Origin of the sequence: Collinsella sp. AF20-14LB, assembly GCF_003459505.1 — a bacterium.
Classification (GTDB): domain Bacteria; phylum Actinomycetota; class Coriobacteriia; order Coriobacteriales; family Coriobacteriaceae; genus Collinsella.
In genome coordinates, this window is record NZ_QRWD01000004.1 from 1 (window position 1) to 57,671 (window position 57,671).

Annotated in this window: 50 protein-coding genes and 1 tRNA gene (1 of these 51 running past the window's edge); 38 read left to right on the forward strand and 13 right to left on the reverse strand. The window is 60.2% G+C overall.

Translation table 11 applies throughout. From position 1 onward, the window contains the following. The first annotated feature begins 178 nt into the window (after nt 1–178). The 11 genes from DWX63_RS02750 to DWX63_RS02800 all read left to right on the forward strand — a co-directional run bounded on the left by DWX63_RS02750 (nt 179) and on the right by DWX63_RS02800 (nt 12,434). Complete coding sequence (locus DWX63_RS02750) at nt 179–1,261, forward strand: DMT family transporter (protein WP_158559597.1); 1,083 nt, start codon at nt 179–181, stop codon at nt 1,259–1,261. Between the two features lie 183 nt (nt 1,262–1,444). Then, complete coding sequence (locus tag DWX63_RS02755) at nt 1,445–2,368, forward strand: PTS mannose/fructose/sorbose transporter subunit IIAB (RefSeq protein WP_117842750.1); 924 nt, start codon at nt 1,445–1,447, stop codon at nt 2,366–2,368. A gap of 36 nt (nt 2,369–2,404) precedes the next feature. Then, nucleotides 2,405–3,199 (forward strand): PTS sugar transporter subunit IIC, encoded by a 795-nt coding sequence (locus DWX63_RS02760; RefSeq protein ID WP_117842751.1) that lies wholly within the window; start codon nt 2,405–2,407, stop codon nt 3,197–3,199. 13 nt (nt 3,200–3,212) lie between these two features. Next, nucleotides 3,213–4,046, forward strand: coding sequence for a PTS system mannose/fructose/sorbose family transporter subunit IID (locus tag DWX63_RS02765; RefSeq protein WP_117842752.1), 834 nt, complete (start codon nt 3,213–3,215; stop codon nt 4,044–4,046). Nucleotides 4,047–4,244: 198 nt separating this feature from the next. Beyond that, nucleotides 4,245–5,228, forward strand: a complete 984-nt coding sequence (locus tag DWX63_RS02770) for an SIS domain-containing protein (RefSeq protein WP_233503150.1) — start codon at nt 4,245–4,247, stop codon at nt 5,226–5,228. A 160-nt stretch (nt 5,229–5,388) separates the two neighbouring features. Then, complete coding sequence (locus tag DWX63_RS02775; RefSeq protein WP_158559598.1) at nt 5,389–6,018, forward strand: HAD family phosphatase; 630 nt, start codon at nt 5,389–5,391, stop codon at nt 6,016–6,018. A 353-nt stretch (nt 6,019–6,371) separates the two neighbouring features. Further along, nucleotides 6,372–7,379: a YitT family protein gene (locus DWX63_RS02780; protein ID WP_117842754.1), complete on the forward strand. Its 1,008-nt coding sequence runs from the start codon at nt 6,372–6,374 to the stop codon at nt 7,377–7,379. A gap of 104 nt (nt 7,380–7,483) precedes the next feature. Beyond that, nucleotides 7,484–8,203: a GntR family transcriptional regulator gene (locus tag DWX63_RS02785; protein WP_117637428.1), complete on the forward strand. Its 720-nt coding sequence runs from the start codon at nt 7,484–7,486 to the stop codon at nt 8,201–8,203. A gap of 377 nt (nt 8,204–8,580) precedes the next feature. Then, entirely contained in the window at nt 8,581–10,563 is a 1,983-nt protein-coding gene (locus DWX63_RS02790; protein ID WP_117842755.1) for an ATP-dependent DNA helicase RecQ, read from the forward strand. A gap of 2 nt (nt 10,564–10,565) precedes the next feature. Then, nucleotides 10,566–11,321, forward strand: coding sequence for a GntR family transcriptional regulator (locus DWX63_RS02795; RefSeq protein WP_117842756.1), 756 nt, complete (start codon nt 10,566–10,568; stop codon nt 11,319–11,321). Between the two features lie 144 nt (nt 11,322–11,465). Further along, a complete protein-coding gene (locus DWX63_RS02800) occupies nt 11,466–12,434 on the forward strand; it encodes an SIS domain-containing protein (RefSeq protein ID WP_117842757.1) in 969 nt (322 codons plus the stop codon). Nucleotides 12,435–12,818: 384 nt separating this feature from the next. On the opposite strand, the gene DWX63_RS02805 is transcribed toward DWX63_RS02800, so the two are convergent. Then, nucleotides 12,819–13,796 carry an L-lactate dehydrogenase gene (locus DWX63_RS02805; protein ID WP_117842758.1) on the reverse strand — a complete coding sequence of 326 codons (978 nt, stop codon included), beginning with the start codon at nt 13,794–13,796 and terminating at the stop codon, nt 12,819–12,821. Between the two features lie 211 nt (nt 13,797–14,007). On the opposite strand from DWX63_RS02805, the gene metA reads away from it, so the two are divergent. Then, nucleotides 14,008–14,934, forward strand: a complete 927-nt coding sequence (gene metA, locus DWX63_RS02810) for a homoserine O-succinyltransferase (protein WP_117637424.1) — start codon at nt 14,008–14,010, stop codon at nt 14,932–14,934. A gap of 42 nt (nt 14,935–14,976) precedes the next feature. On the opposite strand, the gene DWX63_RS02815 is transcribed toward metA, so the two are convergent. The 4 genes from DWX63_RS02815 to DWX63_RS02830 form a co-directional block, all read right to left on the reverse strand. After that, entirely contained in the window at nt 14,977–15,573 is a 597-nt protein-coding gene (locus DWX63_RS02815) for a 5-formyltetrahydrofolate cyclo-ligase (protein WP_117637423.1), read from the reverse strand. Between the two features lie 134 nt (nt 15,574–15,707). Next, the gene (locus DWX63_RS02820; protein WP_117634371.1) at nt 15,708–16,037 is read right to left on the reverse strand and encodes a type II toxin-antitoxin system HicB family antitoxin; all 330 of its coding nucleotides are present in this window, start codon (nt 16,035–16,037) and stop codon (nt 15,708–15,710) included. Beyond that, entirely contained in the window at nt 16,030–16,293 is a 264-nt protein-coding gene (locus DWX63_RS11665) for a type II toxin-antitoxin system HicA family toxin (RefSeq protein WP_117842759.1), read from the reverse strand. The genes DWX63_RS02820 and DWX63_RS11665 overlap by 8 nt, the downstream gene beginning before the upstream one ends. A gap of 394 nt (nt 16,294–16,687) precedes the next feature. Continuing rightward, nucleotides 16,688–19,726, reverse strand: coding sequence for an insulinase family protein (locus DWX63_RS02830; RefSeq protein ID WP_117842760.1), 3,039 nt, complete (start codon nt 19,724–19,726; stop codon nt 16,688–16,690). A gap of 692 nt (nt 19,727–20,418) precedes the next feature. On the opposite strand from DWX63_RS02830, the gene DWX63_RS02835 reads away from it, so the two are divergent. Next, complete coding sequence (locus DWX63_RS02835; protein WP_158551649.1) at nt 20,419–21,084, forward strand: PilZ domain-containing protein; 666 nt, start codon at nt 20,419–20,421, stop codon at nt 21,082–21,084. Nucleotides 21,085–21,089: 5 nt separating this feature from the next. Continuing rightward, the gene (locus DWX63_RS02840; RefSeq protein ID WP_117842762.1) at nt 21,090–22,289 is read left to right on the forward strand and encodes a hypothetical protein; all 1,200 of its coding nucleotides are present in this window, start codon (nt 21,090–21,092) and stop codon (nt 22,287–22,289) included. Nucleotides 22,290–22,337: 48 nt separating this feature from the next. On the opposite strand, the gene DWX63_RS02845 is transcribed toward DWX63_RS02840, so the two are convergent. Beyond that, nucleotides 22,338–22,850 carry a hypothetical protein gene (locus DWX63_RS02845; RefSeq protein WP_117842763.1) on the reverse strand — a complete coding sequence of 171 codons (513 nt, stop codon included), beginning with the start codon at nt 22,848–22,850 and terminating at the stop codon, nt 22,338–22,340. Between the two features lie 399 nt (nt 22,851–23,249). Here DWX63_RS02845 and DWX63_RS02850 point away from each other — a divergent pair, with 399 nt between their 5' ends. Then, complete coding sequence (locus tag DWX63_RS02850) at nt 23,250–24,056, forward strand: hypothetical protein (RefSeq protein WP_117786942.1); 807 nt, start codon at nt 23,250–23,252, stop codon at nt 24,054–24,056. A 95-nt stretch (nt 24,057–24,151) separates the two neighbouring features. Further along, on the forward strand, nt 24,152–25,069 hold the full coding sequence (locus DWX63_RS02855) for a hypothetical protein (RefSeq protein ID WP_117842764.1): 918 nt from the start codon (nt 24,152–24,154) through the stop codon (nt 25,067–25,069). A gap of 91 nt (nt 25,070–25,160) precedes the next feature. On the opposite strand, the gene dcm is transcribed toward DWX63_RS02855, so the two are convergent. Beyond that, nucleotides 25,161–26,423 (reverse strand): DNA (cytosine-5-)-methyltransferase, encoded by a 1,263-nt coding sequence (gene dcm, locus DWX63_RS02860; RefSeq protein ID WP_117786940.1) that lies wholly within the window; start codon nt 26,421–26,423, stop codon nt 25,161–25,163. 165 nt (nt 26,424–26,588) lie between these two features. Here dcm and DWX63_RS02865 point away from each other — a divergent pair, with 165 nt between their 5' ends. After that, complete coding sequence (locus DWX63_RS02865) at nt 26,589–28,094, forward strand: Sau3AI family type II restriction endonuclease (protein WP_158559599.1); 1,506 nt, start codon at nt 26,589–26,591, stop codon at nt 28,092–28,094. Nucleotides 28,095–28,194: 100 nt separating this feature from the next. Here the strand turns inward: DWX63_RS02865 and DWX63_RS02870 are convergent, their stop codons facing one another. Next, on the reverse strand, nt 28,195–28,893 hold the full coding sequence (locus DWX63_RS02870; protein ID WP_117786938.1) for a DUF5710 domain-containing protein: 699 nt from the start codon (nt 28,891–28,893) through the stop codon (nt 28,195–28,197). Between the two features lie 402 nt (nt 28,894–29,295). Here DWX63_RS02870 and DWX63_RS02875 point away from each other — a divergent pair, with 402 nt between their 5' ends. The 3 genes from DWX63_RS02875 to DWX63_RS02885 all read left to right on the forward strand — a co-directional run bounded on the left by DWX63_RS02875 (nt 29,296) and on the right by DWX63_RS02885 (nt 31,233). Further along, nucleotides 29,296–29,460: a helix-turn-helix domain-containing protein gene (locus DWX63_RS02875; RefSeq protein WP_117765516.1), complete on the forward strand. Its 165-nt coding sequence runs from the start codon at nt 29,296–29,298 to the stop codon at nt 29,458–29,460. Nucleotides 29,461–29,622: 162 nt separating this feature from the next. After that, nucleotides 29,623–29,871 carry a PriCT-2 domain-containing protein gene (locus tag DWX63_RS02880; RefSeq protein WP_117765514.1) on the forward strand — a complete coding sequence of 83 codons (249 nt, stop codon included), beginning with the start codon at nt 29,623–29,625 and terminating at the stop codon, nt 29,869–29,871. A 285-nt stretch (nt 29,872–30,156) separates the two neighbouring features. Continuing rightward, entirely contained in the window at nt 30,157–31,233 is a 1,077-nt protein-coding gene (locus tag DWX63_RS02885; protein WP_117765512.1) for a DNA cytosine methyltransferase, read from the forward strand. On the opposite strand, the gene DWX63_RS02890 is transcribed toward DWX63_RS02885, so the two are convergent. Together DWX63_RS02890 and DWX63_RS02895 are read right to left on the reverse strand one after the other, a co-directional pair. Beyond that, nucleotides 31,230–32,036: an MAE_28990/MAE_18760 family HEPN-like nuclease gene (locus tag DWX63_RS02890; RefSeq protein ID WP_117842765.1), complete on the reverse strand. Its 807-nt coding sequence runs from the start codon at nt 32,034–32,036 to the stop codon at nt 31,230–31,232. The two genes, DWX63_RS02885 and DWX63_RS02890, sit on opposite strands and share 4 nt — an antisense overlap. Before the next feature lie 5 nt (nt 32,037–32,041). Next, the gene (locus tag DWX63_RS02895) at nt 32,042–33,100 is read right to left on the reverse strand and encodes a DUF262 domain-containing protein (RefSeq protein WP_117842766.1); all 1,059 of its coding nucleotides are present in this window, start codon (nt 33,098–33,100) and stop codon (nt 32,042–32,044) included. Nucleotides 33,101–33,324: 224 nt separating this feature from the next. On the opposite strand from DWX63_RS02895, the gene DWX63_RS11200 reads away from it, so the two are divergent. Continuing rightward, nucleotides 33,325–33,474, forward strand: coding sequence for a hypothetical protein (locus DWX63_RS11200; protein ID WP_158559600.1), 150 nt, complete (start codon nt 33,325–33,327; stop codon nt 33,472–33,474). 228 nt (nt 33,475–33,702) lie between these two features. Here DWX63_RS11200 and DWX63_RS02900 read toward each other — a convergent pair whose 3' ends face one another. Next, nucleotides 33,703–34,044: an ATP-binding protein gene (locus tag DWX63_RS02900; protein WP_117842767.1), complete on the reverse strand. Its 342-nt coding sequence runs from the start codon at nt 34,042–34,044 to the stop codon at nt 33,703–33,705. A gap of 60 nt (nt 34,045–34,104) precedes the next feature. Next, nucleotides 34,105–34,179 (reverse strand) — tRNA-Val (locus DWX63_RS02905). 230 nt (nt 34,180–34,409) lie between these two features. On the opposite strand from DWX63_RS02905, the gene DWX63_RS02910 reads away from it, so the two are divergent. From DWX63_RS02910 to glmM, 11 genes are all read left to right on the forward strand, one after another. Further along, nucleotides 34,410–35,294: a hypothetical protein gene (locus DWX63_RS02910; protein WP_117629013.1), complete on the forward strand. Its 885-nt coding sequence runs from the start codon at nt 34,410–34,412 to the stop codon at nt 35,292–35,294. Nucleotides 35,295–35,305: 11 nt separating this feature from the next. Further along, entirely contained in the window at nt 35,306–36,142 is an 837-nt protein-coding gene (locus DWX63_RS02915) for a hypothetical protein (protein WP_117842768.1), read from the forward strand. 14 nt (nt 36,143–36,156) lie between these two features. Next, complete coding sequence (locus tag DWX63_RS02920) at nt 36,157–37,143, forward strand: hypothetical protein (RefSeq protein ID WP_117842769.1); 987 nt, start codon at nt 36,157–36,159, stop codon at nt 37,141–37,143. 2 nt (nt 37,144–37,145) lie between these two features. Continuing rightward, complete coding sequence (locus DWX63_RS02925) at nt 37,146–37,952, forward strand: hypothetical protein (protein ID WP_117842770.1); 807 nt, start codon at nt 37,146–37,148, stop codon at nt 37,950–37,952. 60 nt (nt 37,953–38,012) lie between these two features. Beyond that, nucleotides 38,013–38,762, forward strand: a complete 750-nt coding sequence (locus DWX63_RS02930) for a signal peptidase I (protein ID WP_117765496.1) — start codon at nt 38,013–38,015, stop codon at nt 38,760–38,762. Continuing rightward, nucleotides 38,755–40,455 carry a hypothetical protein gene (locus DWX63_RS02935; RefSeq protein ID WP_117842771.1) on the forward strand — a complete coding sequence of 567 codons (1,701 nt, stop codon included), beginning with the start codon at nt 38,755–38,757 and terminating at the stop codon, nt 40,453–40,455. Before DWX63_RS02930 ends, DWX63_RS02935 begins: the two co-directional genes overlap by 8 nt. Before the next feature lie 69 nt (nt 40,456–40,524). Beyond that, the gene (locus tag DWX63_RS02940; protein ID WP_117842772.1) at nt 40,525–42,597 is read left to right on the forward strand and encodes a DUF2357 domain-containing protein; all 2,073 of its coding nucleotides are present in this window, start codon (nt 40,525–40,527) and stop codon (nt 42,595–42,597) included. Continuing rightward, complete coding sequence (locus DWX63_RS02945; RefSeq protein WP_117842773.1) at nt 42,597–43,301, forward strand: signal peptidase I; 705 nt, start codon at nt 42,597–42,599, stop codon at nt 43,299–43,301. The genes DWX63_RS02940 and DWX63_RS02945 overlap by 1 nt, the downstream gene beginning before the upstream one ends. A 124-nt stretch (nt 43,302–43,425) precedes the next feature. Next, entirely contained in the window at nt 43,426–44,448 is a 1,023-nt protein-coding gene (locus DWX63_RS02950; protein ID WP_199411075.1) for a DMT family transporter, read from the forward strand. Between the two features lie 149 nt (nt 44,449–44,597). Next, on the forward strand, nt 44,598–46,910 hold the full coding sequence (locus DWX63_RS02955; RefSeq protein ID WP_117842774.1) for a DUF4012 domain-containing protein: 2,313 nt from the start codon (nt 44,598–44,600) through the stop codon (nt 46,908–46,910). Between the two features lie 83 nt (nt 46,911–46,993). Next, nucleotides 46,994–48,325 (forward strand): phosphoglucosamine mutase, encoded by a 1,332-nt coding sequence (gene glmM / locus DWX63_RS02960; RefSeq protein ID WP_117842775.1) that lies wholly within the window; start codon nt 46,994–46,996, stop codon nt 48,323–48,325. Between the two features lie 97 nt (nt 48,326–48,422). Here the strand turns inward: glmM and DWX63_RS02965 are convergent, their stop codons facing one another. Next, the gene (locus DWX63_RS02965) at nt 48,423–50,006 is read right to left on the reverse strand and encodes a carboxypeptidase M32 (protein WP_117842776.1); all 1,584 of its coding nucleotides are present in this window, start codon (nt 50,004–50,006) and stop codon (nt 48,423–48,425) included. A 505-nt stretch (nt 50,007–50,511) separates the two neighbouring features. Between DWX63_RS02965 and pheS the strand changes: the two genes are divergently transcribed. The 6 genes from pheS to DWX63_RS02995 all read left to right on the forward strand — a co-directional run. Continuing rightward, the gene (gene pheS / locus DWX63_RS02970; RefSeq protein WP_117842777.1) at nt 50,512–51,588 is read left to right on the forward strand and encodes a phenylalanine--tRNA ligase subunit alpha; all 1,077 of its coding nucleotides are present in this window, start codon (nt 50,512–50,514) and stop codon (nt 51,586–51,588) included. 184 nt (nt 51,589–51,772) lie between these two features. Then, nucleotides 51,773–54,226, forward strand: a complete 2,454-nt coding sequence (pheT, locus tag DWX63_RS02975) for a phenylalanine--tRNA ligase subunit beta (RefSeq protein WP_117842778.1) — start codon at nt 51,773–51,775, stop codon at nt 54,224–54,226. A gap of 167 nt (nt 54,227–54,393) precedes the next feature. Continuing rightward, the gene (gene cbiM, locus DWX63_RS02980) at nt 54,394–55,476 is read left to right on the forward strand and encodes a cobalt transporter CbiM (protein WP_117842779.1); all 1,083 of its coding nucleotides are present in this window, start codon (nt 54,394–54,396) and stop codon (nt 55,474–55,476) included. Next, nucleotides 55,454–56,290 (forward strand): energy-coupling factor transporter transmembrane protein EcfT, encoded by an 837-nt coding sequence (locus DWX63_RS02985; protein WP_117803613.1) that lies wholly within the window; start codon nt 55,454–55,456, stop codon nt 56,288–56,290. The genes cbiM and DWX63_RS02985 overlap by 23 nt, the downstream gene beginning before the upstream one ends. A gap of 44 nt (nt 56,291–56,334) precedes the next feature. Then, nucleotides 56,335–57,105, forward strand: coding sequence for an energy-coupling factor ABC transporter ATP-binding protein (locus DWX63_RS02990; RefSeq protein WP_233514443.1), 771 nt, complete (start codon nt 56,335–56,337; stop codon nt 57,103–57,105). A gap of 79 nt (nt 57,106–57,184) precedes the next feature. Continuing rightward, a protein-coding gene (locus tag DWX63_RS02995) for a hypothetical protein (protein WP_117842781.1) crosses the window boundary here: on the forward strand, nt 57,185–57,671 show its 5' portion. It continues 362 nt past the right edge of the window; only the first 487 of its 849 coding nucleotides appear in the window; its start codon is at nt 57,185–57,187; its stop codon lies beyond the right edge, outside the window.

Sequence of the window (57,671 nt, forward strand, 5' to 3'; positions counted from 1 at the left end):
TCTTTCATGCAGCAGGGGCTCTCAATGTTTTATGTCCTGCTCATATCGTCTGTGCCGGCAGTTGGGGACACTCCTTGTGTCGAGAGATTTCCCGTTCGCCGATTTGTGCCTTGAAAAATGTATATAACGACTATAACGTAGCATGAAACATATTGGAAATAATACTGAGGAGGCTGCGTTGAAGAGGAGCAATCTGGGCTATGTGCTGGTGCTGATCGCCGCGCTTATGTGGGGCAGCATCGGAATCTTTGTAAACGGCATCTCGGCCATGGGCGTTTCGTCCCAGAGCATGGCTGCCTTTCGCTTGTTGGTCGGAGCGCTTATCTTGGCGCCGGTCCTGATGTTTATGGGCTGCCGTCCGGGTGAGGAGTCTACCGTGGTTCAGGGTCCGCTGACCCTGTTCAAGGCAAGCCCTAAAGAGCTTGTTTCCTGCGCGCTTGTCGGTATCGTCGGTTTGGCTGCCGCCAACACCTGCTATTACGAGTGCATGCGCGAGGTGGGCATGTCCACGGCATCGGTGCTGCTCTACACGTCGCCGGTGTTTGGCGTCGCGCTCGGCCGCGTACTTTATCGCGAGGACGTGACCCTCAACAAACTCATCGCCATTGTCTTTAACATCGTTGGCTGCGTGCTTGCGGTGACCAATGGCGACCTTTCCGGTTTTCATTTTTCGGTTTGGGGCGTCACGTCGGGCGTGATTGCAGGCCTTTGTGGTGCGTCGCTCGCGGTGTTTAGCCGGATAGCAACCAAGACGGTCCACCCGCTGGCTGTCACGTTTTGGGGCTTTGTTTTTGGCGGTGCGGTTATGGCAGCTATCGCGGCTCCGTGGCCGGATGTCGCCGCGGCAATGTCGCCACAGCTGCTGCTGTTGTTCCTTGGCTTTGGACTCATCCCCACAGCCGTGGCTTACATCTTATATATGCAGGGTCTGTCCATGGGGCTCGAGACGTCGAAAGTTCCCGTCGTAATGTCATTCGAGACAGTCGTCACCGTACTGCTGGGCATTGGTGTCTACGCCGAGCCCGCCGGCGCGATCAAAGTTCTGGGCATCGTTTTGGTGCTCGCGTCCATCGTGATTATGAACACCGACTTTTCCAAGCTGCGCAACAGTGTGTTTGTCGGCCATGTCGTTGAGAGCATGACCTTTAAGCCCAACGCGTGGTGGACGGAGAAATCGCAGGACATGGATCTCTTCCGCGAGCGCACGGGCATTGCGCTGGAGCCCACCGTGCAGGAAAGCCCCTGGTACTTCGTGCGATAGGGGGTTGCGCGCGGCGTCCGACCTGGGGTTATCCAGCCAGCGCCGACCTACCCAGCCCCAACGTTTCAAGTACGTTAAACCCGCCAACGGTCGTTTTTCACCCGCGAACGGTTTATATACTAATTATCAATATAAACAACGTATAAGACGTTATAATGACCATAACGAAAAGGAGGAGGCAAGATGAATCAGATCATTCTCGCATCTCATGGCGGCCTGGCCGCAGGCGCCAAAGACACGCTCGAGATGGTTCTCGGCGACGTGTCGAACGTCCACGTCGTGTCGCTTGCTCGTGACGACAAGGAGCCCATCACCAATAAGGTTGAGGCTATGATCGCCACGTTCAACGCGGACGACACCGTGTATGTGCTAACCGATATGCTCGGTAGCTCGGTCAACAACAACATGGTCGAGCTTTCCAAGAACGGCACGAAGTTCACGGTTGTCAGCGGTTTCAACATCCCGCTGGCGCTCACGCTTGCTATGAGCCCCGCCCCCGTCAAGGGCACCGAGCTCGCGGCCCTCATCAACGAGGCCCGCACCGGTCTGACCAACCCCAACGCACCGGTCGAGGTCGCCGCGGCTCCCGCTAAGAAGGCCAAGGCGTCCCGTCACAGCTCCGGTCCCGCCAAGATCGTCCTCGCACGTCTTGACTACCGTCTGCTGCACGGCCAGGTCGTCTTTACCTGGACCACCAAGGTTCAGGCCGAGCGCATCATCGTCGTCGACAACGCTGCCGCCAACGATGACATCAAGAAGGGCGCTCTTAAGCTGGCCAAGCCCCAGGGCGTGCGCCTGAACGTCTTCACCGTTGAGCGTGCCCTTGCCAAGATGGACAGGCTCAACACCCTCGGCGAGCGCGTCATGTTCGTCTTTGGCAACACTGCCGAGATGCTGCAGTTCTGCCAGGGCTACAAGCTCGACGCCATCAACCTGGGCGCCACCGCCAACCACGACGGTGCCGAGCAGGTCGGCGGCAAGGACAGCTCCGTCTTCTTCGACGCCGCCCAGAAGGCCGACGTCAACCAACTGCTCGACATGGGCATTAAGCTCTACGTCCAGCAGACCCCTACGTATCAGAGCGTCGACATCGACGCCAAGCTGTAATCAACCAGGCGTTTGCCTGACTGAAAGGAGAAGGGTATGAATACGTTCATCAGTGCGGTGCTCGTCGGCCTCGTCGGCGTGTTCTGCATGTGGGACTCCCGCCTGCTCGGTCGTCTTAACTTCGAGCAGCCCCTCGTTGGCGCTACGCTCGTCGGTCTGCTGCTGGGCGATGTGCCCACCGGCCTTGCCGTCGGTGCCGCCGTCGAGCTCGTGTCCATGGGCCTGGTGCAGGTCGGCGCCGCCGTTCCGCCCGATATGGTCCTGGGCGGCATCGTGGCCGCTGCCTTTGCGTGCCTGACCGATGCTTCCGCCGAGACCGCCATGACGATCGCCATCCCGGTCGCCGTCCTGGGTCAGCTCCTCGGCATCGTGTTCCGTTCCATCATCGCCGCCCTCACCCATGTGGCAGATAGCGCGATCGATAACGGAAAGTTCAAGACCGCTTACCGTATGCACATCTGCGCCGGCTCCGGTCTGTACGCCGTCATGTACTTCCTGCCGATCTTCCTGGCCGTCTTTGTCGGTACCGACCTGGTCCAAGCCATCGTCAACATGGTTCCCGAGTGGCTGTCCGTTGGTCTGAACGTCTCGACCAAGATCATGACCGCCTACGGTCTGGCCCTGCTGCTCACCATGATGATCAAGAAGGGTATGACCCCGTTCCTGTTCATCGGTTTCCTGCTCGCCGCCTACCTCAACCTGTCCGTCATCGCGGTCGCTCTGATCGGTGTGTGCCTGGCTATTGTCTTCATGGGCTTCAAGTTCAACGGTTCCCATGCAGCCGCCGGTGTCGATTCCGACTACGATCCGCTCGAAGACGACGAAGACTAAGGAGGAACACACTATGGCAACCGCAACCAAGGACGTGTCCCTGAACAAGAAGGTCAGCCAGTTCTTCTGGCGCTCCTGGGCCATCCAGGCCTCTTGGAACTACGAGCGTCAGATGAACATGGGCTTCCTCTACGGCATGGTCCCCACGCTCGATCGCCTCTATCCGGACGAGTCCGACCCCAAGCAGCTCGCTGCTAAGAAAGAGGCTTACCACCGTCACATGGCGTTCTACAACTGCACCCCGCAGACGAGCGCTTTTGTCCTAGGCCTCGCCGCCTCCATGGAGGAGGAGTACGCCAAGGATCCCGAGAACTTCGATCCCGATTCGATTAACGCGGTCAAGACCTCCCTCATGGGCCCGCTTTCCGGCATCGGTGACTCTTTCTTCCAGGGCACCATTCGCGTTATCGCCTTTGGCCTGGGCGTTCAGCTGGCTCAGCAGGGCTCCATCATGGGTCCGATCCTGGCCATGCTCATCTCCATTGTGCCCTCCGTGCTGATCACGTGGTTCGCTGCCAAGATCGGCTACCAGGGCGGCCACGAGTACCTGAGCAAGCTCCAGGGTGGCGACCTCATGGAGAAGCTCATGTATGTCTGCGGCATCGTGGGTCTTATGTCCGTGGGCGGCATGATCGCTACGCTGATCGGCGCCACCACCCCGCTGCAGTTCGCTGACGGCACCGTCGTGATCCAGGACATCCTGGACGGCATGATGCCCCAGATGATCTCCCTTGGCCTCACCGGCCTTATGTACTGGCTCATCAAGAAGAACGTCAACACCGGTTGGCTTCTCGTGATCGCCATCGTGGGCGGCATCGCCCTCTCCGCGGCCGGCATCCTGGCCTAGTCGCGACCAAGCGTCTAACCGCTTTCCCCCGGGGGCCTGCCTGGCATCCCATACCCCAGGCAGGCTTCCATCCCTAAATGTGTCAAAGGGACAGCTCCTTTGTCACATCCTCAACGGGCCGGCGACTCGGTCCAAATCACGGTAACCCTGCGTGCGTCCGGCAAAGTGGCGCCGCAATAATCGAAAGGAATGTGTCAGATGTACGAGATCGACCTTAACCTCCCTAAGCAGATCGTCGCTGACGTCCTGTCCAACCACGAGATCCACAGCGTCGCCTTCGTCGGCTGCGGTGCCTCCATGTCCGACCTTTACCCCGCCAAGTACTTCCTGGCCAACAACACGGACAAGCTGAACGTTCAGATCTTCACCGCTAACGAGTTCAACTACGACACGCCCTCCTGGGTCAACGAGCACACCTTCGTGATCACCTGCTCCCTCGGTGGCTCCACGCCCGAGACCGTCGAGGCCAACAAGACCGCCAAGAAGCACAACTGCCCGGTCGTCTCCCTCACCAACAAGGCTGGCTCCGCTCTGACCGTCGACGCCGACCACGTCATCGTTCACGGCTTCCACGCCAACTACGCTGCCAAGTGCGAGAAGCCCGGCTACGCCATTGCTCTTGCTCTCGAGATCCTTCAGCAGACCGAAGGCTATGACCACTACGAGGACATGATCACCGGCCTCACCAACGTCTTCGAGCTCTGCGAGAACGCCGCTCAGTCCGCCAAGGGCCTCGCCAAGCAGTTCGCCCAGGACTTCAAGGACGACAAGATGATCTACTTCATGGCCTCTGGTGCCTCCGAGAAGATGGCTTATTCTCACGCCGCCTTCCTGTTCACCGAGATGCAGTGGATCGACGCCGCCGCCTACAACACCGGCGAGTACTTCCACGGCCCGTTCGAGGTTTCCACCGAGGGTAAGCCCTACGTCTTCTTCATGTCCGATGGTGCCACCCGTCCGATGGACGCCCGCGCCCTCACCTTCCTTAAGCGCATGGGCGCCAAGGTCGCTCTGATCGACTCCAAGGACTACGGTCTAGCCGACGCCGTGCCGGCAAGCGTCGTCACCTACTTCAACCCGCTGCTGCACCTCGCCGTTATGCGCGAGTACGGCAACCAGATCGCCGAGGCCCGTCAGCACCCGCTGACCATGCGTCGCTACATGTGGAAGCTTTCCTACTAATCACAAGTAAGTAGACCTTGCGGGTTGATTGAGAGGGGATGGGGTTTTCGCCCCATCCCCTTTTTTGCTCTGGGGAGGACGTGTTTGTCGCTCCGCAAAACCCCAGGTAAAACCTACCAAAATAAACCTGTCCCTTTTTGGCAGGTGGGAGGAGATGCGTATGATCAAGGCAGTGCTGTTTGATATGGATGGCGTGCTGGTCGATACCGAGTGGTTCTACAACCGTCGTCGCGTGGCGTTTATGGAGGAGAAGGGGTTCCACTTTGACGAGATCCCCGATCTTTCGGGGTCTAACGAGCCCGCCATTTGGAAGGCGCTGGTGCCCGACGATGTTGAGCTGCGCGAGCGCTTGCGCGTTGAGTACAAGCAGGTCTACAGCCCGGTTCACCCTGTTCCGTATGCCGAGCTGCTCAACGAGCAGACGGAGCCGGTGATGCGCGAGCTGCACGAGCGCGGCGTCAAGTGTGCCATCGCGAGCTCGTCCTACCGCGAGCTCATCGACGAGCTAGTGGAGATTGCCGGTATCGCCGACGTGCTGGACTACACCATTAGCGGTCACGAGTGCAGTGCGTTTAAGCCCGATCCCGAGATCTACCTGCGCGCCATGGAGGCGCTGGGTGTGGAGCCTACCGAGTGCCTGGTTATCGAGGACTCGCCTTTGGGCATCGAGGCCGGCAAGCGCTCCGGCGCGCGCGTCCTGGCACTGCGTCCGCACGAGGGCGTTAACCTGGACCAAACGGGAGCCGACGCCGTCATCGACAACCTCGCCGACATTCTGACCGCTTTGTAGCGTCAATTCGCCGCAAGAAGTGCGGATTCACACGTCTCTTGCGGTGGATTGGCTCATTTTGGCTTCAATTTAGATCCGTTTGGCTTCGACTCGGACTAAGTGAGTAGACTCTTTGGCACATGCCGAGCACAAAGCGTATCTGCCTTAGTAAAACCGCAGGTCGGAGAGGTGGCTGTTTTGAGTGTGCTTGGTAGATCGCGAAAAGTCTACTCACTTAGAATTTGGCTCTTTGGTTGGGGAGCTGCTGGCTCGTTTTGGTTGTCGAGAGAGGGTGAATTGAAGCGCCCTCTCGCGCTCCATGCTACAATCGCCGACATGCCCCACAACTACATCTGCCTTCGAAGGGAGCCTACGTGGCGAACGCCATCGATCAGCTCACGGACCGCGTGCTCGTGCTCGGCCGCCTTACCATCGTCCGCCGCGCTATTACCGCTGTGGCGGTCACCATTTCTGCCGTTCTCCAGACATTTCTGATCCAGGCGTTCATTCAGCCCGCCGATCTGCTTCCGAGCGGTCTCACCGGCGTCGCGGTCCTGCTCGATCGCGTTACCTCGCTGGGTGGCGTTCATATCGACATCTCGCTCGGTATGCTCGCGCTCAACATTCCTGTGGCGCTCCTATGCTGGAGCGGCATTAGCAAGCGCTTCGTCATCTTCTCGATGATGCAAGTTGTGCTCTCGTCGCTGTTCCTCAACATCTTTCATTTCGCCCCGTTTTTGGGCGACAAGATCATGCTCATCATTTTTGGCGGCGTGGTCTCGGGTCTGGGCGCTGCCATCGCGCTTAAGTCCGGCGCATCTACCGGCGGCACCGACTTTATCGCGCTGTGGGTCTCCAACCACACGGGTAAGACCATCTGGGGTGTCATCTTTGGTTTCAACTGCTTTATCCTGGCGATCTTTGGCTTTATGTTTGGCTGGGATAACGCGGCGTACTCCATAGTGTTCCAGTTTATTTCGACCAAGACCATCGACAGCTTCTATCATCGCTACGACCGTGTGACGCTGCAGATCACAACGCGTAAGGCAGACGAGGTCATGACCGCCTATGTTGACCATTTTCAGCATGGTATTAGCTGCGCCGAGGTCATCGGCGGATACAGCCGTGAAAAGATGTACCTGCTGCACACCGTTGTCTCGACCTACGAGAGCCAGGACATTATCAAGCTAGTGTGCGACATTGATCCCGGTGCCGTGATCAACGTGTTCCACACGCTCAGCTTTGTGGGCGGCTGGTGGGGTGGTCATGTCGACGAGCCCATGCCCACGGCCGTTCCCGATCCCGACAAGCCCGCACGCATGGCCAGCAGGCAGGCGCGCCTCAGCGAGCAGGACAGTCTGCAACAGGACGACGGCAAGTAAGGTTTTGCTGTATGTGGTGTATCGTTTTATCCAACTGAGGTAACATATAAAAAGACGTTATATACGTATTAGTTATTTCGCTATTTTGATAAGAGTGATCAGATATGCCCGCACCCAAAAATGCACCGCTTTACCAGCAGATTTACGACGAAATCAAGGATGCGATCGAGAAAGGTGTTTATGCACCCAAGGAGCGTATTCCGTCCGAGCTCGAGCTAGCCGAGCAGTACGAGGTGAGCCGAATTACGGTGCGCCGCGCCGTCGAGGAGCTATGCTCCGATGGCTACCTGGTTAAGCAGCAGGGCCGCGGCACCTTTGTTTCCACGCCGCACATCAATCGCCAGTTTCACGCCTCGACGCTGCAGACGTTTACCGCGCTGTGTGCCGACAACGGCATGAAGGCGGGCGCACATGTGATCGATCGTCAGATCGTTCCGGCGCGCCAAAACGAGATGGAGTTCTTTGGCCTGCAGAAGGATGCGTTGCTGCTGCATATCAAGCGCGTGCGTACGGCCGACGGTGAGCCCATCTTTGAGGAGAACATCTTTGTGCCGTTTGACGCCTACCGTGAGCTGTTGACGGCCGATCTTGAGGACAAGTCGATTTTTGCCGAGGTCGAGCGTGTTGGCGGAACACCGATTGTCTCGGTTGGCTACCGTACGGTCGAGGCCGTTCGTGCCAACGCCGAGCAGGCCGCCGAGCTGGGCATTGCCCCGCACGATCCGCTGCTCAACCTGCGTGCCGGCTTTATCGGCCCCAATGGCGAGCCGGTCCTGATGGGTAAGCAGTACTACGTGGGATCGCGCTACGTTATGGTCATGTAAGTTACGCGGTTTTACCAAACCGCGTAACGGGCCGACGCTGCGCCCTTGGTTCCGCCGTTCTAACGAACGGCGGACCGGTCGACGCTGCAAACGCCCCTAAGCGGCAATCTGACGTTCAATCGTCGGTCGCGTACCGAAGTACGCTTCCCTCCTCTTTCACGTCACCTTGCTCGCTTGGGGGCGTTTTCGCTGACTTATGCTCAACTGGCGATGTTTCCGCGCTTATCAAGATAGTCATTGGGGACGTTCTTAAACGACTAGTCATTCAAGAACGTCCCCAATGACTACCCGCAGAATGAGCGTGGCCGGCAGCCGTACGACGCTGGTCCGCATAGCGGCGTATAATCGGCGGCAGATGACTTGGACGTTAGGAAACCATGATCGATAGCATGCAGCAGATGGCGCTCGACACGCTCGGCGCCTATTTTGGCTACACCTCGTTTCGCCCGGGACAGGACCGCATGGTCGATGCGATCCTTGCCGGTCGCGACGCGCTGGGTGTTATGCCCACGGGCGCCGGCAAGTCCATTTGCTACCAGGTGCCCGCGCTCATGCTGCCCGGCATCACCTTTGTGGTGAGTCCGCTGCTGTCGCTTATGGAGGATCAGACCCGCGCATTGCTCGCGGCGGGTGCGCGGCCCAGCTATCTCAACTCCAGCCTTACGCCGGCCCAGCAAAACACCGTGTTCAAGCGGGCGCGTGAGGGTCGCTACCAGCTTATGTACGTGGCACCCGAGCGCCTGCTCGAGCCTCGCTTTTTAGCCTTTGCGCAGGAGGCCGCGGCTGAAGGCGGCATTGGCGTGCCACTCGTGGCTATTGACGAGGCCCACTGCGTGAGCCAGTGGGGGCAGGATTTCCGCCCCGCCTACCTGCAGATTCGCGAGTTTATCGATTCGCTGCCGCAGCGCCCCATCGTGGCTGCCTTTACCGCCACGGCGACCGAGCGCGTGCGTGCGGACATTCAGCAGATGCTCGGCCTGCAAAACCCCGCGACGGTGGTGACGGGCTTCGATCGCAAGAACCTCTACTTTGGTTGCGAGGAGATGGGCGACAAGGCCAAGACTGCCTGGGTGCGCGACTACGTGATCGCGCATTCGAGCGAGAGCGGCATCGTGTATTGCTCCACCCGCAAGACGGTCGATGCGCTGGCAGGCGAGCTTGCCGAGGCGCTGGGACCCAGCGGCATTCGCGTTGGCCGCTACCATGCCGGCATGGGTAACGACGCCCGCCGCCAAAGCCAGCGTGCCTTTATCGACGACGATATCCAGGTGATGGTTGCCACCAACGCCTTTGGCATGGGCATCGACAAGCCCAACGTGCGCTACGTGATTCACAACAACGTGCCCGAGAGCATCGAGGCATACTACCAAGAGGCGGGTCGAGCCGGCCGCGATGGAGACCCGGCCAGCTGCCATCTGCTGTGGAACGGTAACGATTTTCGCATGCGTCGCTTTTTGATCGACCGCGGCGATGCTGCCGATGAGGCGCTCGACGATGAGCAGCGCGCATGGGCGCTCCAGAATCGATATCGCCTGCTCAGCCAGATGGAAGGCTACTGCAATACCACCGGCTGCCTGCGCGAATACATGCTGCGCTACTTTGGCGACGAGGCCGCGGCCGAGCATGCTGCCGCGGCTGGTGCGGGCAGCACCGCCGCGGACGACGCCGAGGGCTGCGGCAACTGCAGCAACTGCCTCACGCAGTTCGAGGTCGAGGACGTCACCGATATGGCCCGCGCCGCCGTGCGCTATGTGGCCACGCGTCCCATGCGCTTCGGCAAGTCACTTATCGCCGACGTGCTCCACGGCGGCAATACCGAGCGTATTCGCCAGATGCATCTGGACGAGGATCGCGGCTATGGCGAGCTGTCGAGCGAATCGGCCGGGCGCATCAAGGACATCATCGGCCAGCTGTGCGGCCGCGGTTATCTGGCCACCTCGCAGGGGCAGTACCCGGTTGTGGGCCTGGGTCCGCGTGCCGGCGAGGCCGAGGACGAGGCGTTCGCCTTTACCGTTAAGCGTCGCGCGTCCAAGCGCAAGGCCTCGGCCCGCGCCCGCCGTGCGGTGGATCTGCTGCGCGAGGAGGCCGAGCTGGATCAGCGCCCGCGTGTGGGCGACGATGCCGAGCTGTTCGAGCGCCTGCGTGCCCTGCGTAAGGAAATCTCGACCGAGCTCGAGATGGCGCCGTACATGGTCTTTTCCGACAAGGCCCTGCGCGGCCTGTGCCGCCTGCGTCCGCAGACGCGCGACGAGCTTATCCAGGTCAACGGCATCGGCGAGAAAAAGGCCGACGCCTTTGGCGAGCAGTTTATGGCGGCGATTGAAGAGTTTGAGTCCGAGCATGCGCGGGATGGAGCGTAACGATGGCATTCGACGATAAAACCGGCAGCGCAGATGTTTCCGCCGTGCCGCTGTACCAGCAGGTTATGGACGACCTGAAGGGCGAGATCGCGCGCGGCGTGTACGCAGCCGGCTCGCGCATTCCTTCCGAGATGGAGCTCGCGAAGTCCTATGGCGTGGGACGCGTCACCGTGCGCCGTGCCATCGAGGAGCTATCGCGCGCGGGGTATCTCAACCGCCAGCAGGGGAGGGGCACGTTTGTGTGCGCGCCCAAGCTCAAGCGCAAGATTCGCCAGAAGGGTGACGTCCAGAGTTTTACTGAGGGTTGTGCTGCCAACGATATGGTGGCCGGAGCGCGCCTGGTGTCGCGCACGGTGGTTGCGGCGACGCGCGAGGACGCGGCGTTTTTTGGCGTGGAGCCCGGCAGTGAGCTTATCGTGGTCGAGCGCGTGCGCACGGCCGACGGCATCCCCGTCATGCTCGAGAACAACGCCTTTGTGCTCGCCGACCATCCCTACCTGCAGACGCTGGCCGCCGAGGACCTCACCGATAACTCGATCTTTGCGCTCGTTGCCGACCACTCGGGCCGCGCGCCGCTCAAGTCCGACCCCTGTACCGTGGAGATCGCGCTTGCCGATGCCCAGGTGGCCCCGCTGCTGGAGGTGCCGGTCGGCGAGCCTCTCTTTTATATGGAGGCGTATTTTACCGATGCAGACGAGCGCCCCCTGCTGCTCGGGCGCCAAAAGATCGTGGGCTCGCGCTACGTGTTCGACATCTAACATCCACGAATAGAACAATATGGAACAAATTTGCCGCAATGACTTCACCTGCGACAGCTTGCGTGCTATAAATAGGACAACATAGAACGACCGCAGGTACGAGCTGTCGTCGCTCAAAGCCGCCCCACAAGGAGGAACATCAGGATGAACGCACATGATCTGGTTCAGGAAATTATCGAGCGCAAGGGCAAGATTGAGAACGTTTTTTGGATTGCCTGCGGCGGTTCGATGATCGACCTGATGCCGGCCAACGAGCTGCTCAAGCGCGAGGCGACCACGTTTACCTCGACGGTTTACACGGCGCGCGAGTTTTGCCTGATGGCCCCCAAGAGTCTTGGCGAGAAGTCACTCGTCATCGCCTGCAGCCACAGCGGCAATACGCAGGAGGTCGTCGACGGTTGCGAGATGGCGTTGACTGCCGGCGCCGAGGTCGTGACCATGACCGACTGCGAGGGCTCCAAGATTGATAACGGCAAGTGGACCACCTGGGTCTACCCTTGGGGCGAGGGCGTGTCGCAGGCCGAGGTGCCGCAGGGCATCGGCGCTCTGATCGCCGCCGAACTGCTCCACCAGCAGGAGGGTTACGAGGCGCTTGCCGACATGTACGCCGGCCTTAAGCAGATGGATGCGCTGCTGCCCGCTGCCCGCGAGAAGGTCAACGCCGAGCTGGGCGATCGCTTTGCCGAGCTCTGCCAGCAGCACGAGTTCTTCTACATCCTGGGATCCGGCCCCAACTTTAGCCAGACCTACGCCATGGCCATCTGCTCGCTCATGGAGATGCAGTGGCAGCACTGCTGCTACATCCACTCCGGCGAGTACTTCCACGGCCCCTTCGAGGCTACCGAGCCCGGCGTGTTCTACTTTGTGCAGCTCGGATCGGGCGAGTGCCGCCCCATGGAGGAGCGCGCGCTGGCGTTCCTCAACACGCACACCGATACGGTCATGGTGCTCGACGCACTCGAGTACGGCGTGGGCGACGTGCCTGCCAGCGTGCGTTCGTACCTGGAGCCGATCTTCTTCTACAACATGAGCTGCGAGCTGCGCGCCGCCCGCGGCAAGGTGTTCGACCACAGCCCCGAGGTTCGTCGCTACATGGGCGTTGAGCAGTACTAAGTAGCGGGGAAAGCGAACTTTTACGACGGGGCCTTCGCCAAACGAGGGTCCCGTCTGCGTCGCGGCACCCCGTCCCAGCTGTCGAATAATGAAGTCAAATGCTTTTCCCCAGAAGTGAACGACCTATTTTGGATCCCTGAAGCATCCGCACTTTTTGGTGCCAAAACCGCAGGTAAATCTCGACGAAATCGCAGGAAATGGCGTCTGAAAAGTGTCGATGCTTCGGGGGTCCGATTTGGCTCGTTCACTTTGCAGGAAAAGTATTAGACCTAAATCTGCAGGCATGCTGTTGGGGTCAATAAAAAGCGGGCCGCACCGGGGATTTCCGGCGCGGCCCGCTCTACATTGCGGCCGTGTGTGCGAGGTGTCGCGTCAAGCGGCGGCCTACTTTGCGTCGTAGGCCTCGGCATCCCACCAGTCGAGCTGGGCGATGTTGTCGCGGATGTGCTGGCAGCTCTTGTGGAAGCCCTCGAGCTCGTACTCGGACAGGTCGAGCGTGTAGACCTCCTCGACGCCCTCGGCGCCGATCACGCACGGCAGGGAGGTGAAGATGCCCTCCTCGCCATACTGGCCGGTCATGAGCGTGGAGGCGGAAAGCACGGCGTGCTCGTTGTGCAGAACGGCAGCGCAGACGCGCGCGGCGGAGTTGGCGACGGCGTACTCGGTGCACTGCTTGCCCTGGTAGGTTACGTAGCCGCCCTTGCGCGCGAGCTCCTCGACCTCCATGTGGTCAAAGGCGTACTTGTCGGGGTTCTCGGCCTGGAGCTCGTTGAGGCTCTTGCCGGCGATGGTCGCAGCCTTAAAGGCAGCCAGCTGGCTAAAGCCGTGCTCGCCGATCATGTAGGCGTCGATAGACTTGGGGCTCACGCCGACCTTCTTGGAGATCTCGGTGCGCAGGCGGGCGGAATCCAGACCGCAGCCCGAGCCGATGATCTTCTTGGGATCGTAGCCGGTCAGGTGCCACAGCTCGGTGCACACGACGTCGCAGGGGTTGGAGATGCTCACAAAGATGCCGTCAAAGCCGGCGTCGACGATGCGCTTGGCAAAGGTGCGGGCAGCGTCGGTGGTAAAGAACAGCTCGCCGTCGCGGTTGCCGGCGGCCAGCGTGACCTTGCCGGCGGCGTTAACGATGACGTCGCAGCAGGCCAGCTCCTCGTAGTGGTCGTAGCAATTGACGATCTTGGTGTTATACGGGACAAACGAAAGGGAGTCGCGCAGGTCCTGGACCTCGGACGTCACCTTGGCCTCGTTGATATCGCACAGGTACAGCTCGTCGGCAATGCCCTGCATAAGCAGGCTGTTGGCAACATGTGCTCCTACGTGGCCCTGGCCGACCACACCGATCTTACGCGTCTGGTACATATACGTATCCTTCCGGCCGAGTTTTTCGCGTCGAACCATTGTAGCGTCCTGCCGTCACTTTGCTAGGCTAAAGTGCCGTAGATTTTTGGGACATGCCTTAATCTCTATTTTTGGAGTGATTCGGGCCGCTGACGGCATCGCTGGGCGATGTGCTCGCGCGGATGGGGTCGCTCGTTGTACCATAGCTGCAACTGACTCGTAAGGAGCATCCATGCCCATTCGCATCCCCGACGCCCTCCCTGCCGCCGCGCAGCTCGAGAGCGAGAACATCTTTGTCATGACCGAGTACCGCGCGCTGCATCAGGACATCCGTCCGCTGCGCGTGCTCATCCTCAACCTCATGCCCACCAAAATCGCCACCGAGACGCAGATCATGCGCAAGCTCTCCAACACGCCGCTACAGGTGGAGGTGGACCTGCTGCGCACCAAAACGCACGAGGCCACGCACGTGAGCGCCGGCCACCTGGAGACGTTCTACCGCACGTTCGACGACATCCGCGACATTCACTACGACGGCTTGATCATCACAGGAGCGCCGGTGGAGCAGATGCCGTTCGAAGAGGTCGACTACTGGCCCGAGCTCTGCCAGATCATGGACTGGTCCACCACGCATGTGCACTCTACGCTGCACATTTGCTGGGGCGCGCAGGCGGGGCTCTACCATCATTACGGTATTCAGAAGTACGACCTGCCGGCAAAGGCGAGCGGCGTGTTCGAGCATTATCTGGTGAAGCCGCAGAGCCCGCTGGTCCGCGGCTTTGACGACCGTTTCTATGCCGTGCATTCGCGCAATACCGATGTGCGCCGCGAGGACGTGGAGGCCGAGCCGCAGCTCGAGGTCGTGGCAGTGTCCGACGAGGTGGGCCTGTATATCGTCAAGTCGACCGACAGTCGCCGCTTCTTTGTCTTTGGCCATCCCGAATACGATACCGACACGCTGCGTCTGGAGTACGAGCGCGACGTGAAGCGCGGGCTTGATCCTGATGTGCCGGCACATTACTTCCCGGGCGACGACCCCACCGCCGAGCCGCGCAACGTCTGGCGCAGCCAAGCTCAGCTGCTCTACACCAACTGGCTCAACTACTACGTCTACCAGACCACGCCCTACGACCTGGCCCGCGCCGGCGAGGAGCACTAGACTGCGGTGGTACTGCTGTAGCCGTGGCTGACGTGGCGGCGATTAGGCGCTGATGATGTGGGGTAGCGGCAGGTCGTGGGCGTCGGTGGGAACGTGGTCGACACGCTGTTCGTCAAAGGCGATGCCGATGATTTGACATGCGGGCGAGAGCATGGGCAGGTAGCGGTCGTAGCAGCCGCCGCCGTAGCCCAGGCGCTCGCCGGCGCGGTCGAAGGCTACGAGTGGCACGATGGCCATGTCGAGGGCCTCTGCAGACACGATAGGGAAGTGGTCGCTGTCGATGTCCATGGCCGCGAAGGCCCGCGTGGGGTGGGCGATAAACGGAGCCGCGGACGCATCGTCGACAGCGACTGTCCGCATGCACATGCGCTGGCCACGAGCTGCGGCATCAATTGCCGAGAGCATGCACGGATAGGCCACGCGCCAGCCGCGTTTGGCGGCAGCTGCGGCAAACGCGGCTGGGTCGACTTCGGAACCCATCGCGGCATAGACGGCAACGGTGTGCGGTGCCGCGGCACCCGAGCTGCCCAGCAACTCAACAAGCCGCGCGCAAATGACAGTAGACTTTGCCGCCCGAACATCCAAATCAATCGCATCGCGCCGAGCAATCACCGCCCGCCGCAACTCAGCCTTATCCATCCCAGCCTCCTCTCCCAAACCTACCAAAAAGGGACAGGTTTATTTTGGCAGGTTTTATCTGGGCAAACGTCAAAACCACCACGAGGGTGCAGTTCACTGCCTCCTTCGTGGTGGTTTGTGCCTATGCGATAACGCTACAACGCCGCAGCGATCGCTTCAGTCACAAACTTATTGAGTGACTCGCCCTTCTTTGCCGCTGCCAGCGCCGCCTGTTTGTGGAGCTCAGAGCCCGTTCTTACGTTGAACGAGCCCTTAAAAGCCCGCTCGGGCTCTTTGCCCTTCTCGGCGCAAAACTCAAGGTAATCGTCGACGGCGTCGTGGAAGCATTGCTCCACTTCTTCAGCCGTGGAGCCTTCAAATACGATTGCGTCTCTAATGCCGGCGACCATACCTGTTAGTACACGCTGCTCGGCATCGAACTCGACTGGGGCGAAATAGCCCTTGTATGCCAAAACGTTACTCATGACTGCCTCCGACATCCTGCAGAAATCGAACGATGTTTCGAATTGTCCCCGCTGTCAATTCGTCAGATGGATGAGGCGCGTGCATCACGAACATCCTGCCATCTGAGGGCCTGTAGAAGCGAACGCGCGATCCGGAAGTCTTGCCTTTGCTGTCCATTTCAAAGCCATATGAGACCATGACTTTTAAAAAATCGGCATACCGATACGTCGAAGGGCAGCTAAGCAGTTGGGCGATGAGTTTATCGGTCCGAGTCATCCCGCCTCACATTCTGCAACTATATCCTAGTTGCAATTTAAGTCCGATGCAAGCACCCCTACTATAGAACATGTGTACGTATAGAATAAGTGTTCGTACCAACACAAAGGCACCTGCCACTTCGTGGTGGTTTTTGCTGGTGGGACGGGTGTCTGCGGCGGTTTGTCTCGATCTGTAACAGTAACTCGGCAAAATCGGACCTAGATGTTACAGATTGAGACAAAGGGTCAGCGTCATCCGGAAACGTCTCGATTTGTAACATCTGGAGCCAATATTGCCGCCTAGATGTTACAGATCGAGACAAACTGGTGGGACGGGGTGAGCTGCCCCGCCCAAGCAGCGGCAAAAGAAAAGGTAGATTTTCGGGCATGTCCCAAAAATCTACCTTTGTGCGTTAGCCGAGCAGGTCGACGACGTTAAAGCCGGCGTTGCTCTTGGCGATGACTTCGCGGCTGCCAAAGACGCAGTTGGGCGACTCGGCTGCGATGCGTGTCACGTCGGCGCCGAGCGAGCGCAGCTCACCGGGCGTGGCGGCGAGCATCTGGGCGCGACGCTCCTCGCGTGCGTGCGGATCGAGCCCGGCCAGGTAGGTCGTGTTGCGGCGCTTGGTGAGCGCGTACGGCTTCACCGGCGCGTCCATGCCGCTCACGCAGCTCACGATAAAGCCCTCAAAGGCAGCCTCGTCGGGCTCAAAGCTGCCAAGCCATGCACCCGCGCGCTCCACGCGCTCAATCGAAGGATCGATCGCCGGGTCACGGTAGGTGTAGAACGCCGCCTGACGCTCGCCGGCTGCGCGGAATCCGCAGCCGTACGCACCGCCCTTCACGCGAATCTCGTTCCACAGGTAATCGTAGGAGAGCGCGTTGGCGGCCACGGCCCAAGCGCCTGTCACGTCAATGCCCAGGCGACGCGGATCGCATGCACGCGCGGCAAAGCAGATATCGCTGGGGATCACGAAAGCCTCGTGGCGGTCGCACGGCGCCGGCACCGCGAGCGCGTCGCGGCCGGCAACAGCACCGTCGCCCGCACCCAGCCCCAGGTTGCCCGCGGCATCCCAGTACGCGTTAAAGTCCTCGTCGCTGCCGGTAAAGCTCGCCATGCAGCCATCGGCCACAAAGATACGCTCCGCCAGCTCGGCAAGCTTGGCGCGCAGGTCGTCCAGGCGCTCGTCAAAGTGGTCGAGCAGATCGCGCAGGAACAGATAGAAATCCACGCCCGAAAGCTGCTCGCGCACCACGGCCGAAGGCGAGCTGTAGCTCATCGCGCGACAGAGCGCCGCCGAGTGGCCGTTGTTGATAAAGCCTTGCTCAAGCCCAATGCGAATCTGCGTGAGAACGTCGCGCACGCGGTCGGCGTCGGCGTCTGCCAGCAGCGTGCTCGACCACACCTCGCGCGGCAGGCTCGCCAGCGCATCGATCTTCTCGGACAGGGCGCCGGCGCTCACCAGCAGATAAGGGCGCACGCCGTCCACGTCGGGCTGTGTCATGACCTCGGTCGTAAAGCTCAAAAAGCCCAGCTTGCCGGCGAGCAGATTGTCGAGTTCCTCGGCCGAGTGCTCGCTCGTGGGCAGCTGTTTGAGCAGGCGGCAGAGCAGCGTCACATAGGGCAGGTCCTCAAATGCGACGCAGCTCAGGTCGAAATACTGCATGGCATAGGCCAGGCGGTTGGTGGGGATGTCGTGGCGCAGGCACGGGATGGGCGCGGTCGTGTCCACAACGAGCGGCGGCTCGGGGCGTGCCTCGCCAATGTCGGACACGCGCAGGCGCGGTAGCGTGGCCTTGTCCTCGGTCGTGTCCTCGGCCTCCTGTGCGGCACGCAGCGCGGCTGTGCGCTCGACCACATCGGCAAGCTCGGCATCGGTCATGGCATCGCGCTTGGCGGCAAGCTCTGCCGCCTCGGCGCCTTCCGATCCGGCACTGGCGTCCACCGGCACCAGCTCGACCAGCGCCATGTGGTCGTTCTCCAGCACGAGCTCGCACAGCAGGTCCTCGAAGTAGCTGCCTTCCAGCTCGCCGCGCAGCTCCTCGTACACCGGGCCATACTTGAGCGCCAGCGTCGCGGCGTCGTCATCGTAGAGCCACGTGCTCAGCGCGTCGCACGCAATGGCCACGCCGTCGGCGATACCGTAGTCGCGCTGGCGCAGGTCGTATTCGTTGCTGCTGATGATGGCCTCCAGGCGCTCGCGCGGAACGCCGTGCTCGCACAGGTCGCGGCAGGCGTCCTGGAACACGCGGCGCAGCTCGCGCGCCACGCCGGGCTGCGCGTTTTGCAGCATGATGAGCTCGTAGGGCTGCAGGCTCTCGGCCGCGGTGTAGCTCACCACGTTGCCGCCCAGGTCGGCGGCCAGAATGGCCTTCTTAACCGGCGCCTCGTTGGAGCCCAGTAGCGCTTCGAACAGGATGTCCGCCGCGATCGTGCGCTTGCGGTCGAGCGCTGATCCCAGCACCAGGCCCAGGCCCACCAGGGCGTTCTCGGGCGTGGTGGCCATCTCGACGCGCTTGTACTCGCAGGTCACGGGTGCCTGCACGCCCAGCGGATTGGGTGCCAGCGTGGACGGGTCCTCACCGGCGGCAACGGCAGCGTCCATGCGGCGGCTCGCGGCACTCGGCTGCGACAGATAACGCTCGTCCAAAAACGCCAGCGCGCGGTCCACATCTAGGTCGCCGTAGAGCGTTATATAAGAGTTGGAAGGATTGTAGTGGCGCGCGTGCGTATCCAGGAACTGCTCGTAGGTGAGCGCGGGAATCGCGCGTGGGTCGCCGCCGCTCTCGTGCGCATAGGCGGTGTCGGGATAGAGCGCGGCGTTGACGGCGTCGTCCAGCACGCTCATGGGGTCGGACAACGCGCCCTTCATCTCGTTGAACACCACGCCGTTATAGCGCAACGTGCCCTCGCGCAGGCTGGCGGTGCTGCCTTCGCCGCCAGCGCCCTCCGGCAGGTCCAGCTCGTAGTGCCAGCCCTCCTGCTCAAAAATGGTGGGCTTGGTATAGATGGCCGGGTTGAACACCGCGTCCAGGTACACGTCCATCAGGTTGTACAGATCCTGCTCGTTGGTGGTGGCAACGGGGTAGATGGTCTTGTCGGGGTAGGTCATGGCGTTGAGGAACGTCTGCATGGAGCTCTTGATCAGATCGACAAACGGCTCCTTGACGGGGAACTTGGCCGATCCGCACAGCACCGAGTGCTCAAGAATATGGAACACGCCGGTGGAATCGGCCGGCGGCGTCTTAAAGCCAATGGCAAAGGCCTTGTTTTCGTCGTCGCACGCTAGGTACAGCAGGCGAGCGCCCGAGGCGGTGTGGCGCAGCACGTAAGCGTCTGCGTCGAGCTCGGGCACGGTCTCGCGGCGTTCGACGGTAAAGCCGTGGCAGGTGGTTCCGGGCACCAGCAGCGCGGCGGCAGCGGCGCGCGGGTCGGTTGAGGTAGTGGACATATGCAGTCTCCTTTGACGCCCCAACGGGGGCGAATCGAGTCGAATCTCCGAGAGTATACCCATATGGGGCCTTCGACCAATCTGCCGGATGAGCGTGGATTTTCTGACACACGAGCGTGGATTTTCGGACGCCAGCCGAATTACAGTGGATTTTCGGACGGAATCGGCCTCCAAAAGCCCAAAAACCGTCCAAATATCCACGCTCATTTTTCAACCGTCCAATAATCCACGCTCATGCATCGCTCGCGTATCTCTCATCTCTCACTCATTTCTAATACGAGAGATAGCAGAAAGATGAGAGATAATTACGAGAGATAGCAATGCTGCAAGGTGGCCGGGGGATCGAGTCAAAGTTCCTGTATACATGCGTTTACATGTGCGAACGTGATTTGATTGAACCAATAACGGCCAATTTGTCTCTCATCTCTCACTCATCTCTAAGCTGAGAGATAAATGAGAGACGAGAGATAATTACGAGAGATAGCTGAGAGACAGGCAGACAGACGGTCTGTCGGGGACATGCATCGCTGCCAGATTGATGCCGCGCACAGAGCGGCTGCACGTTCACCCGCGCCGCCGCATCCGCACCATTTCGCGCACCCTGCGCTGCAACCCACAGCAAAGCAGTTACAATAGCCCAATGTGCATCGCGCACGACGATGATATCGGCGCCCGCGACTAGGGGAGAATACATGGCAGAGCAACAGATAACGCCGGGGACTAAGCTTCAGGTGGCATTCGACGTGCCCATGGGCCAAAAAACCGACTTCAACATGCTCGCCACGTACAAAGAGGACCTGGACGAGGCGTACTTTCTTATGAGCGCGCCCATGCTTGCCGGCAAGCCGCTGCTCATGGACGAAAACCAAAAGCTGCTGCTGCAGTACAAAGTAGGCGAGGAGACGTTCGTGCTCGCCGGCTATCCCGAGGCAGTCGAGAAAAAGGGCATCCGCACCTATTGGAAAATGCGCAAAGTCGCCGAGCAGCGCAGCTTTGTCAAGCGCCGCGACGAGCGTTTTAAGGTCGCCATGCGCCTGACCTACCAGCGCGACAACGCGCCGACCCCCGAGCCCGAGGACGCCATGACCATCGACGTCTCGGCCGGCGGTCTGGCTATCTACCTCAACGATTACCCCGACGTGGGCGAGGCCCTGGCCGTGCAAATGCCCACGATCCGCCTGCAGGGCGAGCGCCACGAGCTGCCCGAGCAGCTGGGCATCGTGTGTTGGGTGCGCCGCGCGCCCAAGGGCAGCCTGTACCGCAACGTCTGCGGCCTGCAGTTCCGTTACGCCGACGACATGGAGCGCGAGCTCGTCAAAGAATACGTCGGCTACATCCGCGCCAAATATAAGCTCTGATCGCCATGGCACTGTTCAAGCGCAACGACAACAAAGATCAAGCTGCCGAGGATTTGGCCGAGAATCAGGCTGAGGGTGTAGCCGAGGATTTGGCCGAGGGCATGGCTGAGGATTTGACCGAGGGCCAGGCCGAGGATACGTTGCAGAACGCACCCCGCGTCAATGCCGAGGACGCGCCCGGCGAGGACTCCGCCCTCGATCAGCCTCCCACCTCCCGCAAGCGTTTCGGCAAGTCCAAGCCCAAAAGCAAGCACAAGCGCGACCTGCGCGGCGTGGTGCGCATCGAGGAGCTGGAGCAGGCGCTGGCCGACCAGGACCTCGACGACATCGACCCCGACGCGGTCGTCTCCATGTACATGCCCAAGCGCCGCATGGAGCGCATCGGCACGGCGCTGCTGCGCATGGACAAGCTGCAAAAGGCCCTCGTGGTGCTGGCGCTTGCCTTTGGCGTGTTGTTCGCCCTGTCGTTTATGCAGGAAAACATGGGTAACTTCACTATCAACCTCAACCGCTTGGAGCTGTTCCGCCGCGGCGTGGCCATTGCCGACAACGGCGACTTTAACAACGCCACCGCACGCTTGGCCGCCGATGCCGTGGATAACGGCACCAATATTGCTGCCGAGGATCTGCCCGACAACCTGGACGACATCGACGGTAGCCACAACGGCAAGAACTACGTGACGTACACCTTCTATATCCGCAACGCCGGCAAGACCGATCTGGGCTATAGCGCCAAGCTCAAGGTGGTCAGCGCCAGCAAGGGCGTGGATAAAGCGGCGCGCGTGAGGGTGTATCGCAATGGCGAGCCCACCACCTATGCGGCGGCTGCGGCCGATGGCAACCCCGAGCCCAACACCGAGCCGTTTGCGTCCAAAGACGTGGTGACGACCATCAGCCATGCGAACTTCCGCGTGGGCGATGTGGACAAGTACACCGTGGTCATTTGGCTGGACGGCGACGACCCGGAGTGCGTGGACAAGATCATCGGCGGTGCGGTGGAGTTTGGCTTTGACTTTGATTCGTCCGAGACCGACGACTCGAGCCTGTTCATTAAGTTCGTGCAGGATATTGCCGACACCCTGACTGGCAACGACCCCATTAGCGCGAGCGGCAACGAGGCGCCCGATTACTACAAGGAGCACAACGTGACCTGGAGTAACCGCCGCAACCAAAAGAACTCGCCCGTAGGCGACGGGGACAAGTAGAACGAACAGGCGCCGGGCCGGGATTGATGTTCCGGCCCGGCGCTTTTACTATGCGCAGGTGTTGTCTTTGGAAGCGCTGGCGTTGCCGCTGGCGGCATCCAGCAAGAACAGCCGCAGCGCGAGCTTAATCGCGTAACCCGGTTTGACCTGCGACGCGTCTCCCATGCGTTCGTCCAGGTCGCCACAGTAGGCATAAAGGTCGCGGATCAGATCCGCGCCCGAGAGGGTGAACACGTAGCCCGCGTTCGAGAGCGCGTTGGGTGCTGTGGGCAGCCCCGCAGCCGCACAAAAGCTTGCGAGGTCGGGGCCCATGACGGCCTCGTAGTCGATTGCGGCGCCACGGTCCTGGGCGGCCCGCTCCAGCTCGCGGGTGTACGACAAGGCCGCCGCCAGCACAAAGCTGGGCGTGGGCGCGTTGACGTCGTCGGTGGTGGCGACGAGCTTGCCGGCCGCCTGCGTGACCAACCAGGCGACTTCGCGCTGGCAGCGAACGGCCTTGCGCGTCACCGGCTTGATCGATCCGGGAGAAACGCTTCCTTTAGGTTGAGCGGCAGCAGCCATAGGGACCTCCTAACAAACAGCCTACGCAAGCAGGCAGAAATTACACGTGCTACATCAGTATAGCGGGTGGGGAAGGGCTAGGGCGAAGCTCGGCGGAGGGTGAATGTATGCGATGGCGTGGAACTGCGGTCGCAAGGCTTAAGAGGGACTTACAGCTTTGCGGGAGAGAGATCAAATAAGGTAAACGATGTTCACATAGCACCACATATAACCTGAGGTAGACTTATGAATCTGCCGGAATGTAGGCTGCCGAAAACTCATAAGGAAATCGTAAGAATTATGGTATTCTCAACTCCATATCAAAAGGATGGGCAAGCAACATCCAACACGAAAGCGCGGGCTCCCCTTCCGGGCTTCTCGGGGGTCATCTGGGACGAATGGGGAAAGAAAGGGGTCCGTATGGATACCAAGGCATTAAAGAAGCAGATGGGCGCCGCCATCGCCATGGTCCTCGTGGCAGCCGTAGCCCTCGGCTCCGCCACCTTCGCATGGTTTGTGAGCAACAACTCGGTTAAGGCGACGACGAGCAGCATTAGCGCTCAGTCGAACGCTGCCTACATGACGATTGCGAAAGGCACCACTGGCGCAAAAGACGCTAACGAAAGTGCTGTCGAGACGGATGTGAAAGACACGCCCCTTTTCCCTGCGACTTTCGGCGAGCAGGCGGATTCGGATGGCAATGCACATCCTGGTCTGTTTTATACGGGAAACGGCACGACGACCACCGATGGTAAGCTGAAGGATGCCCTGGAGAAGGTTGGCGCGAATGGCACCCCTGCGGAAGCTGCAGAAAAAGGTTATGCCGTTCATGTTCCCTTCAATGTGAGCACTAAGGGCCAGAAGATGAAAGACCTGAAGGTCGCTGGCATTACCAACGGGAAGTATGATGCCAAGGATGAGGCCAATAATGGCTCTGCCCTGGCTAAGGCCTTGCGTGTTTTGGTTGTTGACGGCACCGATTCTAGCAAATGGGTTGTGTACGGCCAAGAGGCTGATTCCACTAAGTACGTAGTTAAGCTTAGTTCTGAGACTGGTAACGCGGTACCGAATTTTGGCGAGGTCTTGCCTGGCCAGGATCACGTTGTAAACGTTTATCTTTATTATGAGGGATCGGACCAGGCCGTCTACACCAATAATCTTGCGAATCTGACCAAGACCAATAAGGTCACCGTTGAGTTCGCTGCTACTCCCAACGGAAACAACTAACCAAGCGGGATGGCATATCTGCTGACTTTGGGGCGGGGTCTTTCGGCTCCGCCCTTTTTTGAAAAGAAGGTAGGTGAAAGATGAATATATGCGGAATGAAAAAACAACTCAGGATTGCAGCCATTTCGGTTGTAATGGCTGCTGTTGCACTCGGATCGGCTACGTATGCGTGGTTTGTCACCAACTCTACGGTTAAAGCAACTACAGGTAGTATTAGCGCTCAGACAAACGGAATGGTTCTCCAGATTGTCTCCGGAGATATGCCCAATCATGAGGACAACCGCGAAGCGCTGACGACGGCATCTGCTGTTGGAAATCAAATCAGCCCCTCTTCAACGGATAACGCGAAGTCATGGTTTGTGCCCGCCACCTGGAGCAATACGATGGTCAGCTCTTATAAAGAAGCCAGTACCAATGAAAAGGGTCTCTACAGTCAAGGTGGCAACTCGTATTACGCATTTGCGGTGGGAAACTACACCGTCTATACGGTTAAGGAAACCGGACGTGCCGATGTCTATTTGAATCCTGACAACCCCTTAGTTGTTACGCCTTCAGCGGGGGCTTCGGAAAACTGGTTCAATAAGATTAAGGGATCCTTGAGGGTCGGTATTGTTGTCGACGATGACCTTAAGTTCGTCTATGCTCCGACTCAGCCATCTTCTACCGAAACTGGCAACGATGTTAATGCCACCATGGGCTGGAGCTGCGTTGCTTCGGCGGGGGATACGACCCAAGTAGCAAGTTACATGCACTTGTATGCCGACAATCTTGTTGACCAGCAGAATGGTAACTGGGCAGCCGCAAAAAACGGCACTCTATATGATAAGCCGGCTGGGCAAAACGGTAAGGCCATCGACACGAATGTTGGCTATAACGGCACTCATATAAAGGTCGTCATCTGGATGGAGGGCACGGATTCAGATTGTGTAAATGTGTCCGATTTGGATGATGCCCAGAAAGCAAATCCAACGTTTAATGTCACGCTCAATTTGGTTGGCGTAGCGACTGAATAGTCGGTCAAAATAATCGCAGCAGTGTAATTAAAGACGAGGGCCAGTTCAATCAAGAACTGGCCCTCGTTTGTTTATGCCAAAAGCGCTTTGGCTACAGCCCGTACACTTCAACCATGGCTTCGCCGATGCGATGGGGGACACCCGTGACCAGGGCATTGCCCATGCAGAAGGCTCGATGGCCATCGGTCATGCCGGTGTCGGTCCAGCCCTTCGGGAATCCCTGGAGCTGGTCGAGTTCGTCGGGAACAAGACGACGGAAACGACCGTCGGGGCACTCGATGACATGCTTAAAGCGGCTGGCTCCCGTGCCGCCTTCGCCCGTGAGAATCGTACGGCTTGGTTTGTCGATAGCATCCGGGAAGCTCATGGCACCCTCTGAATACGTATACGTAAAGCCGGTTTTCTTATTGGTGCGCTCTTCGCGTTTGCTGCCCTTGAGGTAGCGCCAGTCGGGAAGCTTTTCGTCAGAGATGTAGAACTGTTCCGGAACATTCGCCTCGTCAACAAGCACATCGCCAAGTACGCGGCGCTCGCCGTGATAGTCCTCGGCGAAGTCGCAGGTCAGAACGTGGCAGTCCTGCATGACGCCGGCATTCTTAAACTGAGAGGTCTTTTGACCAACGCCAAAGCGAGTCGAGTTCTCGTAAGGATCGGGCAGGACATCGAGTTCCGCAATTTCGTCAGGGTAGATGGCGGGGAAGGCCTTCGCCATAACGCCGTTGTGCATGCGGTCAACAAGGTCGACCTTGCCAGCGTTCTTCTCGCAGAAGATGTAAACGCGTTTGCGGCGCTGGGGGAAACCGTATTCTGCTGAGTTGACCACGCGCCATTCGACGGTGTAATCGAGGTCGGCAAGGCAGCTCAAGATGATGGCGAAGTCTCGACCGCGCTGGGATGCGGGCGACTTGAGCAGGCGATCAACATTCTCAAAGAGCCCGAAGCGGGGCTTCTTCATCTCGAGGAAGTGATAGATATCCCACCAAAGGACACCCTTCTTGCCTTCGATGCCATGTGCCTGATTGAGCGGACGTGCGACGGAGTAATCCTGGCAAGGGAAGCCGCCGACGACCATGTCAACGTCGGGGATTTCAATCTCGCTGGCTTCAGCCTGCTCCAAGACTTTATTAATATCTTCGTTGACTACGGAATCCTCGCCAAAGCGGTCCATATAGCAACGTGCCGCGAACTGACGAGCCTTTGTTCCGGGTGGTTCCCACTGGTTGGCCCAAATGGTGCGAAAGGGTCCGGCGGGCTTCATGTAGAAATCCGGATAACGGGGGTCGGCATAGCCTTCGAGGCCTAAACGGAATCCGCCGACACCGGCAAACAGCTCGGCAATCTTGACCTCTGACATGCTATTCCAATCGATATAACGAACGTTTATAAACCAAACTACGATAACCGATCTGGCAAAAAAGATCAACCCTTAATTTTAGCACTCTCAGATAACGTTCATTATTGCAGTATGGCGCACGTCATGGGCTACCATGGGGCTAACTGCGATTTTCGGAGGTATCCTATGTCCAAGAAGCACCTCGATTTCAAGCGCATGCTTGACGATACCGATTTTTCTGACCCCTCAAGCATTGAGCGATATGCTGCCAATCTCGACGGGATGACGTTTCGCGATATTCTCGAGCTTGGCATTGCGCCGGAGGGGGAGAGCGCGCCCAAGGACTTTGGGTCCAAGAAGTACAAGGGTGGCATGGGAACCCTGATCGAGGAGCGTTACTTTGGCTATAAGGCCAACAGCGATGATCGGCCAGATTTTCCGGAGGCAGGCGTTGAGCTCAAGGCGACGTGCTTCGACGTGCTCAAGAACGGTCGCAAATCTGCCGGCGAACGCCTCGTTTTGACGATGATTCCTTACGATCGTCCGGTGACGCTCGATTACGACAGTTCACATCTTAAGACCAAACTCAGCAATATTCTCTTGGTTTATTACGGCCGCGACCTCTCAATCGACAAATACGACCAGCGCATTGAGCGTGCAGTTATGGTCCGTCTGCCCGAAGAGGACATGAAGATCATTCGCGCCGACTACGAGAAAATCATTTCGTACATTCAAGATGGTCGCGCCGATGAGCTTTCGGAGGGTATGACTACCTACTTAGGCGCCTGCACGAAGGGTAAAACCGAAGCGAAGATGTGGGTTGACCAGTATTATGAGTACCTCAACACCGATACGGGCGAGATTGAACACCGTCGCGCGAAGCGTCGAGCCTTTTCGCTCAAGCGCTCGTATATGGACTACGTGCTCCATACCTACGTGCTCGGTGCCCCGCGCGTTGGCGAGAGCATCGTCCAGGCCGGCGACGATCCCATTGATTTCGAAAGCTACGTAACTGGACTTATCGAGTGCCACTATGGTGAAACCGATCGCCAGATCGCGGAGCAGTATGGGTTGGAGTATACGGGCAACAAGGCGCAATGGACGACGATCGTTTACCGCATGCTCGGCATTAAAAGCAATGCCGCCGAGGAGTTCGTTAAGGCTGGGATTTCCGTTCGGGCTGTTCGCGTTAATAAAAAAGGCCACATCGAGCAGGCGATGTCCTTCCCGCCGTTTAAGTTTAAGCAGCTGATTAACGAGGATTGGGAAGCGTCGCCTTTCCGCGCATGCCTCGAAACCAACCGCTTCTTCTTCGTTGTGTTCCGTGAGGACCACGAGGGTGTGCTGCATCTTGATCGTTGCCTGTTCTGGGCAATGCCGGCAAACGAAATCGAAGGTCCCGCAAAGGCTTGCTGGGACGAAACGAAAAAGGTTATTCGCGAGGGAGTTGAGCTAAAGCCGTATAGGGATTCGGCAGGAAAGCTCAAAGTGGCCAACAATCTGCCTGGTATGGCTGACAATCCAATCGTTCACGTTCGCCCACATACGTCGAAAGCTGCGTACAGATTCGCCGATGGCACCGAGGTCGGCGATATCGCAAAGAACGCTTACGAACTGCCGGATGGGCGCTGGATGACCAGGCAATCGTTCTGGTTCAACAAGAGCTATCTGGAGCACATCCTGGGACTGTAGGTCCTCGAGCCCGCAACTCAGCTACCTGCGCATACTCGATTTTCGAGGAATTCCACACTCGATTTCCGAGGATAACTGGACTCGATTTTCGAGTTTTGCCCTACAGGTAAATTCCCTCGCACAGGGGCTTGTGGAACTGGATGTGGTGGTCGCGTGCCCAGGTGAAGAGTGCCTGGTCAAAGTTGCTCTGACTGGCGGGGATGCCAAAGACGCCGGCGACTTTCACGCGCACGAACTCCAACGCGGGCAGCTTGTTGATGGCCGTGAGCGCAAACGGCGACGTGGGCTCCTCGAACAGGTAATGGCTGCCTTGCAGCGCGCCGCAGGCGGTGCAGGTGCTGGCGAGCGATACGGTCTTGGTGGTGCGCGACGTTACGGGCTTGTAGCCGCAGCGCTCGCGCAGGTAGTCGCGGATCTCGGCCGGCACGCAGCCCAGCGCGGGGACGATAGCTATGGCGTTGGCGCGGGCGGTGTCGATCGCGATGTGGCCCGTGTCGTCCATGGCGGGTACTGCGCCGGGCGCAGCCTTGCTGCCCGAGTCCTCGGCTACCCGATACGGAATGCCAAAGGCCGTGACCGTTGTCTGCTCGTGGCACTTCCAGCATTCGCGCTTGCCCAGCACCAGGTAGATGTAGGGCGCGCTGGGGTCGGAGCGATCCACGCCGGGCAGCCACGCGGCAAAGGGCTCGGGGTTGACGCCATCGGGCACGTACCAGATCTTTTTGATCCGGTCCCACTTGGCGCCCAGGGCTTTGGCCTCGTCTTTGTGCAAAAAGGGAACATCGAGCTCGGTGCGCATGGCGGCTCCTTTGTGCGGCTTGCGGTGCATGTGCTCCAAGGATACCCCAGCGGCGGACGTCCGATGCATGCCGACGGAATTGCTGATGTTCTTGCTGTTGGCCGCGGCTGTTTGCAAACGCGACGGTGCCGTTGGGGCATTGCTATAAGTCAGCAAATGAGCAATTTGGCCGTCCAAGCAGTCGCAAAGCAAAATGGAAGTCCCGCGCCGTCAAGCAGTTTTGCCACTGCTGCACTACATAACCACAGTTAAACGCGGCAATTCGCTCTTGTACAGTCTTAACCGTGATCACACGTCATTAGTAGCTCAGAGGTTAGGGCGGTGACTGAATGGCTCGGTACAAAGGCGAGAATAGGGCATGGGAAGGAGCCGCTCGGCTGCTCGCAAATCCGGCGCGCGGACGTGAAGGTGTGCGAGACCCCCAAGCACGTGGCCGAGATCGGCGGGTGGAGCCTGCGCCAAGTCCAGAAGTGGTGCGCGGACGGGACGCTCCCCGCGATGATGATCGGCGGCACCTGGGCGATCAGCGGGCAGAAAATCTGCGACATGCTCGGCATTGAGGACTAGCGATGCCTATGGAAGCATTCAAGGAAAATGACACCGGTGGCCGTATGCTTGGCGGCGGGGCCACCGGCGGCGAGTGGACAGGCCGGGGGCCTGTCGTGGCTGCATCTTACAGCTCGGTCACGGGGAGCGCCGCCTCGCAGCTCGATTGCGGGGTGAGCCAGCATGAACGATAAGGAGAAGGCCGACTTGGCGTTCCTCTCTATGGAGCCGCCCAAGAACTACGAGACTTGGAAGAACATCGGCATCAGCTACGAGGCCGCTGGAGGCGACCACGACACGTTCCTCAGCTGGTGCTCCCACGACCCCGAGAAGTACGACGAGGCCGTTACCCGCAAGCTCTTCGAGCATGTGGACGAGGGCGGTAGGATCACGGCGGGCACGCTCTTCTGGCATGCGGCGAACGCAGGTTGAAAGAGCGCGGGCGACCATACAAGCGGAGCGCTTTGCACGGCCTCCGGCGGCCAGGACCTCTCCGGATTGCCGTACTTGGAACAGGCGATCAAGCAAATCGAGGCCAAGGCGTTTTACCTGCACTTCTGCTGTTTACGGGAAGCAAACAGCCGTTCGGTGGCGTTTTCAAGCTCAGGTCTCCAATCCCTCTGATTGCTGCTAATCTATAAAGTTAGCGAGTTGAATTCTTTTCGAGTTTGTGACGCTCGCATACGGTCATTCTAGGACGCCGAAGGGGTGATTGCGATGAGCGTTGATAGTTCCACGGAGGATAAGGCTCAGAGCGCCTCCATTGGTGCTGTGGATTTGTTTTGCGGGGTCGGGGGTCTGACCTACGGTTTACGCACCGCTGGCATCGATGTGGTGGCTGGGTTTGACCTCGATTCCTCTTGCCAGTACGCCTACGATGCGAACAACGGCAAGGACAAGTTCATCTGCAAGAACATCGCCGAGGTCACCGGGGAGGAAGTCAAGGAGCTCCTGAAGGACTTTGACATCAAAGTCTTGGTAGGGTGCGCTCCTTGCCAGCCCTTCTCGAAGCACCGCAAGGACAAGAAGCATCGCGAGAAGCACAAGGACTGGGGGTTGCTTGCGCAGTTTGGGAGGCTTGTGCGTGAAGTGCAGCCAGATTACGTGTCCATGGAGAACGTGCCCGAGCTCGAGAAGGAGAGCATCTTCTCTGGTTTCTTGAACACGCTTAAGGAGTCCGGATACTCGGTGGAATACAGCGTCGTAAAGGCTGAGGAGTACGGTGTGCCCCAGCATCGGCGGCGATTGATTCTGCTAGCTTCTAGAAATGGGTCCATCAGCTTGATTGACCCTACGAATGATAACGCTCATGCTGTTACGGTTCGGCAGGCAATAGGTGCGCTGCCTGCCGTGAGCGCTGGCGGCTCTTGCAGGGGGGACTCTCTGCAAACGGCGTCGGCGCTATCAGAACTAAACTTGAAGCGCATTAAGGCTTCGACGCCTAATGGCACGTGGCGAGATTGGCCTGAGGACCTGAGGCTTGATTGTCATAAAAAGGCTGCTGGCCAAACGTACCCTGCGGTCTACGGGAGGATGGCTTGGGACGAGACGTCCCCAACTATAACTACGCAGTTCTATATGTACGGTACGGGCCGGTTTGGGCATCCAGAGCAAAATCGAGCCCTAACCTTGCGTGAGGGTGCCGTCTTGCAGAGCTTCCCGCAGGATTACAAGTTCATTAGGCCTGGCGAGAAGATCAGCAAGAAAGCTGTGGCACGGCATATTGGAAACGCCGTGCCACCAAAGCTCGGCGAAGCGGTTGGCAAAAGCATAATTGCCGCTTGCGTACACTAGCCCTCTTCTGATTCGGTCATACCGCGCCGATATTCACCGGCGTTGAGATAGGTCGAAACATCCTTGCGGAGCTGCATCAAAAATGAGTCAACATGATTGACTAGCTCCGCAAGCTCCGATGTTGTCACCTGATTGCTTGCTTCTGCAAACGAAATTGATCCATGAGCTAGGTCATTCCGTCGATTCTTGATGTCTTTAAGCTCGCTCTTAATCTCATCCCTCTTGCAGTTCGCTATATCATCATGAATCGATATTCCGTGGTCATCAAAGAGCTTGAGGATTTTGTCTGCATCTAGATTTCCACCGGCGATGGTGTTCCGAACGCTGAATTGAAGTACGTTATTTTTAACAGCATGATCAAGCAACCTCTTGCTTATGGACTCGGCAGTACTATTGCTGGCTTTTGGGTCGCTCAACCCGTTATACATTTGGGTATGGTGCCAAATCGATTGAAGCTTTTCGGAAACCTCAGCGTAGCCGCAACCCTCGTCCTTTACTCTGTCGTAAATCGCCTGCATGAGATTAGTGACCGAGTACTCAATGATGTTGTAGATCATAAGCTTGACGTTGGAGCGGATGACACTGGAAACGAGGGTCACATCTGGTGTCGATGAGGGCAGGCCACTGGGATTTGCCTTTTCAGCGTTTTCGTACGCTCCTCGCATTACAGCATTGTAGCGCACGCCCTCTGCGCCTTGGTCAAGCGAATCGAGCAGGGTCGCGAGCGTAATCATGCTCTTGGTCTCACCAAGGCGGTCGTTGTAGACCTCTTCGTACCCCAAGTTAAAGTCATTGGAATCCATAAGGTTTACCGCTCCGCCTTCAGCTTGTTGGCAACGAAATCAATGCGAGCTTTCAACTTGGCCTTTACGTTTGCCGAGTCTGACCGCACAAGGGTCTGGAACTCTTCGCAATCAACCCAAGACATGTCTTTGCGCGAAAGGTCCTTGTCCTCCGACAACGCCACGGCAACGCCGACCGCAATAGCTTCGAAACGCGCATGAGGAGTCGTTTTTCCTGTCGGTGTCTTTTTGAAACCCCTGTCTCCCAAGCACTTCTCAACGTATTCCAACATTTCTTTGAAGCGAGCGACGAGTTCATTGCGCTTGTCAGGTGACTCGGCAAGCTCGATGTTCATGCGATTCGTGTATTCATCCAGGTAACTAGCAACGCGGTCTTTGTAACCCTCGAAATCTGGGTAGCCGTCTGCATAGGCGAAGAAACGAGTGACAAGTTCCATGTCATCGTAGTGTTTGCGCGCCGTCTCGCTTAACGGGGCAAGTTTTATAAAGAGCGGATCATTGGAGAGCTCGCTTACTAGTTTTGTAAAATCGCCGCCCATGGAGCCACGGCGAATTTCTTGCGATTTGAGCTGCTTGCCCGATGAATTGATACGACGAAAAATCTCCTGTCGGACGTCAAAGGTGGTCCCTTCCTCAAGGTAAACCACTCGAAAGCTCGCGTTATCGAATCTTCTTTGTACTTCTATGGGAAGTTCTGAATAGGTCTTTCCGTTGACAGATGTAAGGATGTTTAGATTGCACAAGGTTAAATCGCCTCTGGCAAAGTTCACCAAGGCGTTCATCCTTTGCGCTCCATCAACGATTTCCGTTCTGCCATCTTCAGCATCGGCAAAGAACATGTAGGGAATGGGCAGACCAATTAGCACAGACTCAATAAAGTAGCTGCAGTCAACGTCCGTCCAGACGAAGTTCCGTTGATAGTCAAGCGGAATGTAGAATGCATCAGCATTGAACTTATTGATGAGGTATTCCGCAACGTATTCGCGAGTGCTGAATCGCACATCCTTTTTCTTGTCGCGAATCTGTTCGGAAATCTCGATCGTCTCACTTTGTTGATCGGTCAATCGCCTTCACCTCAATCTATAGCAGGACGAAGCCAACTTAGGTCTGACTGGCTGTGGGATGTGAAGTCCTCTCCCATAACCAATGCTGCACTCTAATGATACCAGCAGATGCCTGGCATTAGAGTCGTGCCCCTCTGCCACTTTGTGACGCCCGTCTAGGCTGCTCGTATCGAGTAACTGGGCGGGCGCCTTGTTGTGCCTGCCGCGATTTGAAAGCAGGATACATGGACGGTGAGACTCATGGCGACGAGGCGGCGAAGGTCGAGCTCGCGGAAGGGCAAGAGGACGCGAGGTCGGCAGAGGTGGCGGACGCCCTTCGCTCGGAGATCGAAGCGGTGGAGGGCGCAGCAGCCGACGAGCGCGTGGAGTACTGAGCTCAGGCTCGCTGGGGCGCGGAGCGTCAAGGCCGCGCGTGCCCTTCTCGACGAACACGGGGGCGACGTGGGCGCGCTCAAGGAGGCGGAGCCCTGGCTCTTCTCGGTCCCCCCGCGCCCGCTGGGATCACGGGGCTGTCAAACGCGGGAGCCGCTGTTTGTGTCGACGACAAACTGAACATTGTGGCGCGACCAAATTGAGCACTTTGGCAAACACGCCGCGTTAACCTATCCCACCGCCTTGCCGAGCATGAGCGTCGCCTCCATACGGTGACTCGCGCCGGTGAACTCGACCAGGCGGCCGTGGTGGACGATGCGGTCGATCATCGCCGCCGCCATCTTGTCGTCCCCCAGGACCGTGCCCCACTTGCTGAACTCAATGTCTGTGGTGATGACCAGGCTGTGCCTCTCGTAGCAGTTCGACACCCCCTGGAACAGCAGCCTCGCGCTGTCGAGGTCCAGCGGCACGTAGCCGAACTCGTTCAGGATGACCAGGTCGTTTCTGGCGATGTCCCTCATCGCCGCCTCCAGCGAGTGCTCGCGCGCCGCCTTTTGGGATACATTTGGGATACAGCGCTATATACAAGAAACCGGTCTACCGCATTTCCGCAGGTAGACCGGTTGAACAATTGGTGGGCGTTAGAAGATTTGAACTTCTGACCTCTTCCGTGTCAGGGAAGCGCTCTCCCCCTGAGCTAAACGCCCGATCAAGGGTGCGCGAGTGCGCAGGGAATAATATAACGGAGCTCCCACCCAGTGGCAAGAACTATTTTAAAAAACTGGTGAATTGTGGCCCCATCGGAGCCTGCCGCAGCGCGAACAGCACGCGAAAAGTCGCGTTTGTACCCCCGATGAACTGCACGTTCGCGTAAAATGTTCCCATTATGGGCAAATGGTGTCCAGGTAGTTTACGATGCGGCATCTGGGGGAGGGGCATGTCGGACGCGCGCTCGTTGCGAAAACAGTTCAATCGCATGCTCGCCACGTTGCTGGTGGCCCTTGCTGCTGCCGGAGCCGTAACATATGCCTGGTACATCTACAACGCCAACCGCCACATCACCGACGTCAAGATGGCCGCCGGCACGGGCGTGACCTTCCTCATCTCCAACGAGTACGACGGCGAATACAAAACCAACGCCGGCCTGAGCTTTACGGGTCTGCTCGATCCCGTCTCGACCGACAACGTGCTCAACGGCTTTCAAAAGGTAACGGGCTTTACCGGCGGAACCACCCAGGACTCGCTGTTTGCCAGCATGTTTGGTGCCGCCGAGCATTCCGACTACTACAAGACCTCCCTGTACCTGGCCACCAACTCTGCCGCGACCGACGTGTACCTGTCGGGCATCGACTTTACCGAGCAGGACCCGGCAAACCCCATCTCTACCGCTCTGCGGGTGGGCCTGGTTACCTATGCGCCGGGGCAGGGCGATACCGTTACGGGCCAGTACATCTTTGAGGTCTCGGGCGAGCGCAATCCCCAGGCGCGCTACAACACGCTCGACGGCAAGGATGCCGGCGAGAACGAGCAGAATCACCTGGTGCTCGACAGCACCCGCTCCGATGGAACAACGGTTCATTTTGACCAGCTGACCAGTGCAAACTTCTGTGACTACAACGAAGACACTGGCATCGTGAGCCTCAAGGAGGCTACGACCAAGATCTGCAGCCTGCCCGCCGCTGCCAAGGGCACCAACCGCAGCACGCCCGTGCGCGTGGATGTGTACGTGTGGCTGGAAGGCTGCGACCCCGACTGCACCAACAACCTGGCCGCCACCAGCTTGCAATCGCTGGCGTTGCGCTTTGCCGGTAAGCGTTCGTAAGGGGGCTGGGTATGAGTGCATCGAACATCAAAGATATCCTAAGCTCGCGCCGTCGCATGGTTGCTGCGGCCGCATGGATGTTGGTGCTGGTAGCCGCCTTGAGCGCGGCCACCTACGCCTGGTTTAGCAACTCGCGCTACACCAACGTGACGCCCGTGGCGCACACGGTAAGCGACGAGGGCGCCGACCTGCAGATTGGTCTTTCGGCCAACGGGCCCTGGGACACAACGGCAACGCTTGCCGCCGCCGACAAGACGCTCTATCCCATCTCGACGGCAGACCTTTCCCGCTTTTGGCGCGGCACGTTCCAAAACGCCGCCGGCATCACGACCGACTACGCCGACTGCACCGCGCAGCTGGACGACTACGCTCTTTCGGGCACGCTGTACCTTAAGGGCAGCGATAGCGCGCTCAACGTGTACCTGTATCAGGGCCAGATGAGCGTGACGAACGACCCGCAGCTGCTGGCCGCGCTGCGTCTGGGCCTGGTCATTACAACTCAGTCGGGCACGCAAACGCATATCTTTACCTGCGACGATCTGGGCAACACCTCGGGCGCCACCAGTAGGCGTACCACCGCGCAAGACGGCGTGGTTGTGGCGCCCGGTGCCACGGGCTGGACCTACACCGCCGACCCCGCGCGTGCCATAAGCGCTTACAGCATGGATGGCACCGGCGACACGCCCGCGGCGCGTGCAGGCGCCACACCCATCTGCACGCTGGCCGCCAACGAGGTGGCAAGCGTTCGCTACGTTGTGTACATGGAAGGCTGCGACGCCAACTGCATCGACGAGGCTCAGGCCCGCGATGTGGTGCTGCAGCTTGCCTTTGCTGCGGCCAAGGCGTAAGGGGGCGAAGCGACATGGAAGACAAGAAGCACATGCCAGCAGATAGCTGCAAGGCCAACGCCGAGAGCGCGACCCCCGCGGTCCCCTCCAACGCAGCCGCCGAGCGCGAACGCCTCGAGCCCGCCGCCGCCCGCCGTCACGCCCGTCGCGCGCGTGCCTACATCGCGCTCGTTATGGTGGCGCTCGCCGCCACTTTGGGCGTCGCGACCTACGCCTGGTTTACCAACAACATGAAGGTCAACACCAACTCGGTGAGCGTGCACAGCGACACGTCTAAGTTGGTACTGGAGCTGGGCGACGCCGACGCCGGCAGCTGGTCGCAGCAAGGCGATGCATCTCTGGCCTCCACCGCGAGCGGGGTCGCGACGCTCTACCCGGTCTCGACCTTTGACCTCAACGGCTTTGCGGCCTGCGCGCAAAACAACTCAGCCGGCGATGCCGCGGTGTTTGAGCAGGCAAAAGACAACGGCTCCGCGTTCTACCACGGTTGGATTGACCTGCGTCCCACCATTACGGGCACGGGCGCCAGCAAGGTTAAGGGCAAGGTGAGCCTGTATCTGGCCGAATCGCTGGTTCCGCAGGGTGCCGACGCCGAGCTGCTGCGCGCGGCCCGCGTGGGCATCAAGATCTCGAGCGGCAGCCAGGTGCTTGCCACCAACATCTTTGAGCTCGACAGTTCCGACAGCGGCCATCGCGGCGAGCATCCCACGACCGCGCCTGCGGGCCTGGCGGGCTACGCCGATGGCATGCTGCTGGGCTGGCAAAACGGCCAGCTCGCTTGCGGTGCCAACGTGACGCAGGACCCGGCCGCCTTTACCCTGGACGCCGGCGAGACGGCCGAGCGCCCGCAAAACTCGCTCGCCACGCTGGCGCTGGGCCAGACCTATCGCCTGGACATCTATTACTACATCGAGGGAACCGACCCCGATAGCGCCGACTACCTGCATCAAGACCCGGGCACCCTGCACCTGGCGCTCTTTGCGACCCTGGACGGTGAGTAGCCATGACGCGTAAGCAACCCGCCGCCGGCTGCACGCCCGCCACCGGCAAGCCCGCTGGCGCGCAAGCCCCCGCCGACACCGACTTGCGCCGCAAGCTCACCACCACCGTGGTGCTGGTGCTGTTTGCCCTGGTGGCGATAGCCATGGCAACCTTTGCCTGGTTTTCCATCGCCGATAGCGCCAAAACCCGCATGCTCATGATCGACGCCAACGCCGACGGTTCGCTGCGCTTTGACCTGGACGAGCATGCCACGTTCGACGAATACGTGCACAGCCTGGGCTTCGACCAGATCTCGGCGCGCATCGCCAGCGAAAAGGGCGTGGACATCGACGCATCCAAGCTCAAACCCGTCACCACGAGCGACTACCAGACCTTCACCTTCGAAGACGGCTCCACCGCCGACCCCGCCACCGGCGCCTACCTGGAGTTCACGCTGCACTTTATGAGCAGCACGGACTTGCGCGTTCGCCTGACCGGGCAGGACGGCGACGGCGGCGTGTCCGGCACGCGGTTTAGCTCCGACACGCAGGGCATGGCCAGCGCCATGCGCATGAGCTTTACCGCCGATGGCCACACCTGGGTCTACAACCCCAACGGAGGCGGGGGCTCGTCTGGTTCGGTCGCCGTCTTTGGGCTCGACTCGGGAGCAGCGAACGCGGCCAGCGACATGTTCGACCTAATAAAAGATACGGACAAGCCGGTAACCGTTCGCATATGGCTCGAGGGAACGGACCCAAATTGCACTAATATGCTAAAGGGAGCTAACTATTCGGTTTCGATGCGCTTTGAGGGCATCGAAGAACAGTAGATATGCACGGCGGCCACCGGGCCGCGCACGACCTAGTCAGACACGGTAGTAAGGGACATCATGCAATCTGTTAAAAAAGCCGCATCCATCGCACTGAGCGTCGTCATGTGGATCATCATCCTGGTAGCGGCCCTGTATGCGTTTACCACGCTCGCCACGCGCGAGGACGGCAGCGTCTCGGACATCGCCGGCTTCACCCCGCTCGCCGTGCAGTCCGACTCCATGGCGCCCACGTTTAACAAGGGCGACCTCATCGTCATCCAAAAGTGCGACACCTCTAAGCTCGAGGTGGGCGACATCGTGACGTTCCACACCATCATCGACAACGAGTACGCGCTCAACACGCACCGCATCGCCGCCATCGACGAGGTCAACGGCATGCGCAGCTTTACCACCAAGGGCGATAACAACGACGTGGCCGATACGCACATCATCAGCGACGGAGACATCGTTGGTAAGTACCTGTTCGCGTTGCCGCAGATGGGCAAGGTCATGGACTTCCTGTCCAGCTCCATGGGCTTCCTCATCGTGATTGTCCTGCCCATGCTGCTGTTCTTTATCTACCAGGTGTATCACCTTATCGTGGTGGGCATGAACCTTAAGCGCGCCATGGCCGAGGAAGACCGCCTGGCCGCCGCGGCTGCCATCGTGGATGCCGAGGGCAAGGGTGACACCGCCACCGTTGCCGCCGATAACGCCGCCGAGCAGCTCGCCCAGGCCGAGGCCAAGCTCGAGGAAGCCCGTCGTCTGAAGGCCGAGGCCGAGGCGGCGATGAACGCGACCAAGCAGGAGGATACCGACGGTGAGTGAGTTTCTGGGATTTGCCTGGGAGCTGCTGGCAAAGGTTGTCTACAACGTCGTTGCCGTTGTGAGCTCCATCCTTAACCTGCTGGTGTTTGGCTGGGTTGAGTACTTCAACATCTTTATGACCTACTTCACCACGTTTGACCTGGTGGGCAAGATCGGCGCGGTCATTCTGTTTGCCATGCTCATCGCGGTCCCCGTGCTGATCGTGGCCATCCTGGTCCACCGCTACCGCATCAACCGCCGCCTGCATCGCGACGACACGTCCAACAAGGCGCTCTATCGCGAGATCGGCCGCCTGAACAAGCAGGTGCTCGACCTCATGGACGAGAAGAACAAGTTGCTGGCGCTCAAGGTCAATGCCATGGGCGGCACCAAGCAGATTCCGTACGTGGGCGCCTCGGCCTTGGCCGACGACCACCTGCCCACGGTGGGCAACGTGGTGGGCGCCGCTGCGGGCGCCGGTGCGGCTGCTGGCGAGGGCGCTGCGGCGACGGCCGTCATGTCGGCCAACGCGTCGCTCGCGCTCGATGGCGAGGGCGTCAAGGACGCCGCGGCCGCCATGGCCAAGGCAACCGTCGAGGCCAAGACCCTTGCCGAGGAAAAAGAGATCGCCCAGGCCAACCGCTTCCCTAAGCTGTCCCTTGTGGACCTTAAGTACCGCGACTGGGAATCGCCGGTTTACGACGATGCCATCTCGCTGGAGGACTTTGTCGACAGCTTCCGCGCGTTCGCCTGCAGCCAGATGAAGCTCTACTACACGCCCGAGGTCATCCGCCGCTTTGTGGCCGGCATGGCCGCCTCCAAGCTACTGATCCTGGAGGGTATCTCGGGTACCGGTAAGACCTCGCTGCCCTACAGCTTTAGCCGCTATTTGGACAACCCCGCGACCATCGTGTCGGTGCAGCCGAGTTTTCGCGATCGCACCGAGGTGCTCGGCTACTTTAACGAGTTTTCCAAGCGCTTTAACGAGACCGAGTTCCTCCGCGCCGTGTACGAGGCGGGCCTTCGCCAGGACCCGTCCATGATCGTGCTCGATGAGATGAACCTCGCCCGCGTGGAGTACTACTTTGCCGAGATCCTGTCGGTGCTCGAGATGCCCAGCCACGACGAGTGGGTGCTCGACCTGGTGCCCACCCAGTGGGCTGCCGACCCCAAGGCTCTGCACGACGGCAAGCTCACCATCCCCGACAGCCTGTGGTTTATCGGCACGGCCAACAACGACGACTCCACCTTTACCATCACGGACAAGGTGTACGACCGTGCGATTCCCATCGAGCTCAACGAGCGCGCCGATGCGTTTGAGTGCGAGCCGCACGAGCGCGTGCACGTGACGGCCGAGCATCTGCAGTATCTGTTCCAAAAGGCCAAGGTCGAGTACGTGATCGACGAGGAACTGCTCCAGAAGATGCACAAGCTGGACCAGTACCTGCAGACCCGCTTTAAGCTGGCCTTTGGTAACCGTATCATCAAGCAGATGTACGACTTTATCCCCGTGTACGTGGCGTGCGGCGGCACCGAGCTGGGCGGCATGGACTACATCATCGCCCGCAAGGTGCTTAAGAAGTTTGAGTCCATGAACGTGAGCTTTGTGCGCGACGAGATGAAGGGCCTGATCGAGTACATCGAGAAGACCTTTGGCGAGGGCGGCCTGCCCAATTCCGTCATGTATCTGCAGCGGATCCAGAACTTCTACTAATGTCGTAAGCGCGGGGCGATGTGATGTCGCCCCGTCCCTTTCCGATCGATCCAATCTATGGAGTAACCCATGTCCGAGACCATTCAGGACCTCTATACCAGCTTCTCCGAGCAGATGGAGCCCATCCAGGAGGACAGCCGCTACTTCCGCTATCTGTTTGAGATGGCGCAGGCCTCGGGCACCACGATCGAGCAGCAGCGCGAGGAGCTCGTCAAGGTGGTGGACGAGGAATGGATCAGCATGATCGAGGACTCGCTCGACGCCATCAATACCATCATCGAAAAGCCGCGCCGCTTCATTACCACCGAGGAAGAGGTGGTGCCGGTCTCGCTCGCCAAAAAGATCAGCGCCGACAGCGTTCGCCATCTGAGCCAAAACACGCAGTTTTTGGCGCCGAGCGACGACGGCGGAGTTCACCCCACGCGCATCCTCAATGTCAATACCGTTGAGACCTACGACCTGTACGAGAACCGCTTTATCTACCACCTGATTCAGCGCCTGCTGACGTTTGTGGACAAGCGCACCGACGTCATCTTTTGGTCGACGGGCAACGAGATCCGCAACCGCTTTAAGATGCACAGCAAGATCGACGATGCGTACGAAGAGATCGAGTACAACGTCGAGATGACGGTCAAAAACCGTCAGAGCTTTGCCGAGAACGACGCCGACAACATGGACGTCTTTATGCGCATCGACCGCGTGCGCCGTCTGGTCATGGCGCTGCGCGGCGCGTCATTCTGCCAGATCATGAACGGCTGCAGCGCGGTCCGCAGCCCCATCCAGCGCACCAACCTCATCATGAAAGACCCCAACTACCGCAAGTGCTACCAGCTGTGGCAGTTTATGGAGCGCTACGACAAGGTGGGCTACAACATCGACGTGCAGCAGCAGGCGCTGGCGTTCGATGACGAGTACATGGTGCAGATGTACACCAACCTTATCAACAACTACACCGTCTTTAAGAGCCTGACCGATGACGAGCGCAACCTGCAGGAGCTCGAGAGCGTGCAACACGCGCCGGTGGCGCCCAAGTTTATTAAGGAGATTAAGGAGGTGCAGGTCGATAGTCCCGACCTGCCCGATGTTGAGGTCCGCCGCGTGTTTGTGGAGGAGGTCACGCAGGCCCAGCTCGATGCCGAGCAGGCGCTGGCCGAGGCTCGCGAGCAGATTGAGGAGCTGCAGGGGCAGCTTACGTCCTGGAAGGTTCAGGCGCATGCGCTGACCGACGAGCGCGACGACTTGGCCGACGAGCTGGACGAGGCCAAGACGCGTGAGCTGGCGTTGACGCAGCGCGCGCAGATGGCCGAGGCCGCTGCCGAGGAGCTGCGCGGCTCGCTGGAGGATGTCGAGGCCGGCAAGAAGGCCGCCGAGGAAGCTGCCGCCGAGGCGCGCTCGACCGCAGCGGCGCAGCTTGAGCAGATGCGCACCGAGGCTGATGCCGAGGTCGCGGCCGCTCACGCCGATGCCGATTCACGGGTTGCCGCCGCCGAGCAGGCAGCCGCCGAGCAGGTCGCACAGGTCAAGAGCGACGCTGCTGCGGCCCTGGCTGCCAAGACGGAAGCCGATGCCGCCGAGCTGCAAGCTGCCAAGGATGCCGCCGCGGCCGAGCTTGCCGGCGTGCGCGAGGTGTGCGCCAAGGAGGTTGCCGAGCTGCATGCCGCGATCGATGCCGCCCACGCGGCCGCCGATTCTGCTGTGGAGCAGGCCGCGGTGGATGCTGGCGAGAAGGTCGCCGCCGTCGCTGCCGAGCGCGATGCCGCGACGCGTGCCGCTGAGGAGGCCCGTGCCGACGCCGACGAGCGTATCGCCGCAGCCGAGCTTGCGGCAGGGGAGCGCATCGAGCAGGAAGTCGCCGCCGTCCGTGCCGCTTGCGAGCGCGAGGTCGAAGCTGCTCGCGCGGAGATGCAGCAGCGCCTGGACGCGCTGACGCACGAGCTGGAGCAGGCCGTGCGTGATCGCGCTCGTGCCGAGCGCCGTGCCGAGGGCAACAGCCTGTTGCGCTATCTGCTGGCCCGCTTGCGCGGCGAGGCTGGCGAGGGCGTGGTCGCCGCGCCTGACGAGGATGGCGCTTCTGCGGCGGATGCCACCGAGGGCGAGGTCGCTGCCGACCCCGAGACTTCCGCAAAGGACGACGACAAGTGATGAAGCATGTGCTCCGCGTGATCAACGTGCTGGCGACCGTGGTGATCCTGGTCGCCTTTGTGGTGCTGCTGCGCACGGTGTTCACGCCCGCCGGCGAGATTCCCACCATCATGGGCTACGGCTTTATGCGTACGCTGACCGGCTCGATGGAGCCGGCGATTCCCGTGCATTCGTTTATCGTCGTCGATACCGACAGCAGCCAGGCCTACCAGGTCGGCGACATCATCACCTTCCATTCGTCCGATGACGTACTGGAGGGTTCGCTCAACACGCACCGCATCGTTGCTGTGGAGGCCGCCGCCGACGGCGCCCCGATCTACCGCACCAAGGGCGATGCCAATCCGGTCGAGGATGCCGCGCCCGTGCCCGCCGCCGACGTGGTGGGCCGCGTGGTCTTTGTCTCGGCAGGCCTGGGCGTTGTGGTGTCGCTGCTCACCAATCCGCTGCTGTTCTTTCCGTTTATCGTGGTGCCGCTGATCGTGCTGCTGGTGCTCGAAATTCGCCATATGGTCAAGACCACGCAAGAGGTGGCGCGCGCCGAGGACGAGGCCGCCCTGCGCGCGGCCGTGGAGCAGATTCGCGAAAAGCGTCGCCGCGAGCAGGAAGACCGGGACAGCGCCAAGGACCCAGGCGATGGCGATCGTGCCCAGGGGCGTGCGGAAGCCGACCCCGGCGCCCTAGACGATTCCAACCACTCGGCATAGCACGTCTGTGCCTTTCGTCCCTGCAATTTGGACGCCCGTAGATGTTCCGAATCGTCTGCTTTTCCATACCAATATTCGTGCTAAAGTTTGAGCGCTTTGTTGCCAATTGATTTCGGGGAGTGGAATGGAACAGGAGCGCTCAGCTCAGCGTACACGCGAAAAGGCTTCGGTACCGATGACGGCGGCGTCCGATTTTGTCGTGCCCGAGGGCACCGATGAGCTCAGCCGCAGCACCCGCCGCGCATGGCGCGATCGCCTCAACGATGCCCAGACGCGCAAGATGGCCCTGGGCACGCTCGCCGCGTTTGCCGGCGGTACGTTTTGGGGTTTTTCTGGCACCAGTGCCAGCTACCTCTTTGACGTGTGCCATATCGAGACATTTTGGCTGATGAGCGTGCGCCAAGTTATCGCTGGCCTGCTCTTTATGTTCGTCGTGCTCAGAAAAGATCGCGACCGCCTGGTCAGGCTGTGGACCACCCCTGCCGATCGCAAGCAGCTCATCCTATTTACGATCTTTGGCCTGCTGTTCAACCAGCTTTGCTATCTGTCAGCCGTGCGCCTGACCAACGCGGGCGCCGCGACCGTCTTTCAGTGTCTGCAGCTGGTGGTCGTCATGGGGTATGCCTGCGTCACCGCGCATCGACTGCCGCGCACGCGCGAGGCGCTTGGCATTTTGCTCGCCTTAGGCGGAACGTTTTTAATTGCCACGGGCGGCGACCCTTGTACGCTCAGTATCTCGCCAATGGGCCTGCTCGCGGGCCTTTTGTGCGCAGTGGGCGGTGCCTGCATAGCAATCATCCCTGCCGGAATCCTCAACAAATACGGCAGCTCGGTCGTCACGGGCTCGGCCATGCTTTCGGCGGGAATCGTGATGAGCATCTTTACCCAGCCGTGTGCGCATATGCCGGCGCTCGGCCCCTCGGGTGTCGGCGCGCTCGCGATATTTATTGTGGTTGGGTCGTTCTTCGCCTATATGTTCTACATGCAGGGCGTTAAGGAGATTGGCTCGGTGCGCGCGAGTCTTCTTGGAACCATGGAGCCGGTTTCGGCCACCATCACCAGCGCCCTTATGCTGGGCACGGTGTTTTTGCCCACCGACCTGGCGGGTTTTGCCATGATTATCGCGATGGTGTTCCTGACGGTATAGCTCGCGCCACTGCCAAGACAGAAAAGGTGTTGTGCCACATTTTCGCCAATTGATGTCCGTGTCTGGAGTTTAGCTGTCGATGCCCAAAATGCCATAAACTAGTAACGTTATGGATTTTTTCATTGCGACTCAATTGCGAGGATTTCTTTATGGCTGGTAATCACTTTAAGGGCAGCGATAACGGCCGTCCTGCAGTTCCGCCGCGTCCGAACGGGGCTGGTAAGGCCGGCACGCCGGGCGGCGCTGGACAGGGCGGTTCCAGTAAGCGCGTGTCCCCGGGCGAGACGGCGATGTTTACCGCTCTGTACGAGCAGTCTCAAAAGGCGAAAAAGGCCGGCCGTGCAAGAGGGAATGTCTTTGCGGGCGGTGCAACCTCCGCGTCGCAGCCGAGCGGGGCTCCTTCGGTACCTGCGAACAACGCAGGTGCTGCCAACGCCGCAAATGCCGCCGGCAACGTTAATGCCGGCAAGGCCGCCAACAATACTCCCTCTGCCGGTGGCGCGGGGCTTACGGGTAACCTTGGCACGATTTACACCGGTGCCTCCGAGACTGGCACGTTCGCCCGCCTGGATGATAGCGGTGCCGAGTTTGCGGGCTCGGGTTCCAAGGAAGATTATTACGATTTTGGCTTGAACTACGGTAGCGACGCTTCGTCGAGTTCGACCTCTGACGGTCTGGTCCGTCATCGCCATCGCAAGGGCGAACGCAAAAAGCGTCACACCGGCGCCATTATTGCCGCTGTAGTCGCGGTGCTTCTCGTTGCGCTTGGCGCAAGCGGCTTTATGCTGCTTAACTCGGCAAAGACCGTAAAGAGTGAAGCGAAGGAGGCCGTCGAGATTGTCGGTGGCCTTAAGGACAAGGTTACGTCGGGCGATTTTTCGACGCTGCCTGACGACGCGAAGAAGATTGATGAGCTTTGCGACAGCATGAAGGCGGAGACCTCGAGCCCGCTGTGGACGGCGGCTTCGTTTATCCCGGTGTATGGCAGCGACATCAATGCGGCCCGCACCATGATCGACGCCCTGTCCGATGTCTCGAGCAATGCGCTGGTTCCCATGGCCGATAACCTTTCGCAGGCCACGCCCGGCAAGCTGTTTCAGGACGGCATGATTAACGTGTCCGCGCTGCAGGCGGTCGCCGATTCGCTTTCCAGCAGCTCGAAGGTGTTCAAGAGCGCCAACGAGAAGATCCAGGGCATTGGCGATACTCATATTTCCCAGGTGACCGAGCTGGTCGATAAGGCCAAGGACGGCTTTGCCACCCTCAACGGCGCGGTTGACGCGGCGGAGAAGGTCGCCCCCGTCCTTCCGCAGATGCTCGGCGCCAACGGCCAGACGCGCAACTACCTTGTGTACGCCATGAACAACGTCGAGATTCGTGCCTGCGGCGGCTTTGGCGGTTCGCAGGGCCTGATTTCGGTCACCGACGGCCAGATGTCGATTGGCGAGTTTGTTCCCCGCATTGGACTTAGCGAGGATGAGGCAGTCGAGAGCGTCGACGAAGAGGATGAGGCGCTGTTCGGCAACCACAGTAACCTGTACAACTCGGGCAATACCTATTCGCCTGATTGGCCCCGCAACTCGCAGCGTGTCGCAGCCCTGTGGAAATCTCAATATGGCCAGGACGTTGACGGCGTCGTGGGTATCGACCCGGTGTTCCTGCAGTATCTGCTGGGCCTGGTCGGTAACGTGTCGCTGCCCGACGGAACGGTTGTCGACGGCACCAACGCCGCAAGGGTCCTCATGCACGATGTGTACTGGAACTATCCGGTCGAGGAGTCGGACGGCATCTTTGCATCCGTCGCCAGCGCTGCCTTCGACAAGATCCTTGGCGGTATCGGCGATGTCGATGTTACGAAGCTTGTCAGCGCCGTTGAGCGCGGTGCCGAAGAGGGCCGCCTGATCGCGTGGATGAAAAACGATGACGAGCAGAACGCTATCAAGGAGATGAACATCGACGCCTCGCTGCCCGATCCGGATGACCCGAGTGAAGATCCCGTTGCTGGTGTCTACTTTAACAACCTGAGCTTCTCCAAGCTCGACTGGTACCTGAATGCCGATACGCAGATTGGCCAGGGCATCAAGAACGGTGACGGCACATGCTCGTATCGCATCACCGTTACCCTGACGAACATCATGACGCAGGAGGAGGCCGGCAAGCTGCCCGACTACGTCGCGGCGAGCGCGCCCGATGCCGCGCGCGACGACGAGCGTCTGAATGTCTCGTTGTTTGCCCCGACGGGCGGCAACATTACTGATCTGACCGTCGAGGGCACCCAGTTTGGTCTTGGCGCCGCTACGTGGCATGGAATCCCCTTCTATTCGGGCACCGTTGACCTGCATGCTGGCGAGACGACGACGATCACATATACGCTGACCACGTCAGCCGAGGCGGGGGACAAGCCGCTTACGCTGCGTCAGACTCCTACATGCCAGGCGGCTCGCGACAGCGCGTCGGCGTAGGGTTTTTCTGGTAGCGCAGATAATCGAGTACCATTTTGGGGCGGACAGGCAATCTGTTCGCCCCTATTTTGTAAGGAGAGCGCATGAAGTACTTTGGCACCGACGGCTTTCGCGGTGAGGCTAACGTTGGGCTGACGGTAGAGCACGCTTATAAGATTGGCCGTTTTGTGGGCTGGTATTACGGCGCCAACCGCGAGCGCAAGGCGCGCGTCATCGTGGGTAAGGACACGCGTCGCTCGAGTTATATGTTCGAGGCGGCGCTGGTGAGTGGCCTGGTCGCGAGCGGTGCGGACGCCTATATGCTGCACGTGATCCCCACACCGGGTGTAGCGCATCAGACCGTGGAAGGCTGCTTCGATTGCGGCATCATGATCAGCGCGAGCCACAACCCGTTTTGCGATAACGGCATTAAGCTCGTCAATAGCGACGGTTTTAAGATGGACGAGGACGTACTGGAGCTCATCGAGGACTATATCGATGGCAAGAGCGAGGTGCCGCTGGCTACGGGCAACCACATTGGCGCCACGGTGGACTACATGCAGGGCCGCAACCGCTACATTGCCTCGCTCATTGCAAGTGCGAACTTTTCGCTGCAGGGCGTTAAGATCGGTCTCGACTGCGCCAACGGCTCGGCGTCCTCGGTGGCCAAGCCGGTGTTCGACGCGCTGGGCGCCGACGTGCGTGTGATCAATGCCGCGCCCGACGGCTTTAACATCAACGTCGACTGCGGCTCCACGCATATGGAGCGCCTACAGCGCCATGTGGTGGAGCAGGGCCTGGACGTGGGCTTTGCCTACGACGGCGATGCCGACCGCTGCCTGGCCGTGGACGAGCGCGGCCGCGTGGTCGATGGCGACCAGATCCTGTACGTGTGCGGCGTGTATCTGAACAAGCACGGTCGCCTTTCGGGCGGTACCGTGGTGCCGACGATCGCCAGCAACTTTGGCCTGATCAAGTCGCTGGAGCTTGCCGGCCTGAGTGCCGTGACCAGCGGCGTGGGCGACCGTCACGTGTACGCCAAGATGCGCGAGGGCGGCTACAGCCTGGGCGGCGAGCAGACGGGCCATACGATCTTTGGCGATATCGAGCGCACGGGCGACGGCATTATGACCTCGCTGCGCGTGATGGAAGTGATTCGTGCCGAGCGCGAGACGCTCTCGCAGCTCACGGCTCCGTGCAAGCTGCTGCCGCAAGCGCAGGTTGCCGTGCGCGTAGCGGATAAGGACGCCGCGCTGGGCAACATGGGCGTGCAGGCCGCCATCGCCGAGGCCGAGGCCGCGCTGGCGGGCGAGGGCCGCGTGCTCGTCCGCAAGAGCGGAACCGAGTCGGTGATTCGCGTGCTGGCCGAAGCCCCCGACCAGGCAGCTGCCGACGCAGCCATGAAGCGCATCGCAAGTGCTTTGGAAGCTCTGTAAGGTAGCCATCGGGGACATTCTTAAACGACTAGGTGGAAAAGGGGCGCCGCGGATAGATCCTGCGGCGCCCCCTTCGTGTTGGTGTGTTGCTTAAGCTTTACAGCTCGTAGAGCGTGGTGAACTTGTCCTGCAGGTAGCTGCAGTAGTAGCGGGCATCGAATGCCATGCCGCAGGCGCCCTTGATGAGCTCCGGCGCGTCCTTGGCGCGGCCCCACTGCCAAATGTGCTCGCCCAGCCAAGCGCGGACGGGTGCCAAATCGCCGCTCGCACAGGCGCCGTTGAGGTCGACACCGTCGCGGCACATGGCCGGCACAAACATGGCATCGTAGGCGCTACCCAGCGCATACGTGGGGAAGTAGCCAAACGAGCCGCCGCTCCAGTGCGTATCCTGCAGGCAGCCGCGCGTGTCGTCGGGAACGGAAATGCCCAGGTACTCGTCCATAAAGCGGTTCCAAAGCGCAGGGATGTCCTTGGCCGTGGCCTCGCCGGCAAACAGCATGCGCTCAATCTGGTAGCGCACCATAATATGCAGCGGGTAGGTGAGCTCGTCGGCCTCGGTGCGGATCAGCGACGGCTGCGCGATGTTCACGGCGCGGTAGAGCGTGTCCTCGTCCACGTCGCCATAGACCTCGGGCGCGTGACGGCGCAGCACCTCGAGCAGCGGTCCCATAAAGGCGCGGCTGCGACCTACGGTGTTCTCAAAGAAGCGGCTCTGGCTCTCGTGGATGCCCATGGAGGTGCCGCCCTCCAGGCACGTGCGCGCATAGGCGGGATTGACGCCCAGCTCGTACATGGCGTGTCCCGCCTCGTGGATGATGCTGTAGACGTTGGAGATGCAATCGTCCTCGTAGATGTGCGTCGCGATGCGCGCATCACCCACGGCAAAGCCCTCGCTAAACGGGTGCTCGGTAAAGGCGAGCGTGGTGTCGTCCAAGTCTAGGCCGACGAGCTTTATAAGGTCGAAGCTCATGGCGCGCTGGGCAGACTCGGGCACGCGGGCATGCAAGAAGTCAGCGGCGGGCTGCTGGCCGCGCTCGCCGATGGCGTGCACGAGCGGCACGACCGTGGCCTTGACCTCGTCGCAAAACGCGTCAAAGCTCTGGGCGGAAAGGCCGCGCTCGTACTGGTCGAGCCAAACATCGTAGGGGTCGCGTTTGGGGTCCATGAGCTCGGCCTGATGCTTAAGCTGGCCGACGATTCTGTCCACATAGGGCTCAAAGCTTGCCCAGTCATTGGCCGTCTTGGCCTTGTGCCACACGGCGTCGGCCTCGCAGGTGAGCCTGGTCCAGGCCTCGGCCTCCTCGGTGGGAATGACGCTCGCCTCGCGCTGGTCGCGGCCGAGCACGCGAATCTCGTCGAGCAGTTGCGGGTCGTCGATTTTTCCGCCTGCGACCGTCTCACGCGCGAGAGAGCGCACGAGCTCAACAGACTTTTTGCTGGTCAGCAGCTTGTGATGCTCGCCGGCAAGCGTGCCCATAGCATCGGCGCGCGCTGCGGCGCCGTTGGCGGGGGCAATCGTCGCTCCATCGAACTCGGCAATCTTGAGCAGGTACTCGCGAGTCCACAGCTTGCCCTCGAGTTTGCGGAACTTTTTGACGGCCTTGTCGACTTTAGCAGCCTTGACGCCCTTGGCAGCCTTTGCCACGGCGGCCTTGGCCTTCTTATCGAGTTTCTTTCCCATACCGTATCCTTAATCTCGCAGGCCGAGCGCCGCAGGCGGGTGCACGGCCAGTTTGCACAGCTACCTGCCTTGTACCCAGCGCGAACAAAACGGAACGCGGCGATGTACACGCAGGATGTGGTATCCTATAGCCCAATGCGTTGACGGAGAGGGTTTTGCCCGCCGCGTCGCCGGCAAGAGAGGGAAGGTCATGGGCTGCAAGCCTTCCTGCGGTGGCAAGGGCCAAGCGTTCACTCCCGAGCAGCAACCTCAACGGGCGCGCGGCCACGCGGCGGCAAAGCCCCAGTAGGGAAGCCGTGAGCCTCGCGAAAAGGGGCAAAGAGTGGGCGCGGCGGGCCAGACATCCGCCGGGTCAAACAAGGTGGTACCGCGGAATTCAACCGTCCTTGGGCAATGCACATGCCCGAGGACGGTTTTTTGTTACCGAACCGGGCCGCACATTCGTAAGCATCGGGCGGTGCCAGCCGCCCCGGCAAGCGGATGCGCGAGAGACGAAAGGGAAGACATGAGTCTGATTGATGATCTGGTCAAACTCGAGGAAGAGGCCAAGGAGCTCGTCGCAGGCGCCGACGACGCCGAGAAGCTTGAGGCCGCGCGCGTTGAGCTGCTCGGCCGCAAGGGCCGCATCACCGGCCTGATGCGCATGATGGGCAAGCTCGCCCCTGAGGATCGTCCCGTCATGGGCAAGCGCGCCAACGAGATGCGCCAGCTGATCGAGGGCATGCTTGACGAGCGCACCACCGAGATGAAGGCCGCCGCCCTCAAGCACGCGCTCGAGCACGAGGCCGTCGACATCACGCTGCCGGGCGTCCGTCCGCAGATCGGTCACCAGCACCTGATCAAGCAGATCATCGAGGAGGCCGAGGACATCTTCTGCGGCATCGGCTACACCGTCGAGTCCGGCCCCATGGTCGACACCTCCTACTACAACTTCACCGCGCTCAACGCGCCCATGGATCACCCGAGCCGCTCGGCCCGCGACACGTTCTACGTGATCGACAACAACCCCGGCAGCGTCGCGCACCCCGAGGCTCACGCCCACGGTGAGTCCGACGTGCTGCTGCGCACCCAGACCTCGGGCGTGCAGATCCACACCATGGAGTCGCAGAGGCCGCCCATCTACATGATCTGCCCGGGCACCGTCTACCGTCCCGACACGGCCGATGCCTGCCACCTGCCGCAGTTCAACCAGATTGAGGGCCTGGTCGTCGACGAGGGCATCACCTTTGGCGACCTGAAGGGCACGCTCGACTACTTTGTTAAGTGCATGTTTGGCGAGGATCGCAAGACGCGTTACCGCCCGCATTTCTTCCCCTTCACTGAGCCCAGCTGCGAGGTGGACGTGAGCTGCCACGTGTGTGGCGGCAAGGGCTGCAACTTCTGCAAGCACAGCGGCTGGATCGAGATCCTGGGCTGTGGCATGGTCGACCCCAACGTGCTCATCAACTGCGGCATCGACCCCGAGAAGTACACCGGCTTCGCCTTTGGCATTGGCGCCGAGCGCGTCGCGGCCCTGCGCTACGACCTGCCCGACCTGCGAACTCTCATGACGGGCGATATGCGCTTCTTGAATCAGTTCTAGGCTGCGGCTTGCCCAAGCACGGCACCTCGGCCCTCATTCGTCGCTTGCGTACCAAAGTACGCGGCGCTCCTCTTTCGGGCCGATCTGCCGCACTTGGACAACCCTCGCTTTGTAAGGAATGTTCACAAAGTTGAAGTTTCCACCTGCATTTCTTCGCAGGCTTTCAGTATGAAAGGAGAGCTAGATGCGTGTTTCTTACGACTGGCTCAAGACCATGATCGATATTCCGGAGGATCCCAAGACCCTTTCGGACGAATATATCCGTACCGGCACCGAGGTCGAGGCGATCGACACCGTGGGCGAGTCCTTCGACCACGTGGTGACCGCCAAGGTGCTCACCAAGACCCCGCACCCCGATAGCGACCACATGTATGTGTGCTCGGTCGACGTGGGCGACAAGAACCTCGACGCCGACGGCAATCCCGCTCCGCTGCAGATCGTCTGCGGCGCACAGAACTTCGAGGCCGGCGACCACATCGTCACGGCCATGATCGGCGCCGTGCTTCCCGGCGACGTCAAGATCAAGAAGAGCAAGCTTCGCGGCGTCGTGTCCATGGGCATGAACTGCTCTGCGCGCGAGCTCGGCCTGGGCGGCGACCACTCCGGCATCATGATCCTGCCCGAGGACACGCCCTGCGGCATGCCGTTTGCCGAGTACATGGGCTCGAGCGACACCGTGCTCGACTGCGAGATCACGCCCAACCGCCCCGACTGCCTGTCCATGATCGGCATGGCCCGCGAGACCGGCGCCATCTTCGACCGCGATTTCCACGTTGAGCTGCCCGCCATCAAAACCGAGACCGGCCGCGCGACGGACGACGAGCTTTCGGTCGAGATCGCCGACGAGGGCCTGTGCGACCGCTACGTTGCCCGCATCGTGCGCAACGTGAAGGTCGGCCCGTCGCCCGACTGGATGGTCAAGCGCCTCAACGCCCTGGGCGTGCGCCCGCATAACAACATCGTCGACATCACCAACTACGTGATGATGCTCACCGGTCAGCCGCTGCACGCCTTTGACCTGTCCACCTTTGCCGAGCGCGAGGGCCGTCGCCGCGTGGTGGTTCGCGCTGCCCAGCAGGATGAGAAGTTCACGACCCTCGACGGCGAGGAGCGCACGCTCGACGCCGGCATGGGCCTTATCACCGACGGCGAGCGTCCCGTGGCGCTGGCCGGCGTCATGGGCGGCATGGATTCCGAGATCGAGGACGATACCGTCGACGTGATGGTCGAGAGCGCCTGCTTCAACGCCGGTCGCACCTCGCACACCAGCCGCGATCTGTCGCTGATCTCCGACGCCTCCATTCGCTTTGAGCGCCAGGTCGATGAGACCGGCTGCGTGGATGTCGCCAACGTTACCTGCGCGCTCATCGAGGAGATTGCCGGCGGCGAGGTTGCTCCCGGTTATGTCGACGTGTTCCCCGCGCCCAAGACCATCGACAGCATTAAGCTGCGCCTGGCCCGCGTGCACGCCATCTGCGGTGCTGACATCGAGCCCGACTTTATCGAGCGTTCGCTCACCCGTCTGGGCTGCACCGTCGAACGCGACGGTGAGGACTTTATGGTTACCCCGCCGAGCTTCCGCCCAGACCTGCCGCGCGAGATTGACCTGATCGAGGAGGTCCTGCGCCTATGGGGCATGGGCCGCGTGACGGCGACAATCCCGGCTGCCAAGAACCACATCGGCGGCCTGACCCGCGAGCAAAAGCTCACCCGCAAGGTCGGCGAGATCCTGCGCGCCTGCGGTCTTAACGAGACCACGACCTTTGGCTTTGCCGCCCCGGGCGACCTGGAGAAGATCGGCATGTCCACCGAGGGCCGCGGCTGCCCCGTGGTGCTCATGAACCCGCTGGTGGCCGAGCAGACCGAGATGCGCCGCTCGCTGTTGCCGGGCCTACTGCAGTCCGTTGCCTATAACGAGGCCCACGGCACGCCCAACGTGCACCTGTACGAGGTCGGCAGCCTGTTCCATGGTCGCGAGAATGCCAGCCTGCCCAAGGAGACCAAGTCCGTGGCGGGTGTGCTCTCGGGCCAGTGGAGCGAGCAGTCTTGGAACATGAAGTACCGCAAGCTGCGTTTCTTCTTTGGCAAGGGCATTGTCGAGGAGCTGCTCGCCCAGCTGCGCATCGAGAAGGTTCGCTTCCGTCCCGTCGAGGGCGAGGGCTATGCCTTTTTGCAGCCGGGTCGTGCGGCCGAGGTTCTGTCCGGCGGCACCGTGCTGGGTTGGGTCGGCGAGATCCACCCCGAGGCGCGCGAGGCCTGCGGCATCGACGAGGTTGTCGTTGCCTTTGAGCTTGACCTGGACAAGCTGATCAAGGGCGCCCGCAACCAGGAGAACTACCGCGAGTTCTCGCAGTACCCGGCCGTTGAGCACGACCTTGCCATTGTGGTCGACAATGCCGTGACCTGCGAGGATCTTGAGCGCCGTATTACCAGCGCCGGCGGCAAGCTGCTCGAGGGCGTGCGCCTGTTCGATGTCTACCGCGATCCGGTTCGTATCGGCAAGGGCAAGAAGTCCATGGCCTTTGCGCTCACGTATCGCTCGGACGACCACACGCTCACCAGCGAAGAGGTCGAGAAAGCGCACCAGAAGATTGTCACCAAGGTGTGCAAGGGCGTAAACGGCGAGGTCCGCGGCTAGGATCGCTTGCGTCTGTGACGAATGTATTGCAAAACGGCGCACTGCTTTGTTGGCAGTGCGCCGTTTGCTATGATAGCCGGCGGCGTGTTACGAACCTAGCAATACGTAACACTGGCAAGGTGATTCAAACGGCGCTGCGATCGCGTGCCGACAACCGGGAGGCGTATATGCACATTCCAGATAATTATCTGTCCCCGCAGACCGATGCCGTCATGGCGGTTGCGATGGTGCCCGTTTGGGTCCACTGCATCAAGAAGGTGCGCGCCACGCTCGATCGCGAGCACATGGCTTTTCTGGGCATCTGCGCCGCATTCTCTTTCTTGCTCATGATGTTTAACGTTCCGCTGCCCGGCGGCACCACAGGCCACGCCGTCGGCGGCGCACTCATCGCGCTGCTGCTGGGCCCCGAGGCCGCGGCTATCGCTGTCTCGGTCGCGCTGGCGCTGCAGGCGCTGCTGTTTGGCGACGGCGGCGTTCTGTCGTTTGGCGCCAACTGCTTTAACATGGCCTTTGTGCTGCCGTTTGTCGCTGCTATCGTGTTCCGTGCGCTCAACAGCCGTCTGCACGACAAGAGCTGGGGCACCTCGGTTTCTGCCATCGTGAGCGGTTGGTTCGGCCTGTGCCTGGCGGCCCTGTGCGCGGCAATCGAGTTTGGCATTCAGCCGATGCTCTTTACCAACGCTTCGGGCGCGCCGCTGTACTGCCCCTTCCCGCTGTCCGTGGCTATTCCGGCCATGTTGATCCCGCATATGCTGGTTGCCGGCGTGATCGAGGGCGTGGCGACGGCCGCCATCTACGGTTTCATTAAGAAGACGGCGCCGAGCATTATCGTCGGGCCCGAGGCCGTCGATGGCCAGCTTGCTGCCGATGGTACTGCCAAGAAGACTTCCCTGATTCCCACGCTCATTCTGGTCGCCGTGCTTGCCGCAGCCACGCCGCTGGGCCTGCTGGCCACGGGTGACGCATGGGGCGAGTGGGACGCCGAGGGCGCCGCGACTGCCGTTCAGGAGGCTGGTGACGACAGTCTGCAGGCTTCAGTCGGCCTCGACACCCCGACCTTTGCCGATGCCCTGCCCACGGGCGATTATCTGCAGGCCTATTCCGAGGAACAGGGCCTTGGCTTTGCCGGCCAGGCTGCGATGTATATTCTTTCGGGCGTGATTGGCGTGGCGGTGCTCACCATCGCATTCCGCCTGGTCTCGCTGACGGTCAAGGAAAGCGGTGCTCATGGCAATAGCCGAGCTGCCTAGCTGGCTTGCGGTCGAGCAGCGTTACGAGCCCGCGGGGGCTCGGCATCGTGTAATGCAAAAGAATGTCCTGCACCTGGCGAGCCTGCTTGAGCGGGTTCGCCTGGGTGGAGGCGCGAACGAGGGCGGGTCGATGGTCGACCGCGCCCTTTCTTGCGTTTCGGCTCCGGTGCGCCTGGTGGGGATGTTCGTCTGCGTTCTGTGCGTGTGCCTGACGCAGAGCCCGCTGTACCTCATGTTGATGGCGGCTATCGCGTTGGTGCTGGTCGCGGTGCGCCCTGTACGCGGGCTGCGCGCTACCTTTGTGCCGGCGTTGGCTGCCGCGGGGTTTGCCGTGGTTTTGGCGCTGCCTGCCCTGCTGCTGGGTGCTTCAGCCACGGGCGCCATGCTCAAGATTGCACTCAAGACGTTCATTAACGTGTCGCTGGTGCTGGGCGTTTCGTGGACGCTCACCTGGAGTCGCATGTCGGCGGCGCTTAAGATGCTGCGCCTGCCCGACGAGGTCATCTTTACCTTTGATATGGCACTCAAGCATATCGAGGTGCTGGGATGCACGGCGCACGATCTGTGCGAATCGGTCATGTTGCGCAGCGTTGGCCGTGCGCCTGAGGGATTTTCGCGTACCGATTCGATCGCGGGTATCATGGGCATGACCTTTATCAAGGCGATGGAGTGCAGCCACGCGATGGACGAGGCTATGCTCTGCCGCGGCTTTGCCGGTGCGTACCCGGCGCCCGGGCGGAGCGGCTTTGGCTGGCGCGATGCGGTTTATGCGGCCGTCGTGGTGCTGCTCGCCGTGTTGTGCGCGGTGCTGTAGCGCGGGCGGCCGAGCCGTCGATGTGGATAGGGAAGGGCGACGTTTTGGCAAACGATACGAATGGCGTGATGGGCGCGAACGGTGCTACTGGCGCCAAGAGCGTGCCGCTCATCGAGTTTCGCGACGTGGTGTTCTCCTATGCGGGGCATACGGTTGTCGATGGTGTGTCGCTGCAGGTCGATCGTGGTGAACTCGTTGCCCTACTCGGTCCCAACGGCTGCGGTAAGACGACGATTATGCGCCTTATCAACGGTCTTGAACTAGCGGACGCGGGCGCGTACCTGTTTGACGGGCACGTGATCGATGCGGCGTTTCTAAGGGATTCCGCGGCCGCTCAGCGGTTCCATCAGCGCGTGGGCTTTGTGTTCCAGAATGCCGACGCCCAGCTGTTCTGCGCTACGGTGGGCGAGGAAGTTGCTTTTGGCCCCGCGCAGATGGGGCTGCCGACAGACGAGCTCGAGCGCCGCGTCCGCGATGCCATGGAGCTGTTCCAGGTTGCCGATCTGGTCGATGCCTCGCCCTATCAGCTTTCGGGCGGGCAAAAGAAGCGCGTGGCGCTGGCGGCGATCGTGTCGATGAACCCCGATATCTTGGTGCTCGACGAGCCCACCAACGGTCTCGATGAGGACTCGTGCGACATCGTAGTCAACTTTTTGCTGGCCTACGTTGCTGCCGGTAAGACGGTTTTGATGAGTACGCACCATCAAGATTTGGTGCGCCGCTTGGGGGCCCGTGCCATCTATATCGATCGATATCACCATGTGGTCGAGGCGCCTTCGCCGTCGTATGGAACCGAGAGCGGTGCTGCGGAATAGTTGCTGCGTAGTAGGGTTGCGGCCGCGTGCGTGACTCGCCGTGAATGGTATAGTTATCCGGGTTTTTACGGGGGTGGCTATGCCAAGTTGGAATATTCATATCGCTCAGACGGAACGACTGCTGGCGCGTGCTGGCACGCTTGCCGATAAGGTGCGCGACCGCAATGCCTTTTTGTTTGGCAATGTAGTTCCGGACATTTTTGTGGGCTATATGGTTCCCGGTATTGCCGATCCCATTCCGTATCGCATTACACATTTTGCCAAGCCCGAGCCTATTCCTAAGCCGCGCGAGCACGAGTTCTGGGATACCTATGTGGCACCGTTGCTTAAAAGCTCGCCCACCGGTGCGCCGGCCGCGGCGACCTCGATTATCGAGGAACGCGAGCGACTGAACCGCGTACACTATCCCCAGCGCTACAAGGATGCCGAGCCGGTTGCCGGTCCCGGCGCCTGTGAGTTCTCGCTTGCGTCCGAAGATGTGGCGCAGTCGCTGCTCGATTTAACGCTGGGCGTCTGGTCGCATCTGGTGGCCGACACGGTATGGAACACGCGTGTGAACCAGTATC

Bases quoted from the DNA above. Each gene is read 5' to 3' on its own strand.
- DWX63_RS02985 (WP_117803613.1), top strand. From the start codon at position 55,454: ATGGCAATAGCCGAGCTGCCTAGCTGGCTTGCGGTCGAGCAGCGTTAC.
- DWX63_RS02840 (WP_117842762.1), top strand. From the start codon at position 21,090: ATGGCACTGTTCAAGCGCAACGACAACAAAGATCAAGCTGCCGAGGAT.
- DWX63_RS02765 (WP_117842752.1), top strand. From the start codon at position 3,213: ATGGCAACCGCAACCAAGGACGTGTCCCTGAACAAGAAGGTCAGCCAG.
- DWX63_RS02805 (WP_117842758.1), bottom strand. From the start codon at position 13,796: ATGTACCAGACGCGTAAGATCGGTGTGGTCGGCCAGGGCCACGTAGGA.
- DWX63_RS02880 (WP_117765514.1), top strand. From the start codon at position 29,623: ATGAACGATAAGGAGAAGGCCGACTTGGCGTTCCTCTCTATGGAGCCG.
- DWX63_RS02865 (WP_158559599.1), top strand. From the start codon at position 26,589: ATGTCCAAGAAGCACCTCGATTTCAAGCGCATGCTTGACGATACCGAT.
- pheT (WP_117842778.1), top strand. From the start codon at position 51,773: ATGCGTGTTTCTTACGACTGGCTCAAGACCATGATCGATATTCCGGAG.
- DWX63_RS02800 (WP_117842757.1), top strand. From the start codon at position 11,466: ATGAACGCACATGATCTGGTTCAGGAAATTATCGAGCGCAAGGGCAAG.
- DWX63_RS02930 (WP_117765496.1), top strand. From the start codon at position 38,013: ATGCAATCTGTTAAAAAAGCCGCATCCATCGCACTGAGCGTCGTCATG.
- DWX63_RS02850 (WP_117786942.1), top strand. From the start codon at position 23,250: ATGGATACCAAGGCATTAAAGAAGCAGATGGGCGCCGCCATCGCCATG.
- glmM (WP_117842775.1), top strand. From the start codon at position 46,994: ATGAAGTACTTTGGCACCGACGGCTTTCGCGGTGAGGCTAACGTTGGG.
- DWX63_RS02835 (WP_158551649.1), top strand. From the start codon at position 20,419: ATGGCAGAGCAACAGATAACGCCGGGGACTAAGCTTCAGGTGGCATTC.
- DWX63_RS02890 (WP_117842765.1), bottom strand. From the start codon at position 32,036: ATGGATTCCAATGACTTTAACTTGGGGTACGAAGAGGTCTACAACGAC.
- DWX63_RS11200 (WP_158559600.1), top strand. From the start codon at position 33,325: ATGGACGGTGAGACTCATGGCGACGAGGCGGCGAAGGTCGAGCTCGCG.
- DWX63_RS02950 (WP_199411075.1), top strand. From the start codon at position 43,426: ATGGAACAGGAGCGCTCAGCTCAGCGTACACGCGAAAAGGCTTCGGTA.
- DWX63_RS02790 (WP_117842755.1), top strand. From the start codon at position 8,581: ATGATCGATAGCATGCAGCAGATGGCGCTCGACACGCTCGGCGCCTAT.
- DWX63_RS02785 (WP_117637428.1), top strand. From the start codon at position 7,484: ATGCCCGCACCCAAAAATGCACCGCTTTACCAGCAGATTTACGACGAA.
- DWX63_RS02920 (WP_117842769.1), top strand. From the start codon at position 36,157: ATGGAAGACAAGAAGCACATGCCAGCAGATAGCTGCAAGGCCAACGCC.
- DWX63_RS02885 (WP_117765512.1), top strand. From the start codon at position 30,157: ATGAGCGTTGATAGTTCCACGGAGGATAAGGCTCAGAGCGCCTCCATT.
- DWX63_RS02945 (WP_117842773.1), top strand. From the start codon at position 42,597: ATGAAGCATGTGCTCCGCGTGATCAACGTGCTGGCGACCGTGGTGATC.
- pheS (WP_117842777.1), top strand. From the start codon at position 50,512: ATGAGTCTGATTGATGATCTGGTCAAACTCGAGGAAGAGGCCAAGGAG.
- DWX63_RS02775 (WP_158559598.1), top strand. From the start codon at position 5,389: ATGATCAAGGCAGTGCTGTTTGATATGGATGGCGTGCTGGTCGATACC.
- DWX63_RS02845 (WP_117842763.1), bottom strand. From the start codon at position 22,850: ATGGCTGCTGCCGCTCAACCTAAAGGAAGCGTTTCTCCCGGATCGATC.
- dcm (WP_117786940.1), bottom strand. From the start codon at position 26,423: ATGTCAGAGGTCAAGATTGCCGAGCTGTTTGCCGGTGTCGGCGGATTC.
- DWX63_RS02870 (WP_117786938.1), bottom strand. From the start codon at position 28,893: ATGCGCACCGAGCTCGATGTTCCCTTTTTGCACAAAGACGAGGCCAAA.
- DWX63_RS02915 (WP_117842768.1), top strand. From the start codon at position 35,306: ATGAGTGCATCGAACATCAAAGATATCCTAAGCTCGCGCCGTCGCATG.
- DWX63_RS02815 (WP_117637423.1), bottom strand. From the start codon at position 15,573: ATGGATAAGGCTGAGTTGCGGCGGGCGGTGATTGCTCGGCGCGATGCG.
- DWX63_RS02830 (WP_117842760.1), bottom strand. From the start codon at position 19,726: ATGTCCACTACCTCAACCGACCCGCGCGCCGCTGCCGCCGCGCTGCTG.
- metA (WP_117637424.1), top strand. From the start codon at position 14,008: ATGCCCATTCGCATCCCCGACGCCCTCCCTGCCGCCGCGCAGCTCGAG.
- DWX63_RS02955 (WP_117842774.1), top strand. From the start codon at position 44,598: ATGGCTGGTAATCACTTTAAGGGCAGCGATAACGGCCGTCCTGCAGTT.
- DWX63_RS02770 (WP_233503150.1), top strand. From the start codon at position 4,245: ATGTACGAGATCGACCTTAACCTCCCTAAGCAGATCGTCGCTGACGTC.
- DWX63_RS02755 (WP_117842750.1), top strand. From the start codon at position 1,445: ATGAATCAGATCATTCTCGCATCTCATGGCGGCCTGGCCGCAGGCGCC.
- DWX63_RS02925 (WP_117842770.1), top strand. From the start codon at position 37,146: ATGACGCGTAAGCAACCCGCCGCCGGCTGCACGCCCGCCACCGGCAAG.
- DWX63_RS11665 (WP_117842759.1), bottom strand. From the start codon at position 16,293: ATGACTCGGACCGATAAACTCATCGCCCAACTGCTTAGCTGCCCTTCG.
- DWX63_RS02855 (WP_117842764.1), top strand. From the start codon at position 24,152: ATGAAAAAACAACTCAGGATTGCAGCCATTTCGGTTGTAATGGCTGCT.
- DWX63_RS02940 (WP_117842772.1), top strand. From the start codon at position 40,525: ATGTCCGAGACCATTCAGGACCTCTATACCAGCTTCTCCGAGCAGATG.
- DWX63_RS02910 (WP_117629013.1), top strand. From the start codon at position 34,410: ATGTCGGACGCGCGCTCGTTGCGAAAACAGTTCAATCGCATGCTCGCC.
- cbiM (WP_117842779.1), top strand. From the start codon at position 54,394: ATGCACATTCCAGATAATTATCTGTCCCCGCAGACCGATGCCGTCATG.
- DWX63_RS02820 (WP_117634371.1), bottom strand. From the start codon at position 16,037: ATGAGTAACGTTTTGGCATACAAGGGCTATTTCGCCCCAGTCGAGTTC.
- DWX63_RS02795 (WP_117842756.1), top strand. From the start codon at position 10,566: ATGGCATTCGACGATAAAACCGGCAGCGCAGATGTTTCCGCCGTGCCG.
- DWX63_RS02760 (WP_117842751.1), top strand. From the start codon at position 2,405: ATGAATACGTTCATCAGTGCGGTGCTCGTCGGCCTCGTCGGCGTGTTC.
- DWX63_RS02965 (WP_117842776.1), bottom strand. From the start codon at position 50,006: ATGGGAAAGAAACTCGATAAGAAGGCCAAGGCCGCCGTGGCAAAGGCT.